This is a genomic window from Streptomyces sp. NPDC056503 (assembly GCF_042794995.1).
Lineage (GTDB): Bacteria > Actinomycetota > Actinomycetes > Streptomycetales > Streptomycetaceae > Streptomyces.
The window spans coordinates 6,554-61,690 of record NZ_JBHTST010000019.1; the positions used below are offsets into that span (position 1 = coordinate 6,554).

The following is a 55,137-nucleotide window of genomic DNA, read 5'->3' on the forward strand; positions in this document are numbered from 1 at the left end:
GAGGACGAGGGCGAGGAAGACGGGCCGGAACCAGCCGGGCAGCAGGCTCTCGGCGCCGGCGACGGCGTCGGTCATGTCCGTCCGCGTGGCGGCGGTCACGGCGGCGCTGACGGCGAGGGCGCCGGCGCGGTTCCAGGGGATGCCGAGGACCTGGAGGTTGAGGCCGGAGGAGTAGAGGGTGATGACCGAGTTGGTGACGGAGCCGCCGAGGACGAGGGCGAGGAAGACGGGCCGGAACCAGCCGGGCAGCAGGCTCTCGGCGCCGGCGACGGCGTCGGTCATGTCCGTCCGCGTGGCGGCGGCGACACCGGCGACGCCCAGGGCGACCGAGGAGAGGAAGCCGCCGAGGGCGCCGCTGACGGTGACCGCGCGCAGGCTGGTGGTGCGGGGCAGGTAGCGGGTGTAGTCGGCGGGCATCGGGAGGTACGAGAACGGGCCGGCCAGCATCACCACGAAGGCCAGGCTCCAGCCGGCGGCTCCGGGCCCGGTGGCGGGGGCGGCGGTGTCGGCGCCGGGCACCAGGAGGACGACGAGGACGCCGAAGCCGACGGCGAGGACGTACGCCATCCAGCGCTCGGCGAACTGGACGGTGGCGTGGCCCCAGAAGGAGATCGCGAAGGTCAGGGCGAGGGTGACGGCGAGTGCCAGGGCCCGGGGCGCGGCCCCGCCGGACCAGCCGAGGGCGGCGAGGAAGGCTTCCAGGGCGAGGGTGCCGACGACGGTGTTGACGACCGTGTAGCCGATGCTGACGACCCAGTTGAGCGCGCCGGCGGGGCGGTTGCCGCGGGGGCCGAAGGCGGCGCGGGAGAGGACGAGGGTGGCGGTGCCGGTGCGGACGCCGCCGAGGCCGGCGGCGCCGATCGCCAGGAAGGAGAGGCCGCCGATCACGACGACGGCGGTCGCCTGCCAGAAGGAGAGGCCGAAGGCGACGGCGAGGGCGCCGTTGATGACGTAGGTGAAGGTGAGGTTCGAGCCGAACCAGACCCAGAAGACGTCCTTGGCGCTGCCGTGGCGTTCGGCGTCGGGGATGGGGTCGATGCCGTGCGCCTCGACCTGGAAGACCTCGTCCCGGGTGGTGGTCGGCGGTGCCGCCGTCTCGTTGTCGAGCACCTCACGCTCCTCTGCTGCTCGTACGTCCGGATCCTGAACGACGTATCTTGAATGACGTTCTAAGTTCTTGAATGGCATTCAAGATGGGCGACAGGTTCCGGCCACGTCAAGACCCCGCCGGAGATCCGGTTAAGGTCGATGCCGTACGAGGACGGGCAGCCGGGCGAGGGAACGGGGTGCGGCGACGGTGGCAGGGGCGACACGGCGGCGCGACGGACACGTCACCCAGGAGCGGATGCTGGAGGAGGCCATGGCGGCGATCGCCGAGGACGGCCTCGCCTCCCTCACCATGTCCGCGCTGGCCGAACGGCTCGGCACCAGCGGCGGCCACATCCTGTACTACTTCGGATCCAAGGACCGGCTGCTGCTCGCCGCCCTCCGCTGGAGCGAGGCCGCGCTCGCCGAGGAGCGCCGGGCGCTGCTCGGCCGCCGGACCAGCGCCGAGCGGAAGCTCGACGACTTCCTCCGGCTCTACCTGCCGCGCGGCCCGCGCGATCCGCGCTGGACGCTCTGGATCGAGCTCTGGGCCAGGACCGCGGGCAACCCCGAACTCCGCGAGGCCCAGCGGGAACTGGACGCCGACTGGCAGCGCGACCTGGAGTCCCTGCTCGCCGCCGGCGCGGCCCGCGGGCGCTTCGCCCCGCTCGACGCGCCGGCCCGCGCCTCCGAACTCCTCGCCCTCCTCGACGGCCTGAGCACGCGGGTCGCCCTCGGCCAGGACTCCGCCCCCGGCGCCCGCCCGGCGCTGGACTCCGCCCGGGCCGCGGCGGCCCTGCTCGTCCCCCGCGCCTGAACCCCGAGTCGGTCCGGCAGCACCGCCCGCGCGTCCGAGGCCGGACCACCGGGGCGCTCGTGCGGACCACCGGGGTACTCGCGCGGAACCCCGTACCTCTCGGCCACGGCGGGCAGCGGACGGCCGCCGGGCCGGTGGCGGCCGGACGGCTACGGGCCGGGCGCGGGAGCGTGCCCGGGGCGGCGGGCGTCCCGGCCGCGGCGGCCGTGCCGGAGGAGTCCGGCGCCGGCCGGAACCGGGGCGCCGCAGCGGGCGCAGGGGACGCCGTACCCGTGGGCGCGCTCCTCGGGGTTCACTCCGGGTCGGCGCCGTCCCGGTAGGCCTCCAGCAGGCGGAGCCAGACCTCGCTGAGCGTCGGGTACGAGGGCACGGCGTGCCACAGGCGGGAGACGGGCACCTCGGCGGTGACGGCGACGGTCGCGGCGTGGAGGAGTTCGCCGACGGCGGGGCCGACGAAGGTGGCGCCGAGGAGGACCTCGCGGTCGAGGTCGACGACGAGCCGGGCGCGGCCCCGGTAGCCCTGGGCGTAGAGGCCCGCACCGGCGACGGAGCTCATCTCGACGTCGACGGCGCGGACCCGGTGCCCGGCCCGTTCGGCCTCGGCGAGGCTCAGGCCGACGGCGGCGGCCTCGGGGTCGCAGAAGACCACCTGGGGGACGGCGGCGTGGTCGGCGGTGGCGGCGTGCGGCCCCCAGGCCGCGGCGTCCCCGAGCGGGGTGCCGGCCGCGCGGGCGGCGATCGCGGCACCGGCGATCCGCGCCTGGTACTTGCCCTGGTGGGTCAGGAGCGCGCGGTGGTTGACGTCGCCGACCGCGTAGAGCCAGTCGGTGCCGTCGACGCGCAGGCTGTCGTCGACGTCGAGCCAGGAGCCGGGTTCCAGGCCGACGGTCTCCAGGCCGACGGACTCGGTGCGCGGGGCCCGGCCGGTGGCGAAGAGGACCTCGTCGCCCTCGACGGTGTCGCCGCCCTCCAGGACCACGGTGACGGGACCGCTGCCCCCGTCCCGTACGACCGCCTCGACGGAGACGCCGGTGAGGACGTCGGCCCCGCGCGCCCGCAGCGCCTCGGCGACGCGCTCGCCGACGAAGGGCTCCATCCGGGGAAGCAGCCGGTCGCCGCGGACGAGCATGGTGACGTGGGAGCCGAGCGCGTGCCACGCGGTCGCCATCTCGACGCCGACGACGCCTCCGCCGACGACGAGCAGCCGGCCCGGCACCCGGTCGGCGCTGGTCGCCTCCCGGCTGGTCCAGGGGCGGGCGCCGGAGAGCCCCGGCAGCGGAGGCAGCACGGCGCGGCTGCCGGTGCAGAGGGCCACCGCGTGCCGGGCGGTCAGGACGTGGTGTTCGCCCTCGGGGCCGTCGACGGCGACCCGGCGGGGCCCCGCCACGCGCCCGTGCCCCCGGTAGACGCGTACGCCGATCGAGTCCAGCCAGTCGACCTGGCCGTCGTCCTTCCAGTGCCCGACGGTCTCGTCGCGGTGCGCGAAGACGTCCAGGGCGTCCAGCGGGCCGTAGACCGCCTCGCGCAGACCGGGGACCTTGCGCGCGTCGGAGCGGGCGAGGACCGGGCGGAGCAGCGCCTTGCTGGGCATGCACGCCCAGTAGGAGCACTCGCCCCCGAGGAGTTCGGCCTCCACGATCGCGGCGGTCAGTCCGGCCGCGCGCACCCGGTCGACGACGTTCTCGCCCACCGGACCCGCGCCGAGGACCACCACGTCGTACTCGTGCTCGTTCGCGTGCTCGTTCTCCACCGTTCGCGTCATGGGGACCAGTCTGGTGGGTGGGGGCCGGAATAGCGCGGCTCGATAGGCCGTTGTGCGGGGCGAGTCCCCAGGGGACCGTGAGGACACCACAGGAGACCGAAAGGCGGAAGCATGAGCACCATCGAGCTCACCAAGGACAACTTCGACGAGGTCGTCAGCGGGAACGACTTCGTCCTGATCGACTTCTGGGCTTCCTGGTGCGGGCCGTGCCGTCAGTTCGGCCCGGTCTACGAGGCCGCTTCCGGGCGCCACCAGGACCTGGTCTTCGCCAAGGTGGACACCGAGGCGCAGCCCGAGCTGGCGGCCGCCTTCGAGATCCAGTCGATCCCGACGCTGATGATCGTCCGGGACAACGTGGCAATCTTCGCGCAGCCGGGCGCGCTGCCCGAGGCCGCGCTGGAGGACGTCATCGGCCAGGCGCGGAAGCTGGACATGGACGAGGTCCGCAAGTCGGTCGCGGCGCAGCAGCAGGCCCCGTCCCAGTGACCCGGACGCCCCGCGTACGGTGAGAGCCCCCGCTCCGGCGGGGGCTCTCCCGTTTCCGTACGCCGTGCCCCACGGGAGGGCGCGGTCAGCGCTCCAGGACCAGGGCGAGGCCCTGGCCGACGCCGATGCAGAGGGCCGCGAGGCCGGTGCCGGAGCCGGCGGCGGCGAGCTGGTGGGCGACCGAGCCGGCGAGGCGGGCGCCGGAGGCGCCGAGCGGGTGGCCGAGGGCGATGGCGCCGCCGCGCGGGTTGACGATCGCGGGGTCGAGTTCCGGCCACTCGGCGAGGCAGCCGAGGGCCTGGGCGGCGAAGGCCTCGTTGAGTTCGAAGGTGGTCAGGTCGGCGAAGGAGCGGTCGGCCTTGCCCAGGGCGCGGCGGACGGCGGCGACCGGGCCGAGGCCGAAGAGCTGCGGCTCGATGCCGGTGACGGCGGAGGCCCGGATCCGGGCGAGCGGCTCGCGGCCGGTCTCGCGCAACCCGTCCTCGTCGACGAGGAGGAGGGCGGCGGCGCCGTCGTTGAGCGGGGAGGCGTTGCCGGCGGTGACGGTGCCGCCGTCGGCCCTGAAGACCGGCTTGAGACGGCCGAGCGCCTCCAGGGAGGTGTTCTCACGGACGCACTCGTCGCGGTCGAGCTCCGCGCCCGGGTACGGGACGACCTCGGCGTCGTACAGGCCCTTGGCCCACGCCTCCGCGGCCTTGCGGTGGCTGTCCAGGGCGAAGGCGTCCTGCGCCTCGCGGCCGAGGGCGTGCCGGTCGGCGACGAGCTCGGCGCCCTCGCCGAGGGAGACGGTCCACTCGGCGGGCATCGCGGGGTTGGTCATGCGCCAGCCGAGGGTGGTCGAGTGGAGCTGCTGGTGGCCGGCGGGGAAGGCGCGCTCGGGCTTCTGCAGCACCCAGGGGGCGCGGGACATGGACTCGACGCCGCCGGCGATCGCCACGGAGGCGTCGCCGAGGGCGATCGCGCGGGCGGCCTGGATCACGGCTTCGAGGCCGGAGCCGCAGAGGCGGTTGACGGTGACGCCGGGGACGGTGACGGGGAGGCCGGCGAGGAGCACGGCCATCCGGGCCACGTCGCGGTTGTCCTCGCCGGCGCCGTTGGCGTCGCCGAAGTAGACGTCGTCGACGAGGGCCGGGTCGAGGTCGGGCGTGCGGTCGACGAGGGCCCTGACGACATGGGCGGCGAGGTCGTCCGGCCGTACGGAGGCGAGGCCGCCGCCGAACTTGCCGATGGGGGTGCGGACGGCGTCGACGATGTACACGTCGCGGATGCTCATCGGATCTCTCCCGGGTGACCGGCGGAACGACTCTGTTCGCCTGGTGAAACAAGTTTCGCGCTTCTGCGCGCGCAGAGTCTGGGCCCCGGTGCCGCGCCTGTCAACGGCGCACGGGCCAAGGTGGCGTTCGCTCGGCCGAGGGCCCCCGTCCGCCCTTGGCCCCTCCGGCCCCGCGGACAGCCGTGCCCGCTCCTCGACGGCGAGGAGGCCGTCGAGGAGGTCGATGAGGAGGGGCCGGGCCCGCCCGAAGGGCCTTGCCCCGCCCCTCAGCCCGTCTTCGCGTCCCGTACCAGCGCCACCAGGCCGTAGTCGAGCTCGCGGCCGTCGACCAGGAGCGCCTCCACCGTGCGCGTCTCGGGGTCGATGTCGGCGAGCATGCCGTGGCCCTCGTAGATCGGGTAGCCGGTCTCTCCGTAGCGGCCGGTGCGCTCCACCACGGCGGAGCGCACCGCGCTGTCGGCGACGCTCGCGCCGCCCCGGTCCTCTACGTGGCCGGGCACCAGGAGGATCTCGTAACGGTTGGGGTGAGTGCTCATGCACCGACGCTAAGCGGTCAGCTGGACTCGCGCCGGACGACCCGCGAGTCCAGGAGCGGGCGGGTGCCGGACTCGTCCGCGGTGCCGTTCACCGCGCCGTCGACGAGCTCGGCCAGCTCGCCCCCCTGGAGCAGGTCGATGTGCACGGTGCTGAGCCGGGGGCGCAGCAGCCGGCCGAGGAGGAGGTCGTCCGCGCCGACGACGGCGGTCTCCTCGGGGACGGCGACGCCGGCGTCCTGGAGGGCGCGCATGAGGAGCATCGCGTACTCGTCGTTGTAGGCGAAGACCCCGTCGAGGGCGAGTTCCGGCCAGCGTCCGGCCAGTTCCGCGGCGGACTCCTCGGTGTACGCGAGGGGGAGGGGCACGAGGGTGGCACCGGCGGCCTCGGCGGCGTCGCGGGCGCCTTCCAGGCGCGGTCCGGAGAACATGCCGAGGCCCGGCTCCTCGGGGACGACGACGCCGATCCGGCGCCGACCGGTCGCGATCAGGTGCTCGGCGGCGACCCGGCCGACCCTCGGCTGGTCGAGGACGAGGGAGTGGGCGCCCTCGGTCCGCCGCGTCCCCACCGTGATCACGGCCTTGACGCCGGAGCGCTTGAGGATCTCCACGGCACCGGGGGTCACCTCCACCTCGCCCACCGAGACGACGGCGGCGGGGCGCAGCTCGGCCCAGGCGCGGGCGGCGTCCTCGGGGGCGAGGCCGACACTGCCGTACTGGACGACGGTGTAGTCGAGGCGGCGCAGGGCCCACTGGAGGTCGTTGAAGAAGCGGCTGTAGAGCGGGCCGACGGGCACGTGGGCGCTGGGCAGCAGCACCATCCGGCTGTGGCCCGCGCGCAGGGTGCGGGCGGCGGCGTGGGGGACGTAGCCCAGCTCGCGGGCCGCCTCGCGGACCCGTTCGCGGGTCGGTTCGCTGATGCGGACCGCGGAGGTGTTGTTCAGGACGTAGCTGACGGTGGCCCGGGAGACGCCCGCGAGACGCGCCACGTCGGCGCTGGTCGGCACGGCACGGGCGGGGGTGCGGCCCGGGGTGCCGTCGGCAGGCTGTTCGATCGACTGACTCATCGCTTCGGCATCTTTCCAGAACAATCCGGCGCAGGGTCTGGCGGATGGCCGGAATCGGGTGCTACACAATGCTGACACGCGTCACTGACACGTGTCACTTCGCCTAAATCATCCATTTTCCGCCCCCTCATCGGGCGTTCTCCTCTGGAGGGCAACGTGGCCCTTTCCTCCCCCGGGACCGGCGCCGGTACGGGCTCCGCCCCCGCCGCCGGCCCCGACTCCCCCGCCGCCCCCCGCCCCACCCGCGGACTGCTGCCGCTGCTGCTCCTCGGCAACAGCGCGATGTACGCGCTCTACATCGGCGTGGCGGGCATGCTGCTCGCGCTCCAGATCGAGGCCGTCGACCCGGCCGAGAAGGTGGCCAACTTCGGACTGGTCGCCGGCATATCCGCGATCTTCGCGACGGTCTTCAACCCCGTCGCCGGCGCGCTCTCCGACCGCTCCGGGCGGCGCAACCCGTGGATCCTGGGCGGCGGTCTCCTCGCCGTGCCCGTGATGCTGCTGCTCGGCAGCGTGCACACGATCCTGCTGGTCACCATCGCCTGGTGTCTCGGGCAGGCGGTGATGAACGTCTACCAGGCGGCTATCACCTCCGTGGTGCCCGACCGGGTCCCGCTCGCCTCCCGCGGCAAGGCGTCGGCGGCCGTCGGCCTCGGCCTGCCGATCGGCTCCGCCATCGGCGCCCTGGTCGGCGCGGCCTTCTCCGACGACTACCGGACCGGCTACCTGGTCTTCGGCGCGGTCATCGCCGTCACCTCGGTGGTCTTCACCTCGCTCGCCCGCGAGGAGCGGATGCCGGCGAAGGCGCCACTGCCGGTCAAGGCGCAGATCGCCGCCTTCGGCAGCGCGCTCAAGGACCACGACTTCCGATGGGCGTTCATCGGCCGGGCGCTGCTCGTCCTCGGCTACTTCGCGGTGTCCGGCTTCCAGCTCTACATCCTCAAGGACCACACCGTCCTGCCGGCCGGGCTGTCGGCCGAGGAGGCCGTCGCCATCCTCATGCCGGTCAACTCCCTCGCCATGGTGGTCTCCACGGTCCTCGGCGGCTGGCTCTCCGACCGCTACGACCGCCGCAAGCTCTTCGTCGGCGCCTCCGCGGCGCTGGCCGCCGGCGCGCTGCTCATCCCGGCGCTCTCCAGCAGCTGGACGGCGATGCTCGCCTTCTCGGTCGTCAACGGCCTCGGTTTCGGCTGCTACATGGCGGTGGACACGGCCCTGGTGACGATGGTGCTGCCCGCGGCGGAGGACGCCGCCCGCGACATGGGCGTGCTGAACATCGCCAACGCCGGCCCGCAGATCGTGGCGCCCTTCGTCGCCTCGGCGGTGGTCTCGATCGGCGGCGGCTACACCCCGCTGTTCCTCGTCGCGGCCGTCCTGTCGGTCCTGGGCGCCCTCGCGGTCCGGCCGATCCGCTCGGTCCGCTGATCAGGACGGGTCGCAACCCCCTCCGGAGCGGCGGGTTCTGACGTACCGTTCGGTCATGAACGAGTCGATGGACAGCTCGATGGTGGGACTGCTCGGCCGGGTGACCGGGACCGTCGGGCCCGGGCTCGTCGGCGAGGTGATCCTGCGGATCCGCGGCGGTGCCGAGCACTTCCTCGCGTACGCGGCGACCCCGAAGGAGCGGATCGAGGTCGGCACCCTGGTGACCGTCGTGGAACACCTCCCTCCGCGCACCGTCTATGTCACAGCCGTGTACGGCGTCTGACACGACGTCCGGCACGACCGTTGAGCCGCGGCCGTCCCGGGCGCACACTCCCTTCACCGGATCCGCACGGCTCCGGTGAAGGGGGACCTTTCCCATGGGCATCGGCATTCTGGCGGGCGCCGTCGTCGGCGCGCTCGTCGTCCTGATCGTCCTGTTCAAAATGATGTGGCGCGTCGCGGAACCCAACGAGGCGCTCATCATCTCCGGTTCCAACCACAAGAACGAGGGCCTCGGCGACGGCATGGGGTTCCGCATCGTGACCGGGCGCGGCACCCTCGTGGTGCCCGGTGTGCAGGCGGTGCGGAAGCTGTCGCTGGACCTCAACGAGACCCAGCTGTCGGTCGAATGCGTCACCCACCAGGGCATTCCGCTCAAGGTCCGGGGTGTGGTGATCTTCAAGGTGGGCGACGACTTCGTCTCGATCGCCAACGCGGCCCGCCGCTTCCTCGACCAGCAGAAGCTGATGAGCGAGCGGGTCCACATCGTCTTCGCCGGTCATCTCCGCGCCATCGTCGGCGGGTTGACCGTGGAGGACATGATCCGTGACCGGGAGAAGCTGACCGGGCAGGCGCGTTCCGCCTGTGGCACGGAGATGGAGAAGCTCGGTCTGATCGTCGACTCGCTCCAGATCCACGAGATCGAGGACCCGACCGGTTACATCAAGAACCTCGCCGCCCCGCACGCGGCCGCCGTCCAGCGCGACGCCCGGATCGCGCAGGCGGAGGCCAACCGGCGGGCGACCGAGGCCGAGCAGCAGGCGGCGGCCCGGATGTCGGAGGCGACCCGCGACAGCGAGATCCTCCAGGCCGGCTACCAGGCCGAACGGGACCAGGCCAGCGCCCGGGCCCGGCAGGCCGGCCCGCTGGCCGAGGCCGCCTCCCGGCAGGAGGTCGTCGTCCAGGAGACCCGGGTCGCGGAGCTGGAGGGGCACCGCAAGGAGCAGCAGCTCCAGGCGGAGGTCCGCAAGCCGGCCGACGCGATGGCGTACGAGACGCGGACCCTGGCCGAGGCCGAGCGCGACGCCCGGATCTCGGCCGCGCAGGCCAAGGCGCGGGAGACCGAGCTGGCGAGCGCGGCGACGGCGACGGCGACCCGGGTCACCGGTGAGGCCGAGGCCGCGGCGGCGCACGCGAAGGGCCTGGCGGTGGCCGAGGCCACCCGCGCCAAGGGCCTGGCCGAGGCGGAGGCGATCAAGGCGCGGGCGGCGGCCCTCGCGGAGAACCAGGAGGCCGTGGTCGCGCAGCAGCTGGCCGAGCGGTGGCCGGAGATCGTCGAGGCCGGTGCCTCCGCGTTCGGGAACGTGGACCAGATGATCCTCCTGAACGGCGCCGACGGCATGGCGGACATGTTCGCCAAGGCGCTCACCATGGGCGGGACCGGGCTCGGCCTGGCCCGTCAGCTGCTCGCCACGATGGGCCCGAACGGCTCCGACCGGCCGGCCGCGGCCGCCGTGCCGGCCGCGCGGGCGGCAGGGGACGAGGAGGTGACGACAATCGAGATCACCGTCGGCGACGACGCGTGACCCCACGGACCCCGTACGTACGCGAGCCGGGCCCGGCACCGTCATGGTGCCCGGCCCGGCCCGTGCCCGTCTCCCCGGATCCCTCGCTCGGCCGGGGGCCGGACCTCAGTTGTGGCCGAACTTCCGCTCTCTGCGGTGGGACGCAGTCTCGATGACGGGCCTCGGCGACTCGCTCGCGGCGGTCGTCCCGCCCTTCTCCTTGGCGGACGTCACCTCCCGGTGCTCGTGACCACCCGTGCGGGCGCCCTTGTTCACCCGGGTCTGCTTCTTGCCCACGATCGTGCCTCCCGTACGACGACTCTCGGACGCGGCTCGGACGCGAGTCCGTGTGTCTTCAGGCTCGCACGGCGGCACGAAGAGCGCATACCGGGGAAATAGGGAGATCGGATCCCCTGTCGGTCGGGTGTCGGTCGGGTCGGATCCAGCATGCGTCAGCCCGGATTCGATATCCGTGAGCGTGGATCCACCGTCATCCGTGAGCGTGGATCCACCGTGCGTCAGCTTGGATCCAATATCCGTCGGAAGGCGGCGAGGGTCGGGGTCCCGGCGGCACGGTCCAGGACGGCGAAGACGACCTCCTCGAAGTGACCGGCGAACCGGCCTTCACCGCTCAGCAGCCTCTCGAAGGCGCTCGCCACCTCGGCCGGGTCGTTGCGGAAGACGCCGCAGCCCCAGGCGCCCAGGACGATCCGGTGGTACCCCTCGGCGACCGCCGTCTCCAGGACCCGCTCGGCGCGGGAGGCCAGGGCGGCCGGCAGCAGAGGGGCCCGGCGCGGGTCCCGGCGGCGGACGACGCCGGCGTTGGGGGCGGGCGAGGTCAGGAAGCCGACCGTGAAGGGGGTGGCGAGCAGGGCGCCGCGGTCGTCGCGGAAGACCGGGACCCGGGGCGAGTGGATCACCCGGTCGGTGTAGAAGGTGTCCCGGTCGCCCCGGTGGTGCTCGTAGTACGCGGGGGCGCGGAGCAGGGTGGCGTGGAGGGCGGAGGAACGGCACAGCGCCTCCTCCTGGGCCTGGGCGCCGTTGAGGTAGCCGCCTCCGGGGTTGCGGGCGGAGGCGAAGTTCAGGACGGCGACCGGCCGGGCCGGGTCGGCGGCGGTCATCCGGCGGGCGGCGGCGAGGCTGCTCTCGCCGGTGACCTCGATCCGGCCGGCGCGGCCGGTGGCGGGGGTGACGGGGATCGGCTCGGGACCGTACAGCCGGGTTCCGGCCAGGGCGGCGGCGAGGTCCTCGTGGAAGGAGACGGTCCGCCCGTCGGGGGCGGTGTAGGAGGCCGCGGCGACGATCTCCTCGGTCTGCCGCGCGATCTCGCGCAGTCGTGCACTCATGCCACGAGAATGATCGTTTCGGCGGGATGGGGACAAACGATTTTCCGTCTCCTCTCCCGACTCCCCCGTCACAGCGGGTCGGGGGGTGTTTTACGGACGTCCGGGGGCACAGGGGGCGCGCGTGGCGACGCCGAGGCGCTCTTGCACGCCGCCCGGCGGTGGCTTTAGGTGGAAGGCAGCGGCTTCCCGAACGGTTCCGCGACCAGCACCTGGAGGTGCACGGATGACGCCCAGCGGCACCCCGCGCGGCGGCCCGCCCCTCACCGAGGAGGCGGCGGAGGACCTGCTGCGCTGTATCTGTTTCAAGACCGGCCCGCCCAAGACCGTGGGCGTGGAGCTCGAATGGCTCGTCCACGATCTGCGCGACCCGCGCGAGCCGGTGCGTCCGCACCGCCTGGCGGCCGCGCTCGACACCGTACGGTCCCTGTCACTGGTGTCGTTGCTCACCTTCGAACCCGGCGGGCAGCTGGAGCTCAGCTCGCTCCCGGCCGGTTCCCTCATGGAGTGCATGGACTCGCTCGCCTCCGACCTGTCGGCGGTGCGCGCGGCGCTGGGTCCGCTCGGCCTGGCGCTGAGCGGGTACGGGGTCGATCCCTGGCACTCGCCGCGCGAGCGGGTGCTGCGCGAGCCCCGGTACGACGCGATGGAGGTCGCGCTCGGCCGGACGGGCCCCGCGGGCCGGGCCATGATGTGCGAGTCGGCCTCGGTCCAGGTCTGCCTGGACGCCGGTTACGAGAAGCCGGGCCCGCTCGGCTACCTGCGCCGCTGGGAGCTGGCGCACGTCTTCGGCGCGGTCCTCGTGGCGGTCTTCGCCAACTCCCCGCAGCACGGCGGGCGTCCGACCGGCTGGCGCTCCACCCGGCAGGCGCTGTGGGCGGAGCTCGACCCGGTGCGGACGCTGGCGCCCACGGCGGACGGCGACCCGCGCCGGGAGTGGGCCGCGCACGTCCTGGACACTCCGGTGCTCTGCGTCCGCGCGGAGGACGACGGCCCGTGGCTGGTGCCGGAGGAGCTGACCTTCCGGGAGTGGCTGCGCACGGGGCTGCCCCGGCCGGCCGACGCCGACGACCTGCGCTACCACCTGACGACGCTCTTCCCGCCGGTCCGGCCGCGCGGCCACCTGGAGCTGCGGATGATCGACGCGCAGCCGGGCGCGGACGGCTGGATGGTGCCGGTGGCGGTGACGACGGCGGTCTTCGAGGACGCGGAGGCGGCCGAGGCGGTGCACCGGGCGGTACGGCCGCTGGCGGAGCTGGCCGGGCCGGATCCAGCGCCCCGCAACCCGCTGTGGCTGCGGGCCGCCAGGGACGGGCTCGCCGATCCGCTGCTGCACGGGGTGGCGGTCGAGGTCTTCGCCGCGGTCCGGCCCGCGCTGCGCCGGATCGGCGCGAGCGAGCCGGTGCGGAAGGCCGTCGACGCCTTCCGGGAGCGGTACGTGGACCCCGGGGGCTGCCCTGCCGACGAGCTCCAGGTGGTGACCTCGTGACCGGAACGGCCGACACGGACACGACCGCGGGCCCCGCGCCGGTCCCGGAGGCGCTGCGGGCCAGGGCGCTGGAGGCGCTCACCGCCGCCCGGGCCCGCACCGCGCTGCTCACGGAGTGCGTGGACGACGGCGAACTCATGACCCAGCACTCGCCGTTGATGTCGCCCCTGGTCTGGGACCTGGCGCACATCGGGAACCAGGAGGAGCAGTGGCTGTGGCGGGAGGTGGCGGGGCGGGAGGCGCTGCGACCCGAGATCGACCCGCTGTACGACGCCTTCGCGCACCCCCGCTCCGAACGCCCGTCGCTGCCGCTCCTCGGACCGGCCGAGGCCAGGGCGTACGCCGCCGACGTACGGACCCGGGTGCTGGACGTCCTGGCCGGGGCGCGACTGGAGGGGCGTCCGCTGCTGGACGCGGGCTTCGCCTTCGGGATGATCGCCCAACACGAACAGCAGCACGACGAGACCATGCTGATCACCCATCAGCTACGGAAGGGACCGGTCGCGCTCGACGCTCCCCCGCCGCCGGTCCACCCCTCGGGCCCCCTTCCGGACGAAGTGCTGGTGCCCGGCGGGCCGTTCACGATGGGGACCTCGGACGAGCCGTGGGCGCTGGACAACGAGCGCCCGGCGCACACCCGTACCGTGGCCGCCTTCCACCTCGACACGACACCGGTCACCAACGGTTCCTACCTGGCGTTCATGGCGGACGGCGGCTACACCGACCGGCGGTGGTGGCACCCGGAGGGCTGGGCGCAGATCCGTGAACACCGCGTCGTGGCACCGCTGTTCTGGAGCCAGGAGGGCGGGCGGTGGCTGCGCCGACGGTTCGGGGTGACCGAGCCGGTGCCGGAGGACGAGCCCGTGGTCCACGTCAGCTGGTACGAGGCGGACGCGTACGCCCGGTGGGCGGGGCGGCGTCTGCCGACGGAGGCGGAGTGGGAGAAGGCGGCCCGGTACGACCCGGTGACCGGGCGCTCGCGCCGCTACCCGTGGGGCGACGCCGACCCGGGTCCGGACCACGCCAACCTGGGCCAGCGGCACCTGCGGCCAGCGCGGGCGGGGAGCTACCCGGCGGGTGCCTCGCCGCTCGGGGTGCGGCAGCTGATCGGTGACGTGTGGGAGTGGACGGCGAGCGACTTCCTGCCGTACCCGGGCTTCCGGCCGTTCCCGTACAAGGAGTACTCGGAGGTGTTCTTCGGGTCCGAGTACAAGGTGCTGCGCGGCGGTTCGTTCGCGGTGGACGCGGTGGCCTGCCGGGGCACCTTCCGCAACTGGGACTACCCGGTGCGGCGGCAGATCTTCGCGGGCTTCCGCACGGCCCGCTCCGCGGAGCTCGACTGATGTGCCGTCACGTCGCCTATCTGGGCGTGCCGTTGGCGCTCGGGGAGGTGCTCGTGCGGCCTCCACACGCGCTGTTGCGCCAGGCGTGGGCGCCGCGGACGCAGAGCAGCGGGGTGGTGAACGCGGACGGCTTCGGCGTCGGCTGGTACGCGGACGGGGACCCGGTCCCGGCCCGGTACCGGCGCACCGGGCCGATCTGGGGCGACCTCTCCTTCGCGGACCTCGCCCGGGTCGTGCGCAGCGGGGCGCTGCTGGGCGCGGTGCGGGGGGCGACGCTGCCGGGCGCGGACGGGGAGGCGGCGGCCTCGCCGTTCGCCTCGGGACCGTGGCTCTTCAGCCACAACGGCGCGGTGCCCGGCTGGCCGGGGACGCTGACGCCGCTGGCGTCGACGCTGCCGGCGGCCGAGCTGCTCGACCTGGAGGCGCGCACCGACTCGGCGTTGCTGTGGGCGCTGGTGCTGCACCGGCTGCGGGCGGGCCGGGGTCCGGGGGACGCGCTCGCGGAAACGGTGCTGGCGGCGGCCGAGGCCGCGCCCGGGGCGCGGCTCAACCTGCTGCTCACCGACGGCGACCGGATCGCGGCGACGGCGTGGGGGAACAGTCTGTGGTGTCTGTCCGGCCCCGACCGGGTGGTCGTGGCCTCCGAACCCTATGACGACGATCCCCGGTGGCAGGAGGTGCCCGAGCGCACGCTCGTCACCGCCTGCCGGTCGGACGTCGTCCTCACCCCGCTCAAGGAGTCGTCCGCGTGAGCACGTTCCAGCTGACCCGCACCCTCGCCCCGGACGCGGCCGCCGCCGATCTGCGCGCCGACGTGCTGCGGGGCCTGACTCGTACGCCCAAGGAGCTGCCGCCGAAGTGGTTCTACGACGCGCGCGGCAGTGAGCTGTTCGACGAGATCACCCGGCTGCCCGAGTACTACCCGACGCGCGCGGAGCGGGAGATCCTGATCACGCGGGCGCCGGAGATCGCGGCGGCGACCGGCGCGCGGACGCTGGTGGAGCTGGGTTCGGGTTCGTCGGAGAAGACCCGGTTCCTGATCGACGCGCTGCTGCCGGGGCTGGCCGCGTACGTACCGGTGGACGTGAGCGAGTCGGCGCTGACCGGGGCGGCCGAGGCGCTCCTCGCCGACCGTCCCGGGCTGCGGGTGCACGCCCTGATCGCCGACTTCACCCGGAGCGTCACGCTGCCGGACACGCCGGGGCCGCGGCTCGTCGCCTTCCTGGGCGGGACGATCGGCAACCTGCTGCCGGAGGAGCGGCGGTCGTTCCTGCGCTCGGTGCGGTCGATGTCGGCGGCGGGTGACGGCTTCCTGCTCGGCACGGACCTGGTGAAGGACGAGTCGACCCTGGTGGCCGCGTACGACGACGCGGCCGGGGTGACGGCGGAGTTCAACAAGAACGTGCTGGCCGTGATCGACCGGGAGCTGGGCGCCGACGCGGATCCGGACGACTTCGAGCATGTGGCCCGGTGGGACCGGGAGCGGGAGTGGATCGAGATGCGGCTGCGGGCCCGGCACGCGCTGACCGTGAAGATCCCCGACCTCGATCTGGTGGTGCCGTTCGAGGAGGGCGAGGAGCTGCGGACGGAGGTGTCGGCGAAGTTCCGTCAGGAGGGGGTGCGGGCGGAGCTGGCCGAGGCGGGGTTCGAGCTGACGCGCTGGTGGACGGACGAGGAGGGCCGGTTCGCGCTGTCGCTGGCGACGGCCCGGTAGGGGGCCGGGCAGGCGCTCGGGGGGCCGGCGGGGCCGGCCTGTCGGGGGACGGCGGGGCGCCGGCCGGTGGGCCGCCGGTCCGTGAGCGGTCGGTCCGTGAGCGGCCCGTCCGTCGGGGGTCGCGTGGCCGTTGGTTCCACGGCCCGCTGGGCGGCTGCGGCGAGGAGTCGACGATCCGGGTACTGGATCACGGATATCGGATCCAGTACCCGGACCTCCACGGTCAGTCCCGGCGTCCGCGCGACCCGCCACAGCGACGCGCCCAGCGGGTCCTCCCCCACGTACGCCGCCGCCCCCGCGGGCCGGTAGCCGATGCGTATCGGCTGGATATCGGATCCAGTATTCACGGCGGCCTGGAAGAGCGCCGGACGGAACCGTCCACCGGCCCGCCCGCACCATGTGGACCCCTCCGGGAAGACGGTCACCCGACCGCCCGCGGCCAGCGCCCCGGCGAGCTCGCGCACGGTGCCGGGCAGCCGGCGCAGACCGTCGCGGTCGATGAAGAGCGTGCCTCCCAGGGCGGCGAGCGGGCCGAGCACCGGCCAGCCGCGTACCTCCCGCTTCGCCAGCATCCGGCCGGGCAGGACGGCGGCGACGACCGGGACGTCCAGCCAGGAGACGTGGTTGGCGACCACGAGCGCGGCCCGTCCGCCGGACGGCGGGGCGCCGGTGACGGTCAGCCGGACGCCGAAGGCGCGGACGACGGCCCGCGTCCAGAGCCGTACCAGGACGTGCCGCGCGGCGGCGGGCAGCGGGCCCACCGCGGGGAGGAGCACCACGCCGAGGAGGACGGTCGCGAGACCCGCCGCGAGGCGGGCGCAGGCGCGCGACGCGGGCGCGGGCCGGAAGAGGGCCCGGGCGGGCGGTTCCGGGTCCGGGTGGGCCGCGCAGCGACGGCCCGGGGTGCAGGGTGCCGTGGGGAGCCACGGCGAGGGCGCCGGGGCCGCGCCGTTCACGAGGCCGGGACGAGCGAGAGGAAGTGGCGCAGGTAGCGCGGGTTGGTCCGGCGCAGCGAGAGCAGCACGTAGAGGTCGGCGACGCCGAAGTCGGGGTCGTGGGCGGGGGCGCCGCAGACCCAGGCGCCGAGCCGGATGTAGCCGCGCAGCAGCGGGGGCAGTTCCGTGCGGCCCTCGGGGCGGCGGACGCCGTCGGGGTTCCACAGCTTGCGCGGGGTGACCCAGTACTCCTCGGGGGCGAGGTGCTTCGCCTTGACCGTGTCCCAGGTGGCGGCGGCCGACGCGCCGCCGTCGGCGAGCGGGATCGAGCAGCAGCCGGCCAGCCACTCGTGGCCGGTGCGGGTCATGTAGCGGGCGAGGCCGGCCCAGATGAGGGCGATGACGGCGCCGTTGCGGTGGGCGGGGTGGACGCAGGAGCGGCCGACCTCGACGAGGTCGTGGCGGATGGGCGCGAGCCGGGCGAGGTCGAACTCGCTCTCGGAGTAGAGGCGCCCGGCGACGGCGGCCCGCTCGGGCGGCAGGATCCGGTAGGTGCCGACGACCTCGCCGGTGGACTCCTCACGGACCAGCAGGTGGTCGCAGTAGGCGTCGAAGGCGTCGGTGTCGAGGCCCGGCTCGGGCCCGTCGAGGCGGGCGCCCATCTCGCCGGCGAAGACCAGGTGGCGCAGGCGCTGGGCGGCGCGGACGTCGTCCTGGTCGCGGGCGAGTCCCACGAGGTAGCGGGGCGCGGGCTGGGAGCCGCCGCCCGGGCCGGGCTGCGCGGGGAGCGCCACGGCGGGCTGGATGCCCGCCGGCACGGGGACGGCGGGGGCGGTGGGGGCGGCGAGCGCGTGCGAGGGGGCGGGCATGGCGGTCTCCTCCGGCGTACGGAAGGTGAAGGGTCGGCGCCGGTCCGCGAGCGGTGCGGCCCGGCCCCTCGTTTCTTCCGCCGCCGGCTGGATTCGACATGACCGTCCGGGGGATCGCGGGTGTGGGAAGGCTGAATGCTCCGCGGCGCCCCGTCCCGGGTGCGCCGCGGCCGGTTACTCGGACAGGGTCTCGGTGATGGCGTCCGAGGCGGTACGGGCCGCCTTCCTGGCGTTCTCGCCCTCCAGGACGGCGGTCATGAAGGGCTTGATGGGGTTGTCGCCCTCGACGCTGGCCCACTGCGGGGAGTTGGGGGTGGCGCGGCCGTTGGCGGCGCCGACGGCCATGGCCGCGGTGGCCTCCTGGCCGGAGACGACGGAGGCGAGGCCCTTCTTGTTGGGCACGTAGCCCATGGCGCGGGCGAGTTCCGTCTGCCACTTCTCGCCGGCCAGCGCCTTGACGACCTCGAGGGCGGCGGCCCGGTCGGGGGCGTTCTCCGGGATGATCAGGTCGGAGCCGCCGGTGAAGACCGCGCAGGGGGTGCCGGCCTTCTTGCCGGGGATGGGGAAGTAGCCGAGCTTGTCCTTGAGGCCCGGGTTGGCCTTGAGGATGGCGGAGACCGCGCTGGGGACGGCGACGATCTGGGCGACGTCGCCCCGGGCGAAGACCTCGGCCTGCGGCGGGTTCTGCTCGTCGGCGTTCTTCGGTCCCGAGCCGAGGGACTGGAGGTCCTTGTAGAACTCCATGCCGCGCATGGCCTCGGGGCTGTCGAGGGCGCCCTTCCACACGCCGCCCTCGTCGACGGCGAGCTCGCCGCCCTCGTCCCAGATGAAGCCGGCGAGGGTGTACCAGTCCTGGCCGGCCAGGTAGATGCCCTGGGAGCCCTGGCGGTTGAGCTTCTCGGTGGCGTCGAGCCACTCCGCGCGCGTGGCGGGGGGTCCGTCGACGCCGGCCTGGGCGAAGAGGTCCTTGTTGTAGATGACGATGCGGTTGGCGGCGTACCAGGGGATGCCGTACTGGGAGCCGCCGACGCTGCCGGGTTCGGCGAGACCGGGCAGCCAGTCCTCGCTGCCGAGGTCGCGGACGGACTCCAGGGTGAGGTCGAAGAGCCGGTCGGTGTCGGCGTACTGGGCGACCTGGGTGTTGCCGACCTCGATGAGGTCCGGTCCGCCGCCGCCCTTGATGGCCTCGGTGACCTTCTTGCCGATGCCGGTCCACTCCTGGATGGTGACGTTGAGCTCGATGTCGTCGTGCTCGTCCTCGTACGCCTCGGTGAAGCGGTTCAGGAAGTCCTCGCTGACGCTGTCCCGCATGAGCCATATGTCGACCGTTCTGGCCTCGCCCCCGGAGCCCGGCAACAGCCCGCAGCCCGCGAGGGCGAGTGCGGTGGCGGCAGCCAGCGGGCATGCGAGAAAGCGGTTCTTCACGGAGGTCACCTTCGGTTCAGCACACGGCGGTGCGGCATGGGGGGCTGACCCGACGTGGGGGGACCGAACGGGTTGTTCGCGCGGGTATGTGGCCTGGATTCTGGTCTGGACCAACCGAGTGGTCAAGTCCTTGACCATCTCGTTCCCGGATCGGGCGGGCATTCGGAACGGTTACCCCCGGGTACGGGCGAAGGGGGCGGCACCGCTCCGCGCCGTGTCGCGCCGTGCCCCGCGCTGGGGCACGGTGGAGGGACGTACGAGAGGAGTCCGGCCCCCATGTCGAACCACACCTACCGCGTCACCGAGATCGTCGGCACGTCCACCGAGGGCGTCGACCAGGCCATCCGCAACGGCATCGATCGCGCCTCGCAGACGCTCCGCGGCCTCGACTGGTTCGAGGTCACACAGGTCCGCGGCCACCTGGTCGACGGGCGCATCGAGCACTACCAGGTCGGCCTGAAGGTCGGCTTCCGACTGGACGACGAGGCCTGACGGCGGTCAGGTCCTGCCCTCGCGCTCCTGGGCCTCCCTCAGCGCCTCGGAGGGGGTGGCCCAGTGGGCGCGGACGACCGGGAAGCCGGCCGCCGCCGCGGCGTCGCAGACGAGCCCGTCGTCGTCGACCAGCATCCGGACCTCACGGCCGGCGCCGAGCCGCCGCAGGATCTCCACCTTGGTGACCCGTGCCGGCCGGAAGTCGCGGTGCCGCCGCATGTGCAGCGGCCCCTCGGGAAGCCCCTGCGCGGCCAGCCACTCCAGGGTGTCCCGCCGGCAGCGCTCCGGACGCCCGGTGAGGTACACCACCTGGCACTCCTCGGCCGCCGACCGGCAGAGGTCGACGCCCTCGGCCAGCGGCGGATCGTCGGGTGCCGCCGCGAAGAAGGCGTCCCAGTCCCGGGGCCGCCGCTCCAGGAAGTGCTGCCGGTGGGCGGTGTCGGCCAGCGTGCCGTCGAGGTCGAAGACGGCCAGCGGCCGGGTGTCTCCTGTCACGCGCCCAGCCTAGGAGCCGGGACCGACAACCGCCGTGAGCCCCCGGCACCCGCCGTGAGCCCCCTACGACGGCCTCAAGCCCCCCCCCGACGACCATCGGCGACCGCCACCGACCGCAGGCGACCACCGGCCGCTCCCGCCCGCTCGCGGGGGCCGGCCGCCTCGGCCGGCGGGAACACCGGCGGCACGCGCGTGTTGGAACCGTCATGAGCACTCTGCCCCCGGGTTTCCGCCTCTCGGTCCTCGACCGCTCCCGCACGCGCGAGGGCGAGTCGCCGTCCCGGGCCCTGCGCGACACCGTCCGGCTCGCCCGCGAGGCGGAGGCCCTCGGCTACCACCGGTTCTGGGTCTCCGAGCACCACGGCGTGCCCGGGGTCGCCGGTTCGGCGCCGACGGTGCTCGCCGCCGCCGTCGCCGCCGCCACCTCGGCCATCCGGGTGGGCACCGGAGGAGTGATGCTGCCCAACCACCGGCCCATGGTGGTGGCCGAACAGTTCGGCGTCCTGGCCTCGCTGTTCCCGGACCGGATCGACATGGGCCTCGGCCGCTCGCTGGGCTTCACCGACGGGGTGCGGCGCGCCCTCGGCCACGAGAAGGACGAGGCCGAGTCCTTCCCGGAGCGGATCGAGGAGCTGCTCGGCTGGTTCACCGGCACCCAGACGGCCCATCCCGGCGTCCACGCCCGCCCGGCCGAGGGCCTGCGGGTGCCGCCCTTCGTGCTGGCGACGGGCGAGGGCGCCCGCATCGCGGCGGAGGCGGGGCTGCCGCTGGTCGTCGGGGACCTGCGGCACCGCGCGCGGCTGCTCGCCGCCGTCGACGCGTACCGCTCCGCCTTCCGCCCCTCCGCCTGGGCGTCGGAGCCGTACGTCGTCGTCTCCGGCACGGCCGCCGTCGCCCCGACCGAGGAGGAGGCGCGCCGACTGCTCGTCCCGGAGGCCTGGGGGATGGCCCACTCCCGCACGCGGGGCGACTTCCCGCCGCTGGCGCCGCCCGAGCGGATCGAGGGGCTCCCGATGACGGACCGCCAGCGCGGCCTGTACGAGGAGGGGCTCACCGGCCATCTGTACGGCACCGGGGAGCAGGTGGCCGCCGGGCTCGCGGACGCCGTGCGGGAGACCGGGGCGGACGAGGTCCTGGTCACGACGAGCACCTACGACCGCGAGGCGCTGCTCGCCTCGTACCGGGGGCTGGCCCGGGCGGCGGGGCTCGCGCCCCGGACCGGCCGGGGAGCCGATACCGTCCCGGAAACTGATATTGGATAAAATCTCCGAATGCTGGATCCAGTCCCCGCCCATGACCCGTACGTCCGTGTCCGCGGCGCCCGCGAGCACAACCTTCGGGCCGTGGACGTCGACATCCCCCGCGACACCCTCACCGTCTTCACGGGGGTCTCCGGCTCCGGGAAGTCCTCGCTCGCCTTCGGGACGGTCTACGCGGAGGCGCAGCGCCGCTACTTCGAGTCCGTCGCGCCCTACGCCCGCCGGCTCATCCACCAGGTGGGCGCCCCGAAGGTCGGGGAGATCACCGGACTGCCCCCGGCGGTCTCCCTCGAACAGCGCCGCGCGGCGCCGAGCGCCCGCTCCTCCGTCGGCACGGTCACCACCCTGTCGAACTCGCTGCGGATGCTCTACTCCCGCGCCGGCGACTACCCGGCCGGGGCGCCCCGGCTGGACTCCGACGCCTTCTCCCCCAACACGGCGGCCGGCGCCTGCCCGTCCTGCCACGGCCTGGGCCGGATCCACGAGACCAGCGAGGAACTCCTCGTCCCCGACCCCGGCCTGTCGATCCGGGAGGGAGCCGTCGCGTCCTGGCCCGGCGCCTGGCAGGGCAAGAACCTGCGGGACGTCCTCGCCGCGCTCGGCCACGACGTCGACCGGCCGTGGCGCGAGCTGGACCCGAAGGACCGGGAGTGGATCCTCTTCACCGACGAGCAGCCGGTCGTCACCGTGCACCCCGTCCGGGAGGCGGGCCGGATCCAGCGCCCGTACCAGGGCACGTACACCGGCGCCCGCCGGCTCGTCCTGCGCACCTACTCCGAGTCGAAGAGCCCCGCGCTGCGCGCCAAGGCGGAACGCTTCCTCACCAGCGCGCCGTGCCCGGTGTGCGGCGGGAGCCGGCTGCGCCCGGAGGCCCTGGCCGTCACCTTCGCCGGCCGGACCATCGCCGGGCTGGCGGCGCTGCCGCTGACGGCCCTGGCCGAGGTGCTGGCCCCGTCCACCGCGCCCGGCGGCCCGGAGACCGCCCGCGTCCTCGCCGAGGACCTGCTCGGCCGGATCGCCACCGTCACCGAACTCGGCCTCGGCTACCTCTCCCTGGACCGCACCACCCCCACCCTCTCCAACGGCGAACTCCAGCGGCTGCGGCTCGCCACCCAGCTCCGCGCCGGCCTCTTCGGCGTCGTGTACGTGCTCGACGAGCCCTCCGCCGGCCTGCACCCGGCCGACACCGAGGCCCTGCTGGTGGTCCTCGACCGGCTGAAGGCGGCCGGCAACAGCGTCTTCGTCGTCGAGCACCACCTCGACGTGGTCCGGCACGCCGACTGGCTCGTCGACGTCGGCCCGCACGCCGGCGAGCACGGCGGCCGCGTCCTGCACAGCGGTCCGCCCGAACTCCTCGCGCACGTGGAGGAGTCGGCCACCCGCCGCTTCCTCTTCGACCGGTCCCCGGTACCCGAGCGGCCCGCCCTCGTCCCCGAACGGTGGCTGCGCACGGGACCCGTCACCCGGCACAACCTGCGCGGGGTCGACGCCGCCTTCCCCCGGGGCGCCCTCACCGCCGTCACCGGCGTCTCGGGCTCCGGGAAGTCCACCCTCGTCGGGGCGCTCACCGAGGAGGCCGAGGGCGTCGGAAGGCTGGTGACGGTCGATCAGAAGCCGATCGGCCGCACTCCGCGCTCCAACCTGGCCACCTACACCGGCCTCTTCGACGTGGTGCGCAAGCTGTTCGCGGAGACCGAGGAGGCCAGGTCCCGCGGCTACAAGGTCGGACGCTTCTCCTTCAACGTGCCGGGCGGGCGGTGCGAGACCTGCCAGGGCGAGGGGTTCGTCTCGGTGGAGCTGCTCTTCCTGCCGAGCACGTACGCACCCTGCCCCGACTGCCACGGCGCCCGCTACGCCCCCGAGACCCTCCAGGTGCGGCTGCGCGGTCTGACGATCGCCGAAGTCCTGGACCTGACCGTGGAGTCGGCGGCGGCCTTCTTCGCGGAGGTCCCGGCGGCCGCCCGCAGCCTGACCACCCTCCTCGACGTCGGCCTCGGCTATCTGCGGCTCGGCCAGCCCGCCACCGAGCTCTCGGGCGGCGAGGCCCAGCGCGTCAAGCTCGCCTCCGAACTCCAGCGCCCCCGCCGTGCCCACACCCTGTACGTCCTCGACGAGCCGACCACCGGTCTGCACCCGGCCGATGTCGAGGTCCTGGTGAGCCAGTTGCGCGGCCTGGTGGACGGCGGCCACACCGTGGTGGTCGTCGAGCACGACATGGACGTGGCGGCCGGCGCGGACTGGGTGATCGACCTCGGTCCGGGCGGCGGCGAGGCCGGCGGCCGCATCGTCGCCGAGGGACCTCCGTCCCGGGTGGCGCGGTCGGCGACGAGCCGCACCGCGCCGTACCTGGCTCGGGCCATGGGGCCGGCAGGCCGGGACTAGAGAGCCCGGCTGCGCCGCAGCGGACCGCGCCCCGCCGTGCGAGGGGCGGTGGCGGCGGGGCCGGGCGACTCCTTCGTCCGCGCCGCGCGGGCGACGACGACGAGCAGTACCCCGCAGGCGGCGACCAGCATCCAGCCCGGGCGGGACGCGTGCGCGAGTTCCGCCGGAGCGGCGGTCGCGACCAGCCCGCCGGCGATGCCGAGGGCGGAGCCGAGTTGGCGCGCGGTGGAGGTGATCGCGCCGGCCACGCCGGCCCGGTCGGGCGGCAGGCCGTCGACGGCGGTGTGGGTGATCGGGGCGTTGGCGAAGCCGATCCCGATGCCGATGAGCGCGTAGGAGACCAGGAGCAGCGGCACGCTCGTGTCGGGGTCGAGCCGCACCAGGCAGAGCCCGCCGGCCGTGAGGAAGCCGCCGGCGAGCAGCAGCGGGAGCCGGGCTCCGGTGCGGCCGACCAGGCGTCCGGCCCACGGGGCGCAGACGGTCGCGCCGACGGCCAGGGGCAGGGTCGCGGCGCCGGCCGCCAGCGGCGTCCAGCCCCGGGTGTGCTGGAGGTAGAGGGTGTTGAGCAGCAGTGCCGCGCTCAGCGCGACGAAGACCGCCACCGCGCCCACGACGGCGCCGGTGAAGGCCGGGCGCGTGAAGAGCCGCAGATCCATCAGCGGCTCGGCGCGGCGGGACTCGACGCGGACGAACCCGGCGGTCGCCGCCGCGGCCACCGCGTATCCCGCGAGGGCGGCGGGCGAGGTCCAGCCGACGCGCGGCCCCTCGATGAGGACGCCGACCACGACGGCGAGGGCCAGGGTCAGCAGCAGCTGGCCGGGCAGGTCGAGCCGGCGCGCCCGCCCCGCCCGGGACTCGGGCACGAACACCGCGCTGAGCAGCAGGGCGGCGGCGATGACGGGCGCGTTGATCCAGAACAGCGCCCGCCAGTCGAGCCCGGCGAGCAGCGCCCCTCCCGTGAGGGGTCCGGCGGCCGTGCTCAGTCCGAAGACCGACGCCCAGACGCCGATCGCCCGCGCCCGTTCCCTCGGATCCGGCATGGCGTTCACCACGATCGCGAGCGCCACGGGGCTGAGCATCGACGCCCCGACGCCCTGGAGGGCGCGGGCCGCGACGAGGACGCCCGCCGACGGGGCGAGGGCGCAGGCCAGCGAGGCCACGCCGAAGACGGCGAGGCCGCACTGGAAGACCCGGCGCCGTCCGAAGCGGTCGGCCAGCGCGCCGGACGTGATCAGGAGGGAGGCGAGGACGAGGGTGTACGCGTCCACGATCCATTCGAGACCGCGGGTGGGGACGTCCAGGCCCCGGCCGATGGCCGGCAGCCCCACGTTGACGATGGTGGTGTCCAGGCCCACCAGGAACATGCTCAGACAGCAGACGGCCAGGACCGTCCAGCGTCTGCGCGCGGTGAGCGGGGGTGGCACGGGGTGGGGGGTCACGGTCACGGTCTGCCTCCGAGGGGCCGGGGAACGGGCCCCGTCAGGGTCGACCCTGACGGGGCCCTCTGCCCATCGGATGTGCGGAAACGGCAAAACCGGATCCAGAACACGGGATCCAACGGCCGGTATCCGGCCGGACGTTCCCGGCTAGCCGGTCCGGCCGGTGGTGGAGCCGAAACCGAGCCAGGTGTGGCGGTTGTTCCACCAGCACCACCCGACCTTCGGCGCGCCCTTGCGCTCCTTGCCGTCGCGTCCGGTGCCGTTGCTGATCCAGATGGCCGGAGTGCGGGCGTCGAAGGATCCGTTGGGCTTGCGGAGGCGCGAACCGATCGTCATGAAGCACTTGTTGCGCTCCAGGACCTCGGGGCGCTGGAGCAGCCAGTGGATGCCCTCGCTGAGGAGCAGCGGCGTGCGACCGGCGTCGGTGAGCGCCGGAAGGGCCTCCTCGGGGCTCCAGTTGGACATGTGGTCGCCGCGGTCCAGGCCTTCGACCGTGTAGAACGGCTGGTCGGGGAGGTCGACGCCCTGCGGGGTGAAGGCGTCGGCGTCGGCCATGTCGACCACCACGAAGCCGGACTTGTCCGCGAGCCGCAGCAGCGGCGCGAGGACGGAGGCGGGCGCTCGGTCGGGGTGGACGGCGAGCAGGGCTCCCGGCCGGGCGTCGGCGGCGGCCTTCTCCGCGAAGGCGCGCAGCTCGCCGGCGTCGACGCCGGTGAGGGCGGGCACTCCCCGCTCGATCAGGCGCTCGGCCTGGTCGGTGAGCGGGGGCAGCGGGAACGGGGCGCGGAAGGCGTCGGCGGTCGGCGTGGGGACGGGCGCGTCGGGCAAAGTACTCCTCGGTCGGATCTGCGGGGGCCCGGGGAGAACGGCCCGGGCCGGCGCTTTGTTCCCGGCGGCCGGAGGACTTCCCGCCTCACCTCACGTCGTCCCGCCCCACCCGCGGATCCCCACCTGCGGATCCCCACCCCGCCCCGCCCCGCCTCACCTCACCTTGCGCCGGGCCCGCAGCCACTCCTTGTTCATGGCCGCGATCGAGGGCAGCGGGATGCCCTTGGGGCAGGCGGTGGCGCACTCGCCGGTGAGGGTGCAGCCGCCGAAGCCCTCGGCGTCCATCTGGGCGACCATGTCGAGGACCCGGGTCTCGCGTTCCGGGGCGCCCTGCGGCAGCACGTTCAGATGGTTGATCTTGGCGGAGGTGAAGAGCATCGCCGAGCCGTTCGGGCAGGCCGCCACGCAGGCGCCGCAGCCGATGCACTCGGCGTGCTCGAAGGCGAGGTCCGCGTCCGCCTTCGGGACGGCGGTCGCGTGGGCCTCGGGCGCGGAGCCGGTGGGAGCGGTGACGTAGCCGCCGGCCTGGATGATCCGGTCGAAGGCCGTGCGGTCGACGACGAGGTCCTTGACGACCGGGAAGGCGGAGGCGCGCCAGGGCTCGACGTCGATGGTGTCGCCGTCGTGGAAGGAGCGCATGTGGAGCTGGCAGGTGGTGGTGCGCTCGGGCCCGTGGGCGTCGCCGTCGATGACGAGGCTGCACGCGCCGCAGATGCCCTCGCGGCAGTCGTGGTCGAAGGCGACGGGGTCCTCGCCGCGCAGGATGAGGTCCTCGTTGAGGGTGTCGAGCATCTCCAGGAAGGACATGTCGGGGGAGACGCCGTCCACCTCGTAGGTGATCATGGCGCCCTCGGCGCCGGAGTTCCTCTGGCGCCAGACGCGCAGGTTGAGCTTCATGCGTAGCTCCGCTGGGTGGGGTGGACGTACTCGAAGACGAGGTCCTCCTTGTGGAGGACGGGGGCGGCGCCGGTGAACTCCCAGGCGGCGGCGTACGAGAACTCCTCGTCGCGGCGGGCGGCCTCGCCGTCCGGGGTCTGGGACTCCTCGCGGAAGTGGCCGCCGCAGGACTCCGCGCGGTTCAGGGCGTCGAGACACATCAGTTCGGCGAGTTCGAGGTAGTCGACGATCCGGTTGGCCTTCTCCAGCGACTGGTTGAACTCCTCGCCGGTGCCGGGGACCTTGACGCGGCGCCAGAACTCCTCGCGGATCTCGGGGATCCGGCGCAGCGCCGTGCGCAGCCCTTCCTCGGTGCGGGCCATGCCGCAGAACTCCCACATGACCTCGCCGAGTTCGCGGTGGAAGGAGTCGGGGGTGCGGTCGCCGTCGACGGAGAGGAGGAGGTTCAGCCGGTCCTCGGTCTCGGCCAGCGCCTCGCGGACGGCGGGGTGTTCGTCGGTGACGGGCTCGGAGCCGGGGTGCCGGGCGAGGTAGTCGTTGATGGTGGCGGGCAGGACGAAGTAGCCGTCGGCGAGGCCCTGCATGAGGGCGGAGGCGCCGAGCCGGTTGGCGCCGTGGTCGGAGAAGTTGGCCTCGCCGATCGCGAACAGGCCGGGCACGGTGGTCTGGAGGTCGTAGTCGACCCAGAGTCCGCCCATCGTGTAGTGGACGGCCGGATAGATCCGCATGGGGACCTCGTACGGGTTCTCCGCCGTGATCCGCTCGTACATGTCGAAGAGGTTGCCGTACCTGGCCTCGACGGCAGCGCGCCCCATCCGGGCGATGGCGTCGGCGAAGTCCAGGTAGACGCCCTGGCCGCCGGGGCCCACGCCCCTGCCCTCGTCGCAGACGTTCTTCGCGGCGCGGGAGGCGATGTCACGGGGGACGAGGTTGCCGAAGGAGGGGTAGATCCGCTCCAGGTAGTAGTCGCGCTCGTCCTCGGGGATCTCGGCGGCGGGGCGGGTGTCGCCCTTCGCCTTCGGCACCCAGATGCGGCCGTCGTTGCGGAGCGACTCGCTCATCAGGGTCAGCTTCGACTGGTGGTCGCCGGTGCGCGGGATGCAGGTGGGGTGGATCTGGGTGAAGCAGGGGTTGGCGAAGTACGCGCCGCGCCGGTGGGCCCGCCAGACGGCGGTGGCGTTGGAGTTCATCGCGTTGGTGGAGAGGTAGAAGACGTTTCCGTAGCCGCCGCTGGCGAGGACGACGGCGTCGGCGTGGTGGGTGGTGATCTCCCCGGTGATCAGGTCGCGGGCGACGATGCCGCGGGCCCGGCCGTCGACCACGATCAGGTCCAGCATCTCCGTCCGGGCGTGCATCTCGACGTTGCCGGCGGCGATCTGCCGGGAGAGCGCCTGGTAGGCGCCGAGGAGGAGCTGCTGACCGGTCTGGCCGCGGGCGTAGAAGGTGCGGGAGACCTGCACGCCGCCGAAGGAGCGGGTGTCGAGGAGGCCGCCGTACTCGCGGGCGAAGGGGACGCCTTGGGCGACGCACTGGTCGATGATCTCGACGGAGACCTGGGCGAGGCGGTGGACGTTGGACTCGCGGGCGCGGAAGTCGCCGCCCTTGACGGTGTCGTAGAAGAGGCGGTGGACGGAGTCGCCGTCGTTGCGGTAGTTCTTCGCGGCGTTGATGCCGCCCTGGGCGGCGATCGAGTGGGCGCGGCGCGGCGAGTCCTGGAAGCAGAACTGGACGACGTGGTAGCCCTGTTCGGCGAGGGTGGCGCCGGCGGAGCCGCCGGCGAGGCCGGTGCCGACGACGATGATCCGGTGCTTGCGCCGGTTGGCGGGGTTGACCAGCTTCGCCTCGAAGCGGCGGGTGTCCCACCGCTCGGCGATGGGTCCGGCCGGCGCCTTGCTGTCGGCGATCGGTTCGCCGGTGCGGAAGTCGAGGTAGCTCATGGTCAGTTCACCACTCCGGTCATGACGCCGACGGGGACGGCGATGAAGCCCGCGGTCAGGACGAGCGCGAGGAGGTTCGCCAGGGCGCGCAGGACGCGCTCGCGCCGGGCGTTGCCGACGCCGAGGGTCTGGGCGGCGCTCCAGAAGCCGTGCCGGACGTGGAGGCCGACGGCGAGCATGGCGACGATGTAGATCGTGTTGCCGTACCAGGTGGAGAAGGTGTCGATGACGTTCTGGTAGGGCTTGCCGTCCTCGAAGCCGCCGGGGTGCGCGGTCCCGGTGGTGAGGTCGAGGACGTGCCAGACGATGAAGAGGCCGAGGACGATCCCGCCCCAGCGCATGGTGCGGGTGGCGTAGGAGGAGCCCTTGCGCTTGCGGGCGTACGGGGTGGGGCGCGCCCTGATGTCGCGCCGGCTGAGCTGGTACGCGGAGACGGCGTGCGCGCCGACGGCGGCGAGGAGCACGATCCGGGCGATCCACAGCCCCCACTCGTGGTGCAGGACGGGGGCGCCCATCACGCGCAGCCAGTGCGCGTAGCCGTTGAACTCCTCGGGGCCGAAGAAGACCTTGAGGTTGCCGGCCACGTGCGCGACGAGATAGGCGAGCATGATCAGGCCGCTCACGGCCATCACGGTCTTCTTGCCGATGGTCGACGACCAGAAGCCGCGGGACGGGGTGCGGGACGGTGGGCGGGCGGGGGCCGAGCCCTTCGGGGCCGCCGTCTCCTTGCTGGGTGCCAGAGCCATGGAGTCGACGCTAGGGCCGAAAGGCCCGAGAGGTCCAAGACATGGTCCGGCTGATATCCATAGGCTGAAGCTATGACTTTGGCCTAGGGTGGGATCCATGCAGTTCCAGCAGCTCCTCTACTTCGTGGCCGTCGCCGAGACCCGCCACTTCACCCGGGCCGCCGAACGCGTCCACGTCTCGCAGCCGTCCCTCTCCCAGCAGATCAAGGCGCTGGAGCAGGAACTGGGCGCGGAACTGTTCAGCCGGGCCCGGGGCAACATCGCGCTCACCGACGCCGGCGAGGCCCTCCTCCCGCTGGCCCGGCGGATCCTCGCCGACACCGAGACCGCCCGCCGCGAGGTCCAGGAGCTGGCCCAGCTCAAGCGCGGCCGGGTGCGTCTGGGCGCCACCCCCAGCCTCTGCACCGGCCTCCTCCCCGACGTCCTGCGCGCCTTCCACGACCTGCACCCGGGCATCGAGCTGCTGATCGAGGAGGGCGGCTCGCACGACCTGGTGCGGGAGCTGGCCCGCGGCTCGCTCGACCTGGCGCTCGTCGTGCTGCCGCTGCCCTCCCCGTCACCGGCGCTGACCACGGTGGAGCTGCTGCGCGAGGACCTGGTGGTGGTCTCCTCGGCCTCCGCGCCGCCGCCGCGCCGGCCGGTGCGGATCACCGATCTGCGCGACCAGCCGCTCGTGATGTTCCGGCACGGCTACGACCTGCGGGAACTGACCGTGGGAGCCTGCCGGGCGGCCGGCTTCGAGCCGACGTTCACCGTCGAGGGCGGCGAGCTGGACGCGGTCCTCGGTTTCGTGCGGGCCGGGCTCGGACTCGCCGTCGTCCCGGCCATGGTCGCCGCCCGCGCCGGCCGCGACCTGCGCGTCACCGCGCTCGCCCGGCCCGGGCTGCGCCGCACGATCGCCCTGGCCCACCGCAGCGACGTCGCCCCGCCGCGCGCCGCGCGCGAGCTCCAGAAGCTGCTGATGGCCACGCGGCGCGGGAAGCCGGGTCCGGACGCCCCGTAGGGGAGGCCTCAGGGCTCGATGAGCCCCGCGCGGATCGCGTACCGGGTCAGTTCGAGGCGGTCGCGCAGGCCGAGCTTCTGGAGGATGTTGGCGCGGTGCCGCTCCACCGTCTTCGGGCTGATGAAGAGCAGGTCGCCGATCTCCTTCGAGGTGTGTCCCTCGGCGACCAGCTTCAGGATCTCCTCCTCCCGCTCGGTGACCGGCCGCTCGGGCAGCCCGGCGCCGGAGCGCGCCCGGTCCAGATAGCTGCGGATCAGCGCGGTCTCGGCGCCCGGGTAGATGAACGGTTCGTCGCGCAGCGCCGCCCGGCAGGCCTCGACCAGGTCCCGGTCGGCGACGGACTTCGGCACGTACCCGTTGGCGCCGGCCCGGAGCGCCTCGAAGAAGTACTCCTCGTTGTCGTACATGGTCAGCATCAGGATCCGCAGCCCGGGCCGCAGCCGGGCGAGTTCGCGCGCCGCCTGGAGCCCGGTCATCCGGGGCATCGCGATGTCCAGGACGGCCAGGTCGAGCCCGTCGTCCCCCCGCGCGGCGAGCACCGCCTCGGCCCCGTCCCCCGCTTCCGCGACCACCTCCAGGTCCGGCTCCCCGTCGAGGATGAGCCGCACCCCGCGCCGGACCAGGGCGTGGTCGTCGACGAGGAGGATCCGGGCGGGCGGGCGTACGGGGGAGGTCATCGCTCGTGTCCAGAGGTCGGGGGCGGGGCCGGAGCCGGAGCCGGGGTGGGGGTCGGGGTGGGGGTCGGGGCCGGAGCCGGGGTGGGGGTCGGGGTGGGGGTGGGGCTCTGGGGCGGGGGCTGTGCCGGGGCCTGGACCGGAACCGGCAGGCGTACGGGTTCGGGCACGGACTCGGGCTCGGCTACGGCTACGGCTACGGGTACGGGCACGGGCTCGGCTACGGACACGGACTCAGGCACGGACACGGACTCAGGCACGGGCTCGGCTACGGGCACGGGCCCACGCGCGCGTGCCGGGACCGTCGCCGGTTCCGCCGCCCTCCGCGCCGGCAGGTCGAGGCGTACCTCCGTGCCCCTCCCCTCCCCCGGCCCCACCCGCAGTTCGGCGCCGACGAGCAGCGCGCGCTCACGCATGCCGCCGATGCCGGCGCCCTCCTCGGCGCCGGCCGCGCCCCGGCCGTCGTCGCGGACGAGGAGGCGGGTGCCGCCGCCCGGGGCCGGGCCGAGGCGGAGCTCGACGTGCCCTGCGCCCGAGTGGCGGGCCGCGTTGGTGAGGCCCTCCTGGGCGACCCGGTAGACGACGAGTTCCGTCGCGGGATCCAGCGGTTCCGCGCCGGGCGCGAGGTGCGTGGTCACCCGGAGCCGGGGGGTGGAGAGTTCACCGGCGAGGGAGCGGAGCGCGCTGTGCAGGCCCAGCTCCTCCAGGACTCCGGGCCGCAACCGGCGGGCGATCCGGCGGATCTCCTCCAGGCCCGCGCGGGTGGTCTCCTGCGCCTGCCGCAGGTCCTCGCGGAGTTCCGCCGGGGCGTGGTCGGCGGTGTGCTTGAGCTGGAGGAGGACGGCGGTGAGGGTCTGGCCCACCTCGTCGTGGAGTTCGCGGGCGATCCGCTGCCGCTCCGCCTCCTGCGCGGTGAGGACGCGGCCGCTGCTGGTGGCCCGCTCGGTCTCCAGCCGGTCGAGCATGGCGTTGAAGGCGGCGGTCAGGTCGGCGATCTCGCCGCGGCCGGTGACCTCGGCCCTGGTGCCCGGCTTGAGGAGGTCGGCCGTCGCCATGGCGCGGCCGAGCCGCCCGAGCGGGCCGAGGCCGACGCGCAGCAGCGCCGCGTTGAGGACGAGCATGAGCACGAGGCCGCAGACCACGACGACCGCCTCGCCGAGGAGCACCGGGGTGGAGACGGTGACGGGCCCCAGGAGGAGTCCGGCGGCCAGGACGAGGACGGCCGCGTTGAGGAGGAAGATCCGTCCGTACAGTGACACCGTCCCGCTCTCTCCCTGACTCCGCCGGACCCCGCCGGACCGTGCTGACCTGCGAAGAGCCTACGTCCCCGGCCCATCGTCAGGGTCTGCCGGGCCCCTGTCCATCCGTGCCGGCACCCATGTGCGAAGGCCCCCGGACGTGACAGCATGTTCCGGCCGCGGCCCCGGAACTCCCGCCCGTGCGGAGGGGCGCCGGCCTCCTCGCCGCGTGCCCCCACGCAAGAGACGATCACGAGGAGTCCGGGCCGTGCCCACTTCACGGATGAGCTCGACGCCGCTGCCCGGCATCGGCGTCCAGTACGACCTCATCACCCGCGAACACCGGCACCTGTCGGTGATCGCCCACCGCGACGGCACCCGTACGGTCAACGTCTACCGGAGCGACGACCCCGACGCCTGTCTGCAGTCGCTGCACCTGACCGCCGGGGAGTCGACCGCGTTCGTGGACGCGCTGATGCCCGCCCACCACAGCCCGAACCTGCTCCACACCACCGAGCTGGGCCTGGTGGCCGAACGCATCGAGCTGTCGTCGACCTCCCACTGGAACGGCCGCACCCTCGGCGAGACCCGGATGCGCACGGAGACCGGCGTCTCGATCGTCGCCGTCCTGCGCCGCGCCGACGCCGTCCCGTCCCCCGGCCCCGGCTTCCGCCTCGCGGGCGGGGACACCCTCATCGTCATCGGCACCCACGAGGGTGTCGACGCCGCCGCCACTATTCTGGGAAGGGAGTGATCGGTGCATTCGTCCGCCGTCTTCCTCATCGAGTTCGGAGCGATCATCCTCGGTCTCGGCCTGTTGGGCCGGATGGCCGGGCGGCTGAAGTTCTCGCCCATACCCCTGTACCTCCTGGCCGGTCTCGCCTTCGGCGAGGGCGGGCTGCTGCCGTTGGGGGCGAGCGAGGAGTTCGTCGCCATCGGCGCGGAGATCGGGGTCATCCTGCTGCTCCTGATGCTCGGTCTGGAGTACACGGCGACCGATCTGGTCACCAACCTGAAGACCCAGTACCCGGCCGGGCTCGTCGACGGGGCGCTGAACGCGCTGCCGGGCGCGGCGATGGCGCTGCTGCTCGGCTGGGGGCCGGTCGCGGCGGTGGTGCTGGCCGGGGTCACGTGGATCTCGTCGTCCGGGGTCATCGCGAAGGTCCTCGGGGACCTGGGCCGGCTCGGCAACCGCGAGACTCCGGTGGTGCTGAGCATCCTGGTCCTGGAGGACCTGGCGATGGCGGTGTACCTGCCGATCGTGACCGCGCTGCTCGCCGGGGCCGGGCTCGCGGCCGGCAGCGCGACGCTCGCGATCGCGCTGGGCGTCGCCGGGCTCGTGCTGTTCGTGGCCGTGCGGTACGGGCGGGTGATCTCGCGGTTCGTGTCGAGCGACGACCCGGAGAAGCTGCTCCTGGTGGTGCTCGGGCTGACCCTGCTCGTCGCCGGGATCGCGCAGCAGCTCCAGGTCTCCGCGGCCGTCGGCGCCTTCCTCGTCGGCATCGCGCTCTCCGGTGAGGTCGCGGAGGGCGCGCACAACCTGCTGAGCCCGCTGCGGGACCTGTTCGCCGCCGTCTTCTTCGTCTTCTTCGGCCTGCACACGGACCCCGCCAGCATCCCGCCGGTGCTGCTGCCCGCGCTGGCCCTCGCCGTCGTCACCGCCGGGACGAAGATCGCCACCGGCTACTGGGCGGCGCGCCGCAACGGCATCTCCGCGAAGGGCTCCTGGCGGGCCGGCGGGACGCTGGTGGCGCGCGGCGAGTTCTCCATCGTGATCGCGGGGCTCGCCGTCTCCGCCGGGATCGAGCCCTCGCTGGGCCCGCTGGCGACCGCGTACGTCCTCATCCTGGTCGTCGTCGGCCCGCTGACGGCCCGCTACACGGAACCGGTGGCCACCTGGGTGACGGGCCGGCGCGACCGCGTCCCGGTCGACCCGGGGCCCGCGGAGGAGCGGCTGCCGCTGCCCGAGCCCGTCCGTCACGAGCACTGAGCGGAGACCGGAGAGCGCCATGGGGGAGGAACGGCGGATCACCGCGCCGGAGGCGGCCATGCTCGTCCTCGGGGACGACGCGCTCGCGCACCGGCTCGCCGCGGAGCTGGCCGAGGTGTACCGGCGGGAGGTCGTCCTCGTCGCCCCCGGACCCGGCACCGACGAGCCGGGGATCCGGTACGCGGAGGGGGCGGCGCCCGACGAACGGACGCTGATCCGGGCGGGGTTACGGGGCGCCGAGGCGCTGGCGCTGCTGTACGAGGACGACGAGGTCAACATGCGGGCGGCGTTCCTGGCGCGCCGGCTCGCGCCCGGCGTCCGGCTGGTGCTGCGGATGTACAACCGCAACCTCGGCCACCGGATGGCCGAGCTGCTCGACCGCGCGGGCGAGCAGCTGACGGCCGCCGGGCCGGGCCCGGGTCCCGTCCCGCGCGACGCCTCGACCATCGTGCTCTCCGACGCGGACACCGCGGCGCCCGCGCTCGCGGCCACGGCCGTCGCCGGGACGCGGAAGGTGGTGCAGGCCGACGGGCTGCTGCTGCGGGCGGCCGAGCGGATGCCCGAGGGGCCGGGCGCGCTGGCCGAGCCCGGCCTGGCGACGCTGGCCCTGCTCTCGTCCACCAGCGCCGACCCGGCCGGCGCGGACGGCTCCGACCGCAGCGGGGGTCTCGCGCCCCGGCTGCTGCCGGACGACGCCGAGGTGCGGGCGGCGGCCGGGCGCGGCGCGGTCGTCCTGGAGGCGATCGGCCGGGAACCGGCGCTCCCCCGCCGCCGCGAGAGCCGTGGCGCCTCGCCGCGGGGGCTGCTCTCGCCGCGGCTGCGCCGAGCGCTCGCCGGCGTCGTCGCGGGCGTCACCGCGCTCACGGTCGCCGCCATCCTCACCACCGACGAGCACCCGCTGCGCGCCGCCTACCTGACGCTCCTCGACCTCTTCGCGATCGGCGATCCGGCGGTCGGCGAGCCGACGGCCCGTCAGGTCCTGCAGCTGCTGGCCGGGTTGCTCGGCCTCGCCCTGCTGCCGCTGCTGATCGCGGGCGCCCTGGAGGCGCTGGGCGCGTACCGCAGCGCGGCCGCGCTCCGCCGCCCGCCGCGCGGCCTCGACGACCACGTGGTGCTGCTGGGCCTCGGCCGGATCGGGACGCGGGTGCTGGTGCGCCTGCGCGACCTCGGGGTGCCGGTGGTGTGCGTGGAGGAGGATCCGGAGGCGCGCGGCATCCCGTACGCCCGGCGGCTGCGCGTCCCCGTCGTCCTCGGCGACGTCACCCAGGAGGGCGTCCTGGAGGCGGCGAAGGCACATCGCGCCCACGCCCTGCTCGCCCTGACCAGCTCGGACACGACCAACCTGGAGGCGGTGCTCGCGGCCCGTACCCTGGCACCCGAGCTGCCGGTCGCCCTCCGCCTCTACGACGACGACTTCGCCACCACCGTCTACCGCACCCTGCGCGCGGCCCATCCGGACGCCCTCACCCGCAGCCGCAGCGTCTCGACGCTGTCGGCGCCCGCCTTCGCGGCGGCGATGATGGGACGTCAGATCCTGGGTGCCATACCGGTGGAGCGCCGCGTCCTGCTCTTCGCCGCGGTCGAGGTCGCCGGCCAGCCGCGCCTGGAGGGGCGCACGGTGACGGAGGCCTTCCGGCCCGGCGCCTGGCGCGTCCTGGCGCTCGACACGAGCACCGGCGAGGACGACGACCCGCCGGCGCTCCTGTGGGAGCTGCATCCGGGGTACGTGCTCCGCCCCGGGGACCGCGTGGTGGTCGCGGCCACCCGGTCCGGACTGCCGGAGCTCCTGGGAGGGGCACGGACACCCGCTCCGGCACCGACTCCGGCACCGGGTTCGGTGCCGCCGCGGGAGGCCGGCCGGCCCGGCTGACCGGGGCCGGGACGCCCGAAATCCGCGTGCGGAGCGGTCGGACGGGCTGCGAGCATCACGGGATGGACCACGCTCTCGAACGCCTGCTCGTCCGGCACACCCTCCGGCTGGCCGCCCCCTCCGGTCCCGCCGGGGAGGGCTCCGCCGCCGCCCTGCGGTTCGACGCCGCGCTGCGGACGGCGGGCTTCGCCCTGTCCTCCCCGCTGCTGAGGGAGCTGTCCGGACGGTCCGCCGAGACCGTCGTCGAGCTGGCCCGGTGGGCGCTGGAGGCGGTCCGCCAGCGGGTCGGCGACCACGTCCGGCACAACACGTACTTCCTCGACTTCCCGGCCAACGTCCCCGGGACGGCGGAGTTCTGGCTGTGGTGCGTGCGGCAGTCGCTCGACGGCCCCGGGGCCCGGGAGGCGGTCGAGGCGGGGCTGAGCACCGGGGTCCTGGACCTGCTGACGCTGCCCGCCTACGGCCGCTACCAGCACACGTACGAGGAACTGCTGGCCGCACACGAGGAGTTGACCCCCGCGAGCGGGGACCGGCTCACCGTCCTGCACCTCGGCGGCCCCTTCGAGGAGGAGCTGGGCACCCTGTACCGGTCCCTGGCGGGGGCCGTGACGCCGCTGGGCGAGGAGCACCTGGCCGATCTGGCGGTGCTCGCCGCGCACTGCGCGGACGGGCCGCAGCCGGCGGAGATCCCGATCCGGGAGAACCGGGCGGTGGTCAACGCGGCCCGGCTGCGGGCCGGCGCCGTGCCGCTGCTCGACACCGTCACGGACGTACTGCGGCTGGCCTGCGCGCTGTCGGACGGGGACGTGACACTGCGGGAGCGGACCCGCTTCCGCTCCCCGTCCCGGCCGCTGCGGCGCGTGCTGCTCGCGGGCCTCGACGCCGTGGTGGCGGCGGCTCCGGAGAAGCTGGCGGACGTCGGACGGCACCGCGAGGCGTGGAAGCGGCTCGGGGAGCGGCTCCATCCGCACGAGTACCCGGCGTGGCCGCACGCGGCCGAGGTGTTCGCGGTGGCCCGGGGGGAGCTGCGGGCGCCGTCCCTGGACTCCCGGGTGGAGGCGCTGCTCGCCGACGGTGACGTGCCGGGGGCGGCGGCGCTGCTGGCGGCGGCCGCGCCCGGGCGGCTCTTCCGGGCGCTGGACCGGCTGCTGCGCTCCGCGGCGGACGAGGCCGGGCGGGAGGCCGTGCTGGCGGCGGCGGAGCGCGTCGCGCCGCGCGTGGCGGGCCGCGTGGTGCTGTCGGTGCGCGAGCACCTGCAGAACCGGCACGACGCGTCGGGCGCGGCCCGGCGCCTGTTCGTGAACCGGGACGGCAGCGCGTGGGTGACGGCGGACACCCGCCGCGACCTGCCGAGGGACGTCCAGCGGCGGCTGCTCGCGCTGCTCGACGGGGAGACCCGTCGGCGGCTTCCCGCGACCGGGCGCCTGCTGGTGGACCCCGGGATCCTGGACGTGGCGCTCCCGCTCGGCGGGCGGGCCTCGTCAGGGGGGTTCGGGGTGCTGCCGCGCGGCTCGGTCTCGCCGGTCGACGGTGAGCTGCTGCGGTTCTTCATGTACTGGAAGGAGGCCCGGCGCACCACGGACCTGGACCTGTCCGCGCTGCTCCTCGACGAGGGGTACGCGACGATCTCCTGGCTGTCGTACACGGAGCTGTCCACGGTGGAGGGCCGGCACTCCGGGGACGTGACCGAGGCCCCGGACGGCGCCTCGGAGTTCATCGAGCTGCGGCTCGGCGCGGTGCGCGGCGCGTTCGTGGTCCCGCACGTGCACGTGTACGCGGGCGAGAACTTCGAGGAGACGGCCGAGTCCTTCTTCGGGTACATGCTCCGCGAGGGGGAACAGGGCGGCCGTCCCTTCGAGCCGCGCACGGTCCGGATGAAGTCCGAGCTGCGCGGGCCGGGGCGGGTGGCGCTGCCGGTGGCCTTCCGGCGGGACGCCGGGGGGCGGTGGCACGCGCACTGGCTCCACCTGTGCCTGCGGGGCACGCCGTCGGCCAACCGGGTCGAGGACCACCGGGTCTCGATGGCGCTCCTGCTGCGCGGCGCGGTGGAGCGCGATCCGGTGACGGTACGTCACCTCGTGGACCTCATGCGGGAGTCGGGGGCCGAGGTGGCGGAGTGGTCCGGTGGCGCGGTGCCGGCGGAGCCGGTGACGTACCTGGGCCTGGCCCTGCCCGAGGGGCTGGCCCCGGGCTCCCGGGTGGTGACGCCGGAAAACCTGCGCGACCTGGTCCCCGCCTGAGTGCTACGGTCGGTTCGGGGCGAGGCCATGAAGGGGCTTCCTTCTCATACTCCTGATGACATAGCCCCTTCGCCTTCCTCGCCCCCTCGGCTTCACCGGTGCGGGCCCGGTCCTCAGGAGGACCGGGCCCGCACGCGTGTGCGCTCACACCGCGTCGGCCAGCACCAGGGAGTGGATGCGGTCGGGGGCGCCGGGGCGGGCGTAGTACCAGCCCTGGGCGGTGTCGCAGCCCAGTTCGCGGAGGCGCTCGGCCTGGGCCGCGGTCTCCACGCCCTCGACGGTGACGGCGAGTTCGAGGCTGTGGGCGAGGGAGACGATGCCTTCGACGATCTTCAGGTCGACCGGGTCCACCGGGTGCTGCTGCATGCCCCGGGTGAAGGAGCGGTCGAGCTTGAGGACGCTGACCGGCAGGCGGCGCAGGTTGGCCAGGTTGGAGTAGCCGGTGCCGAAGTCGTCGAGGGCGATGTCGACGCCCATCTCGGCGAGCTGGCGCAGCGGTTTGAGGAGGTCCTCGTCGGCGCCGATCAGGGCGGACTCGGTGACCTCCAGGCAGAGCGCGCCCGGTTCGAGGCCGGCGCGTTCCAGGACGTCGACGGTCTCGGCGACCAGCCGGGGGTGGTGGAGCTGGGTCGGCGAGAGGTTGACGTTGACGCGCAGCGGGGGGCCGGCGACCGGGTCGTCGAGCTGCCAGGAGCGCGCCTGGCGGACGGCCTCCTGGAGGACCCAGCGGCCCAGCGGCACGATCAGCCCGGTGTCCTCGGCGAGCGGGATGAAGCGGTCGGGGCCGAGGACGCCGTGCTGGGGGTGGCTCCAGCGGACGAGGGCCTCGGCGCCGTGGACGCTGCCGTCGTCGAGGTGGACGAGCGGCTGGTACTCGATGAAGAACTCGCCGCGTTCCAGCGCGGTCGGCAGGGCGGTGGTGAGGCCGTGCCGGGTGATGGCGCGGGCGTCGGCCTCGGGGTCGGCGCGCTCGAAGCGGTTGCCGCCCGCGGACTTGGCCCGGTACATGGTGATGTCGGCGCTGCGCAGGACCTCGGCGGCGGTGCGTTCGCCCGCCGGTCCCTCGACGACGCCGAGGCTGCCGCGCACGGCCAGTTCGCGTCCGTCGACGCCGACGGGGGTGGAGAGGGCGGCGAGGATGCGGTCGGCGAGGGCGACCGCGTCCCGTTCGCCGTCGGTGCCGGTGGTGAGGGCGACGAACTCGTCCCCGCCGAGCCGGGCGACCATCTCGCCGGGGCCGGTGGCGCAGGCCTGGAGCCGGTCGGCGACCTCGACGAGGAGCCGGTCGCCGACGGAGTGGCCGAGGCTGTCGTTGATGGCCTTGAAGCCGTCGAGGTCGAGGTAGCAGAGGCCGAAGCGGGCGTCGTCGCCGGCCGTGGCGGGGGCGAGGGCCTTCTCCAGGCGCTCGAAGAAGAGCGTCCGGTTGGGCAGCCCGGTGAGGGCGTCGTGGGTGGCCTCGTACCGCAGGCGCAGGTGGAGCAGGCGCCGTTCGGTGATGTCCTCCATGAGCGCCAGCTGGTACTGGGGGCGGCCCTCGGCGTCGCGGAGGAGGGAGACGGTGAGGTTGGTCCACAGGACGGTGCCGTCGCCGCGGTAGTACGGCTTCTCCACCCGGTACTGCTCGCGCTCGCCGCGCACCAGTTCCTCGTAGAGCCGCCAGACGTGCGGGCCGTCCTCGGGGTGGACCCACTCGCTGACGTTGCGGCTGCGGACGTGGGACTCGACGCCGCCGAACATGCGGGTCATCGTGTCGTTGATCTCGACGATCCGGCCGTCGAGGTCGGCGATGCCGATGCCGATGGCGGCGCCGTCGAAGACGGCCCGGAAGCGGCTCTCGGTGGCGTGCAGGGCGATCTCGGCGGCGCTGCGGGCGGAGAGCGCGGAGCGGGCGATGGCCTCCTGCTCGACGCGGGTGCGCTCGCGCAGGGCCTGGGCGTAGCCGGTGGCCATGGCGTGCTGGAGGCGGGCGCAGCGGGCCCGCAGTTCCTCGGCGGCGAACTCGGGGTCCGTACCGCAGTAGAGGACGAGGTACGAGTCGACCACGCCGAGGCTGCGGCCGAGGGCGTCCGGGTCGGTGCAGTGGGCGTCGACCAGGCCGGCGCCGGCCCGCTGGGCGGGGGCGGTGTCGAAGGGCCGGGCGAGCAGCGCGTCGCACAGCAGGCGGGCGAGCGGGAGGAGATGGCCCTCGAACTCGGCGCGGGTGAGGGAGGTGGCGGTCACCGGGAAGATGGCCCGGCTCCAGATGGTGACGAACCGCCTGAGTCTGTTCTCCGGGCCGTCGGCTTCCTCGGCGCTACCGGACGGCTGCGACGGCACCTTCACGCCTTGCGCCCCACACCTGCGAACCCGGAGAAGGCGTACGGATCCTCCTCCTCGACCGGGTTGTCCGGCCGCCAGAGGGGCATCGAGACCAGGCCGGGCTCGACGGACTCGGTGCCGTCGAAGAAGCGGGCGATCTCGTCCCGGGAGCGCATCACCAGGGGGCTGCGGGTGCTGCGGTAGACGTCGACGGTGCCGCTGGCCCGCTCCTGGTCCACGGGGATGCCCTCGTACGAGGCGTGGGTGACGACCAGGAGGCTGCCGGGGGCGAGCGCGTCGAGGAGTTCGGCGACGGCCTCGTGGGGGCGGTCGGCGTCCTCCAGGAAGTGCAGGACGGCGACGAGGAGCAGGGCGACCGGCCGGTCGAGGTCGAGCACTCCGGTGACCTCGGGGCTGTGGAGGATGTCGGCCGGCTTGCGGAGGTCGGCGGGGACGACGACGGCTCCCTCCACGCCCTCCAGGACGGCCCGGCTGTGGGCGACCGCGACGGGGTCGTGGTCGACGTAGACGATCCTCGCGGCGGGGTCGGCGGCCTGGGCGACCTCGTGCACGTTGCCGAAGGTGGGTATGCCGGAGCCGATGTCGAGGAACTGGGTGACGTCGTTGTCAACGGCGAAGCGGACGGCGCGGCGCATGAACGCCCGGTTCGCCTGCATGATCTTCGGAAGGCCCGGCAGGAACTCCATGGCCTTGCGGGCCGCTTCCCGGTCCACCTCGAAATTGTGCGAGCCGCCCAGATAGAAGTCGTACATACGGGACACGCTCGGTACCGAGATGTCGATACCCGGCGGAGCCCAGGCGGGACGCTCCATCAATGTCTCCAACAAGTCGCCATGGGGGATGCGGCCCGGTGTTCGCGGCCGTGTTCGAGGTGAGGCTACTGATCGCCCGCCGAGAGAGCGAGTAGAAACGGAAATTCGCGGTCCGTTCTTGGTCACACGCCTTTGGCACGTGCGTTCGGAACGAAGAGTTCACGCCTTCAGGTCGTGCAAATTCACGTGCATATGGCCGTGCGCCGGTGCCTCGGCCCTGTCGCCGGGCGCCCGTCGCGCACCCCCGCACCGGCCCGCACCTCGGCGGTCGACGCCCCGGGGCCCGTCCGCCGCCGGCGGCGGGAGCGCCGGACCGGATCCACCGCAGGGCGACAACCGGACAGTTCTTCCGAACAGGCCCCGTGACGGCCTCCGTCGGCCATTTCATGCCCCGGCGCACGCCCCCCGCACACCTTCTCCGAAGGCCCGATCCTCGCTCCGGATCGGACCGACGGCGGCGAAACGTCAAACCGGTGCACCGCGAGATCCCCACCATCCGGGGAATCAGGCCGCATTCGGCCCCCGGTTCGGCGTCCGTGTGTTCAAGCTCGTCGGCGTGTCTCTGTACGGATCACCTCTCACGCGGTCGCTGGCGGCCGCCGGCCTGGTATGGCTGCTCGCCGCGCCCGTGCCGGCGGCCGCCGACTCCTGCGCCTACGCCGTCGTCGGGCCGAACGGCTCGCACACCTCGGTGGCGGTCGTCGGCCCGGACGCGTGCTCGCCACCGCCGAAGCCCACCTCGCCACCACCGACGCCCAAGCCGAAGCCGCCCAAGCCGCCGAAGCCCCACAAGCCGCCGGTGCCACCCAAGCCGCCCGTGCGGCCCGTACCGAAGCCGCCGTCGGTCGAACCCGTGCCCGTGCTCCCGCCCGTGCTCCCGCCGCCGCCCTCCCCCGTACGGCCGCCCGCCGCCACCCCGGCACCACGGCCGACCCCGGCACCGCCGCCGCCCTCCCCCGCGCCCGTCACCCCGGCGCCCGAGGAACCCCCGGCCCCGGCTCCGGCCCCGCCGCCCGCCCGCACGGCGGCGCCGCGCCCGGCCGCCGCGCCGCCCGCCGCGCTCCCGCACTACAAGCGGACCAGCAGGCCCCAGCCGAAGAGCACCGCGTCACCCGTCACCACGATGCTCCTCATCACCGCGCCCGCCGTCCTCGCCACCGCGATCCTGCGCCCGCGCTCCTCCCGCTGATCCGGCCCCGGCCGCAGCACACCCCGACCCGAACTCCCGTGAGGAAGTACGAACTCCCATGTCCGAATGGCTCGTCCTGACCCTGGCGATGGCGGCGGCCTGCGCCGTCGTCCTGGCCATCGTCGTCATCAACCACCGCCGGATCCCGGTGGACGACGACCCCAGCGAGACCCCCGACGTCATCGAGTACATGACGATGATGATCGGCGTCATCTACGCGATCGTCCTCGGCCTCGCCATCGCCGGCGTGTGGGAGGCACGCGGTGCCGCCCAGGAGGTGGTGCGCCAGGAGGCGCAGGCCATGCACGAGATCTCCGAACGCGTCGAGGTCTACCCCGTGATGGTCCGCACGCAGATCCGCGGCGACGTGGACGCGTACGTGGACCACGTGGTGAACACGGAGTTCACCCACCGGGCCGAGCAGGGCGGGACGACCCCGGAGGGCGACGCCCTGCTCCGGAAGGTGCGCCGCAGCGTCACCGACTACGAACCGGCCACCGACTTCGAGGGGCAGGCCTACCAGCCGCTGGTCGACCAGGTGATGGTCGCCGACGACGCCCGCGGCGCCCGGGGCCAGAGCGCCGGCGAGACCATGCCGGGGGTCGTCTGGTTCGGCCTGATCATCGGCGCCCTGGTCTCGGTGGGGCTGATCTTCACCCTCCAGATCCGGCGCACCGGGCGCGAGCTGCTGCTCGCGGGCCTCTACAGCGCGCTCATCGCCTTCCTGCTCTTCCTCATCTGGGACTTCGACGCGCCGTTCGGCCGCGGGCTGGCCGCCACCGCCGCGCCGTTCACCGATCTGTTCCCGCAGGTCACCGGCTGAGCGCGAGGGCGGGGCTGGGCCGCCCGGGGGACAACCGTGCCCCATTCGCACGTCTGGGATCGCGGTTGTGGTAGTGCGCTCCTAGCGTTTCGGGCAACGAGGTACACGCAGGCTCAACGCGGCCACTCCGCCGCGGCCGGACCTCGGGACCCGGAGGAATCACCATGCGCGCGATACGTGCCGCGTCCACCGCCCTGCTGGGGGCGGCCGCCCTCGCCCTGGCCGCCCCCGTCACCGTCGCCCACGCGGCCGACGGTGCGCCCGCGCCGAACCCGCGGGTGCGGGGTGCGCAGGCCCCGGGCGACTTCGTCGTCTCCCCCTCGCTCGTCCGCCCCGGCGGCCGGGTGACGCTCAGCGCCCCCGGCTGCTCCAGCACGGCGACGGCGACGGCGGGCATCTTCGACACCGTCCAGATCGCACCGGGTTCGTCGGTCACCGCCACCGTGGACGCGGACGCCAAGCGCGGCGCCGTATACACGGTGGCGTTCAACTGCTCGGGCGGCGTGCAGGACACCGTGGACCTGACGATCAGCGGACTGGCGACGCTCTCGCCCACCGCCCGCTCGACGGTGCTGCTCACCCCGCGCGGGGTGCAGGGCGGCCTCGGCGGCTCGCAGAGCGGCATCGGAGCGGGGACGCTGGCGGCCGGCAGCGCCCTGGTGATCGCCGCGGCGGCCGGTTCGGTGTACGTGATCCGCCGCCGCGCGAGCGGCCGCCGGCACTGATCCGGGGCTTCGCCCGCCGGACGGCTTTCCGTGCCGGACGGCTTTCCGGTCGGCCCGCCGGACAGCCCGCCGCCCCCGGGTCCCTTCCGGAACACGGGGGCGGCGGGCACGGCCGGTCGACCGGGAGGTTCGGCCGGTCAGGCGCCCGCGCCGGTCATGCGGCGACGGCGGAGGACGAAGAGGCCGCCGCCGAGAGCGGCGGCGGCGACCAGGCTGCCGCCGACGGCCATCTCGGTGGAGCTGGGCGCCAGCGAGCCACCGAGGCCGCCCTGGGCGCCGCGGCCCGCGAGCACGCGGAACGGGTGCGTGACGACCCGGGAGTTGTCGCTGCACTTGACGGCCAGGTTGTAGTTGCCGGGCGTGGCGTTGTTGTAGACGCGGGCGATCGCGCTGGACAGGCCGTTGGAGTTGACCGAGAGGTTGGTCTCCGGGAAGGCGTTGGACGTGACGGTGCCTCCGTGGCCGCAGCCCTTGGCGGTGATCGTGATCGTCGAACCCGCGTGGACGTCGTGGGGGCTGACGGAGACGTCGCTGGGACCGCTGGTGGCGGCGGCGAGGGGTGCGGCCAGACCGACCGCCGCGATCGCGGTGGCGGTCACCGCCAGAGTGCGTGCAGCACGCATGGTTGAACCTCCAGTGGAAGACGCCCCAAAGCGGTGCTCCGGGAGATTCGACGAGTACGCCTTCCATGACGAACCATCACAACTTGGGCACCGCCTCGCACCTCGGCGCTGGGCCGGTCCGGTGAGCGCCCATGGGGCCGATCGAGTTGCGCGAAGCGGCACAACCGCAGGTCAGGGACGCGCGAAACGATTGTCGGACGAGTACTCGGATGGGCCAGCGCGCCGTCACCCGGGCCGCCCAGCGGCACCGAGGCTGCTTTCCGCACGGTTTCTGACGGAGGGTCGGCTCCGGCGCGCGCCCTCCTCCGGCACGTGGCCACCCGTACGGCGGCGATGCGCTACCCGTTCGGGCCGCCCGGAGCGCAGGGGTGCGCGGTCGCCCTTACCGTTCACACGTCGCCACGAAGGGAGAACCATGCCCCCGAAGGACTTCCGCGTCCCTGAGCGCAGGAGACGACAACCCTGGGGCGTCCTGGCCCTCGCCATGCTGTCCGGGATCGCGATGATGCGCAACGGCGTGGACATCGCCGGCGGTCCCCCGCAGCCGGCCGCCGCGGCCCGTCCGGTGACGCGTCCGGTCGTCGCGCCGCCCGCCGAGGCGTCGGCGGGCGTCCAGGCGCTGCCCTTCGCGCCCGCCTCGCGGGTCCGCATCCCGGCGATCGACGTCGCGGCCCCGGTGATGGACGTGGGACTCGACGCGGACGGCTGGGTGGCCGCCCCTCCCCCGCAGGACGCCAATCTGGCCGGGTGGTACCAGAACGGCATCGCGCCGGGCCAGCGCGGCACCGCCGTGATCGTCGGCCACGTGGACAACAACAGCGGCCCGGCGGTCTTCTACGGCCTCGGCGCCCTGGAGAAGGGCCAGCACGTCGAGGTCGAGCGGTACGACGGACGGGTGGCGGTCTTCGAGATCTACGGCGTCGAGGTCTACTCCAAGCAGGACTTCCCCGGCCCCCAGGTCTACGGGGACACCGGCCACCCGGAGCTCCGGGTGATCACCTGCGGCGGCGGCTACACCCGCGCGAACGGCTACGACGGGAACGTCGTCGTCTACGCCCGGATGGTCGGCTCGCGCTGACCCGCGCGCGAAAGGGCCCCGGGGACGCCCCGGGGCCCTTTCGCCTGACGCCCGGTCAGCGCCGGGGCACGGTGATGGTGTAGCCGGCGTCGAGGAGCCCGGGCAGATAGCGGCGCAGCGCGGTGACGCTCTGCGAGCGGTTCCCGCCGGCGTCGTGGGAGAGGACGATGACGCCGTCGCCCGCGCCGTCGAGGACCCGGCGGACGATGGTGCCGCTGCCGGGCTCCTTCCAGTCGAGGGTGTCCACGGACCAGGCGAGCGGCTCCATGCCCAGCTCGGCGCCGATCTCGAAGGAGTGCCGGTTCCAGGCGCCGTAGGGGGCCCGGTACCAGAGCGGCGCGGCGCCCAGGGTCCGCTCCACCACCTCGCTGGTGGAGCCCAGCTCGTCGCGGATGCGGGAGGGCCGGAGCTTCGGCACCAGCGGATGCGACCAGGAGTGGTTGCCGACCACGTGGCCGTCGTCGGCCATCTCCCGCAGCAGGTCCCGGTTCTCCACCGCCATCTCGCCGCAGACGAAGAACATCGCCCGGCAGTCGTACCGGCGCAGGGTCTCCAGGATGGCGGGGGTGTAGCGGGGGTCGGGGCCGTCGTCGAAGGTGAGGACCATGGAGCGGCCGACGCCGGTCAGCGAGAGGAAGGGGCGCCGGCGGACCGGGGGAAGGGCGCGGGGCCGGGCGGCGGGGGCGTACGCGGTCATGGGCTGGAGCCGGTACGCGGAGGGGCGCAGCCGGGGCGCGGAGGCGGGCGGTCCGGCGGCGCCGGGGCGCGGAGGGGGCGGGGCCGTCCCGGCGCCCGCGCGGGCGCCGGGGGCGCCTTCGGGGGCTCCGAGCCGGTCGACGGCGAGGGCGCCGGCCGTGACGGTGACGCCGAGGGCGGCGGCCAGGCGCAGTACCGACCTCCGACCGGTGGGCAGCTGATCGTTTTTCATGACCAATGGTTCGTACGGGGAGGGTCCCGGGCCCCTCACCGACACCGGGCCGTCCTCCGATTGCACCCGATGGGCCGATACCCTGGAAGGGTGAGCGACGACCAGCCCCACCGGTTCGAACGGGGCACCGACGGCCCCAAGGTGATCATGGCGGGGGTCGACGGCTCGGCCTCGTCCCTGCGGGCGACGGCGTACGCGGCCGGGCTGGCCCGGCGGCAGAAGGCGCTGCTCGCGCTCGTCTACGTCCAGCCGGTGATACCGGCCGGCGCCGCGATGGGCGCGCCGGTGGCCGGGGCCACCGACGAGATCGCGGAGGGCCTCGTCGAGGAGATCCGCGCCTCGGCGGAGCGGGTGCGGGACCTGTGGCGGGTCCGCTGGGAGTTCCGCACCTTCCGGGGCGACGCGTACACGGGGCTGGTGCGGGCTGCGGAGGAGCTGAAGGCGGACGCCGTCGTGGTGGGCGTCTCGGAGTCCGCGGGGCACCGCTTCGTGGGTTCGGTGGCGGTGCGGCTGGTGAAGGCGGGCCGCTGGCCGGTCACGGTCGTGCCCTGACCGGCCGGCGGGGTCACTTGCCCATGGTCAGGCCGTCCTTGGCGGCGCCCCGTCCGAGGACGACCTGGCGGATGGTCTCGCGGATGCCGGGATGGCGGGGGTCGGAGCCGTCGGCGGCGCCGAGGTTGACCACCCGACCGCGGCCGGTGTCGAACCACTGGGGCACGAACTCGGCCTTGGTGACCTCCCAGCGTGCGCCGGGCGTCTTCGGCGGGGCGAAGGTGAAGCGGCCGACGCTGCTCTGGTTGCCGCGCGGGTCGAAGGCGCCCTGGTGGTTGATCATGTCGCCGGCGATCTGGTCGCCCATGCCGTAGATCACCCAGGTGCCGTTGACCTTCTCGAAAGCCTGCGGTACGTGGGCGTGCGTTCCGACGATCACATCGATGTCGGGGCGACCGCCGGTCCGCGAGGCGGTGAGGGAGCGGGCCAGCGAGAGCTGGCGCTCGTCGGGTTCGGTCTGCCACTCGGAGCCCCAGTGGACGCTGACCACGACCACGTCGGCGCCGGCGGCGCGGGCCGCGCGGGCGTCGGCGATCACCTTGCCCTCGTCGAGCAGGTTCACCGCCCACGGCTGCCCCTCGGGAAGCGGATAGCCGTTGGTGTCGTAGGTGTAGGCGAGGTGGGCGACGGTGGCGCCGCCGGCCTTGAGCAGGGTGGGGCGGCCCGCCTCGGCGGCGGTGCGGGCCGAGCCGGCGTGCTTCACACCCGCCGCGTCGAGGGCGTCGAGGGTGCGGCCGAGGCCGGCCGCGCCGTCGTCGAGGGTGTGGTTGGAGGCGGTGGAGCAGGAGTCGTAGCCGGTGGCCTTCAGCGCGGTCGCGACCTCGGGCGGGGACTTGAAGGCGGGGTAGCCGGTGTAGGGCCCGCCCTCCTCCCCGTACACGGTCTCCATGTGGCAGATGGCGAGATCGGCGCGGGCCACGAGCGGTTTCGCCCCGGCGAGCATGGGGCGGAAGTCGTACCCTCCGTCGCCGGCGTCGGCGGCCGCGCGCCGGATGATGGAGTCGTGCGGGAGGACGTCGCCCGAGGCGACCAGGGTGAAGCCGGCCGGCTTGGGGGCCGGGGCGGCCGGGCGCGGGGCGGTGGAGCCGCCGGGCGAGCCGCTCCGGGCCGGGGCGCCGCCGGTGCCGCCCTGGCCGCACGCGGCGACGACGGCGAGCAGGGAGCCGGCGAGGACGGTGGAGCCGGCCCGGACGAGTCTGGCGCGTGCCGGTCTGGTGCCTGCGGTCATGACGACTGCCACCCCGATCATAGGAAGAACATGTGTTCTGCCGAATTCACCCTCCGGGCGACCCCCCGTCAAGGGACGCGGCCGGAGCGGAACGCGAACCCCACCGAATCGGACGTACGACCGCCCTTCGACCGCTCGCCGTGCCATTCGCCGCTCGTTCCGACCGTTCGCCGCAGACCGTTGTCCGTTCCCTGTCCCCGTCCGCCCGGATGCGTTCGTATTCGGCGCGGACGACGAACCGCTGAGCGGGCGGGGAAGGGTGGCACTCATGACGACGGCGACGATGACGACGGCGGCGACGATGACGGCGGCGACTGCGGCGACGACCGACGAACGGACGCTCCAGGAGCTCCAGCGGGAACACGGGCCCGCGCTGCTCTCCTTCCTCCTCGGGCTGACCTACGGCGACCGCCAGCGCGCCGAGGACCTGGTCCAGGAGACCCTGGTCCGCGCCTGGCTCCACCCCGAGGCGTTCAGCGACGCCTACGCCTCGATGCGGCCCTGGCTCTTCACCGTGGCCCGGCGCCTGGCCATCGACGCCCGCCGCTCCCGCCTCGCCCGCCCCGCCGAGATCGGCGACGGGGTGCTCGCGGTGACCCCCGACCCCTCGGACGCGACCGAGTCCGCCGAGGCGGCGCTCGACGTCCGGGCGGCGGTACGGGGGCTGAGCCCGGAGCACCGGGCGGTACTGGTCCGGCTCTACTTCGACGGGCTCACCGTCAACGAGGCCGCGGTCGACCTCGGGATCCCGGCCGGCACGGTCAAGTCCCGCTCGCACTACGCCCTGAGGCAGCTGGGCCGCTCGCTGCCCGGCTACCGGCCGCGCCACGGCTCCATTGCCCGGCCGCGGGCCTCGGCCGCACAATGACGCCGTGACGCACAACGACGCCGTGACGCTCCCCGACGCCCTGCCGCTGACGCCCGCCGCGGCCGAGAAGATCCTCGCCGACAACTTCGCCCCCTGGGTCCTGGACCTGGGGCTGACCGTCGACTCCGTCGACGGTCACGAGGCGGTCCTCCGGCTGCCCTGGTCCGACCGGCTGGCGCGCGAGGGCGGCGGGATCTCCGGCCAGGCCCTGATGGCCGCGGCCGACACCGCCACCGTGATCGCCGTCTCGGCGGCCCGCGGCGGCTTCGTCCCCATGACGACCGTCCAGCAGTCCACCAGCTTCCAGCGGGCGGTCCTCGGCGCCGACGTCCTGGTCCGCGCCCGCCTCACCAAACTGGGCAGGCGGATGGCCTTCGCCGACATCACGATGACCGCCGAGGGGACCGCCGAACCGGCCGCCCACGCGACCGCGGTCTACGCCCTGCTCGGCTGAGCTCCGGCGCCCCGTCCGCCCCTCACGCACCACCAGACCCCAGGGCACCGATCCGGCCGGGGAACGTATCCGAAACCACACCCGCGAGTTGAGCAAAGCGGTCCCCGCGGACGCCCCGGGCGGAGGAAGCTCTGCTCGGGGTCCCGGGAACCGCGGGTCCCCGACATCCGGGAGAAGGTGGGAGCGTTGCCGCCCGAGAGCACGAACGGCGCCGGCCGCAGGAGCGGCGGGGGCCTGGCCGTTCCGATGGCCTGGCTGTGCGCCGAGTACCTGGCCGACCAGTACCTGACCGCCGCCGGCCTCGCCGAGCCGGGCTCGCTGGAGCACCGCGCCTCGCTGCGGGCCCTGGCCCTGACGGTCCATCTGTCCGGGAAGTCCGCGCCCGACGAGTGGCTGCGGCTCACCGTCCACGAGGCGGGCTGGCCCGAGTGGGTGGAGGAACGGCTCGCCGCCGAGGAGGCCGAGGACCCCGGCGGCGCCGACCTGGCCCTCGCCCACGACGCCTGGACGGCGCTGCGGGAGACCTGGGTGCACACCACCGACCTGGACGGCGTGCCCGGGCCCGGCCCGGCGCTGCTGGTCGACGAGACGGCCCGTACCTGGCTGCCCGCCTGGCAGTTGGGCCTGCCGCTCGCCCATCTCGCCGTCTGGCTCGCCTGACCGGTCAGCGCGTCGGCGAAGGGTGCACGCCCGGACGGTACTTGGGGAACCGCGCCGTCACCTTCATGCCGGCGCCGACGCCGGTCTCGATGACGAGCCCGTGCTCCGGCCCGTACACCTGGCGCAGCCGCTCGTCGACGTTGCACAGACCGATGCCGGAGCCGCCCGGGTGCTCGCCGCGCAGCACCGCCCGCAGCCGCTCGGGGTCCATGCCGACGCCGTCGTCCTCGACGGTCACCACCGCCTCGGAGCCGGCGTCCCGCGCGGCGATGGTGACCCGGCAGCCCCGCTCCCGGTCCTGGAGGCCGTGCTTGACCGCGTTCTCCACCAGCGGCTGGAGACAGAGGAAGGGCAGCGCGACCGGCAGCACCTCGGGGGCGATCTGGAGCGTCACCTTGAGCCGGTCGCCGAAGCGGGCCCCGGCGAGCGCCAGGTACTGCTCGATCGCCCGCAGTTCGTCGGCGAGCTGGGCGAACTCGCCGTGCCGCCGGAAGGAGTAGCGGGTGAAGTCCGCGAACTCCAGGAGGAGATCGCGGGCCCGCTCGGGGTCGGTGCGGACGAACGAGGCGATCGCGGCGAGGGAGTTGAAGATGAAGTGCGGGGAGATCTGGGCCCGCAGCGCGCGGATCTCGGCCTCGACCATCCGGGTCCGGGACCGGTCCAGCTCGGCCAGCTCCAGCTGGACCGAGACCCAGCGGGCCACCTCGGTCGCGGCCCGGACGAGCACCGCCGACTCCCTGGGCCCGTAGGCGACGAGCGCGCCGAGGACGCCCTCCTCGCCGGTGAGCGGGGCGGTCACCGCCCACCGCAGCTCACAGCCCGGATCGGCGCAGCCGGTGGGCGCGGAGCGACTGCGGCCGGTCTCCAGGGTCGCGGCGGCCAGCTCGGGCACACCCGCGTGGTGGTGCTCCTCGCCGGGCCCGTCCCAGGCGAGGACGGCCGTGCCGTCGGTGAGGCAGAGGGCCTCGGTGCCGAGGAGCGAGCGCAGCGGGCGGGCGGCCCGCCGCGCGGTCTCCTCGGTCAGGCCGGCGCGCAGCGGCGGCGCGGCGAGCGAGGCGGTGTGCAGGGTGTGGAAGGTGGCCCGTTCGACGGGGGTGCCGAGGTCGAGGTCGGCGGCGCTGCCGCCGCGCCGGGCGGTGAGCCGGCCGAGGACGATCCCGGCGGCGAGGAGGACGGCTCCGGCGGCGGTCGCCGCGGCCCACGCTATGCCGCTCATCGGCGTGCCTCCTGGGCGGGTACGGGGGCGGTGAACCGCTCCGGCAGGTGCAGCCGGGCGAGGGTGGCGGCGGTGCCGGCCGGCACCCTGCGCGGGGTGGCGAGCGAGACCAGCACCATGGTGAGGAAGCCGAGCGGGACGGACCAGACGGCGGGCCAGGCCATCAGGGTGTGCGGCCAGCCCGCCGGGGCGAGTCCGGCCCGGGTCGCCATCACGGCGGCGAGCGCGGAGCCACCGCCGAGGAGGAGGCCGGCGGCCGCGCCGGGCGGGGTGAGCCGCCGCCACCAGATGCCGAGGACGAGGAGCGGGCAGAAGGAGGAGGCGGAGACGGCGAAGGCGAGCCCGACGGCGTCGGCGACCGGCACCTTGGAGGCGGCGACGCCGACGGCGAGCGGGACGGCGGTGGCGAGCGGCGTCGCGAGCCGGAAGTGCCGGACCGCGCGGGAGGGCAGCACGTCCTGGGCGAGCACCCCGGCGACGGACATGGTGAGCCCCGACGCGGTGGAGAGGAAGGCGGCGAAGGCGCCGCCGGCGAGGAAGGCCCCGAGGACGTCGCCCAGCACGCCGCCGACGATCCGGTCGGGCAGCACGAGCACGGCGGCGTCGGCGGAGCCGGTGAGCGCCAGTTCGGGGGCGTAGATCCGCCCGAGCGCCCCGTACAGCGCGGGCAGCAGGTAGAAGGCGCCGATCAGGCCGAGGACGACGAGGGTGGTGCGGCGGGCGGCCCGCCCGTGGGGGCTGGTGTAGAAGCGCACGGCGACGTGCGGCAGCCCCATGGTGCCGAGGAAGGTGGCGAGGATCAGCCCGTACGTGGCGTACAGCTGGTGCCCGTCGCGCCCGCCCGCGAGGGGCTGGGACCAGCCGAGGGGGTCGGCGCCCTCGGCCCGTCGTTCGGGGAGGCCGCTGCCGGGCGGGAGGGCGAGGACCGTGCCGCCGCTCACGTGGTGGGCGCCGGGGGCGAGCGTCATCGCCCGCTCCTCGTACCGGACGGAGTCGACCGTGCCGGTGACGGTGAGGGTGAGCGGGGCGTCCAGCCCGATGCGTACGGTGTCGGCGACCCGGACGACGGTGTGCTCGCGGAGCACGGCGGGCGCGTCGAAGCGGGCCCGGGGCGCCCCGTCCCCGTACCAGGCGGCGACCAGGAAGAACGCCGGGACCAGCAGGGCGGTCAGTTTCAGCCAGTACTGGAAGGCCTGGACGAAGGTGATGCTGCGCATGCCGCCCGCGGCGACGGTACAGGTGACGACGAGGGCGACGAGGAGGCCGCCGACCCAGTCGGGCGCGCCGGTGAGGATCTCCAGGGTGAGCCCGGCGCCCTGGAGCTGGGGCAGCAGGTAGAGCCAGCCGATGCCGACGACGAGGAGGCTGGCGAGCCGGCGGACCCGCGGGGACTCCAGCCGGGCCTCGGCGAAGTCGGAGAGGGTGTACGCGCCGGAGCGGCGCAGCGGGGCGGCGACGAGGACGAGCAGCACCAGGTACCCGGCGGTGTAGCCGACCGGGTACCAGAGCATGGCCGGTCCCTGGACGAGGACGAGTCCGGCGATGCCGAGGAAGGAGGCGGCGGAGAGGTACTCGCCGCTGATGGCGGCGGCGTTGAGCCGGGGCCCGGCGGTCCGGGAGGCCACGTAGAAGTCGGAGGTGGTGCGGGAGACGCGCAGGCCGAGGGCGCCGATGAGCACGGTGGCGAGGACGACGGCGGTGACGGCGGCGACCGCGTAGGTCTGGTTCATGCGGGGTGGTCCACCGGCCCTCAGCGTTCGACGAGGCCGGTGAAGTCGCGCTCGTTGCGCTCGGCCCTGCGGACGTACCAGTGGGCGACCGCCCAGACGACCGGGTAGACGCCGACGCCGAGGGTGGCCCACACCAGGGCCTCCGGCGCGGGCAGGGCGAGCACCAGCGGGAGGGTGCCGACGAGGAGGGCGAGCGCGCCGAGCGCGGTGAGCGCGGCCCGGAGCTGGCTGCGCATCAGGGAGCGGACGTAGGTGTGGCCGAGGGTGGTCTGCTCGTCGATCTCGGAGCGGGCGGGCGGGTGCGGTGCCCGGGGCCCGAGCCGGGGCGCGGGCCGGTCGCCGAGGGCGGAGGCGTGGGTGACGGTCTCGCGCCGGGGCCGGCGCGGCGGGTGGTGCTCCGGCATCGGCATCGCTCTCTGACGGGCGGGTGGGCCCGTGGAGTGTAAGCGGACGGGGCCGGACGCCGGTAGGGGTCGCCGGTCAGCCGCCGGCCCGGCGCATCAGCAGGTCACGGAGGTGGCGGGCGTGCCGGCGGCTGACGGCGAGGTCGGTGGAGCCGACCCGGACGGAGGTGGCGCCGCCGTCGAGGCGGAGCTCGTCGACGCGGCCGAGGGCAACGAGGTGGCTGCGGTGGATGCGGACGAAGCCGCGGTCCGCCCAGCGCTCCTCCAGGGTGGAGAGCGGGATGCGGACGAGGTGGCTGCCCTGGTCGGTGTGGAGGCGGGCGTAGTCGCCGTGGGCCTCGACGTAGGCGATGTCGTCGACGGAGACGAAGCGGGTGACGCCGCCGAGCTCGACCGGGATCTGCTCCGGCGCGGCGGCCGGGGCGGGCGCGGCCCCGGCGTGGACCAGCTCGTGGACCCGCCGCACGGCCTCCGCGAGCCGCTCGCGCCGGACCGGCTTGAGCACGTAGTCGACGGCCTTGAGGTCGAAGGCCTGGAGCGCGAAGCCCTCGTGGGCGGTGACGAAGACGACCAGCGGCGGACGGGCGAAGCCGGCGAGCAGCCGGGCCACGTCGAGCCCGGTGAGCCCCGGCATGTGGATGTCGAGGAAGACGACGTCGATCGTCCCCTCGCCGTCCGGCCCGGAGT

Annotated in this window: 51 protein-coding genes and 1 pseudogene (1 of these 52 running past the window's edge); 25 read left to right on the forward strand and 27 right to left on the reverse strand. The window is 74.4% G+C overall.

Annotation, left to right across the window (positions count from 1 at the left end; genetic code table 11):
* The coding region (locus ACFQ8C_RS08170) for a purine-cytosine permease family protein (RefSeq protein WP_383453466.1) at window positions 1–1,188 on the reverse strand (1,188 nt) is incomplete at its 3' end.
* Window positions 1,189–1,297: 109 nt separating this feature from the next.
* On the opposite strand from ACFQ8C_RS08170, the gene ACFQ8C_RS08175 reads away from it, so the two are divergent.
* Entirely contained in the window at window positions 1,298–1,903 is a 606-nt protein-coding gene (locus tag ACFQ8C_RS08175; protein ID WP_383453468.1) for a TetR/AcrR family transcriptional regulator, read from the forward strand.
* A gap of 292 nt (window positions 1,904–2,195) precedes the next feature.
* On the opposite strand, the gene ACFQ8C_RS08180 is transcribed toward ACFQ8C_RS08175, so the two are convergent.
* On the reverse strand, window positions 2,196–3,665 hold the full coding sequence (locus ACFQ8C_RS08180; RefSeq protein WP_383453470.1) for a dihydrolipoyl dehydrogenase family protein: 1,470 nt from the start codon (window positions 3,663–3,665) through the stop codon (window positions 2,196–2,198).
* A 111-nt stretch (window positions 3,666–3,776) separates the two neighbouring features.
* Here ACFQ8C_RS08180 and trxA point away from each other — a divergent pair, with 111 nt between their 5' ends.
* On the forward strand, window positions 3,777–4,151 hold the full coding sequence (trxA, locus tag ACFQ8C_RS08185) for a thioredoxin (RefSeq protein ID WP_383453471.1): 375 nt from the start codon (window positions 3,777–3,779) through the stop codon (window positions 4,149–4,151).
* An 85-nt stretch (window positions 4,152–4,236) separates the two neighbouring features.
* Here the strand turns inward: trxA and ACFQ8C_RS08190 are convergent, their stop codons facing one another.
* From ACFQ8C_RS08190 to ACFQ8C_RS08200, 3 genes are all read right to left on the reverse strand, one after another.
* Window positions 4,237–5,424 (reverse strand): thiolase family protein, encoded by a 1,188-nt coding sequence (locus tag ACFQ8C_RS08190; protein WP_383453473.1) that lies wholly within the window; start codon window positions 5,422–5,424, stop codon window positions 4,237–4,239.
* A gap of 266 nt (window positions 5,425–5,690) precedes the next feature.
* Complete coding sequence (locus ACFQ8C_RS08195) at window positions 5,691–5,960, reverse strand: hypothetical protein (RefSeq protein WP_383453475.1); 270 nt, start codon at window positions 5,958–5,960, stop codon at window positions 5,691–5,693.
* A 17-nt stretch (window positions 5,961–5,977) separates the two neighbouring features.
* Complete coding sequence (locus tag ACFQ8C_RS08200; RefSeq protein WP_383453476.1) at window positions 5,978–7,024, reverse strand: LacI family DNA-binding transcriptional regulator; 1,047 nt, start codon at window positions 7,022–7,024, stop codon at window positions 5,978–5,980.
* Between the two features lie 156 nt (window positions 7,025–7,180).
* Here ACFQ8C_RS08200 and ACFQ8C_RS08205 point away from each other — a divergent pair, with 156 nt between their 5' ends.
* The 3 genes from ACFQ8C_RS08205 to ACFQ8C_RS08215 all read left to right on the forward strand — a co-directional run bounded on the left by ACFQ8C_RS08205 (window position 7,181) and on the right by ACFQ8C_RS08215 (window position 10,254).
* On the forward strand, window positions 7,181–8,449 hold the full coding sequence (locus ACFQ8C_RS08205; RefSeq protein ID WP_383453478.1) for an MFS transporter: 1,269 nt from the start codon (window positions 7,181–7,183) through the stop codon (window positions 8,447–8,449).
* Between the two features lie 79 nt (window positions 8,450–8,528).
* Window positions 8,529–8,732 carry a hypothetical protein gene (locus ACFQ8C_RS08210; RefSeq protein ID WP_383453575.1) on the forward strand — a complete coding sequence of 68 codons (204 nt, stop codon included), beginning with the start codon at window positions 8,529–8,531 and terminating at the stop codon, window positions 8,730–8,732.
* Window positions 8,733–8,826: 94 nt separating this feature from the next.
* Window positions 8,827–10,254 carry a flotillin family protein gene (locus tag ACFQ8C_RS08215; RefSeq protein WP_383453479.1) on the forward strand — a complete coding sequence of 476 codons (1,428 nt, stop codon included), beginning with the start codon at window positions 8,827–8,829 and terminating at the stop codon, window positions 10,252–10,254.
* Between the two features lie 105 nt (window positions 10,255–10,359).
* On the opposite strand, the gene ACFQ8C_RS08220 is transcribed toward ACFQ8C_RS08215, so the two are convergent.
* Together ACFQ8C_RS08220 and ACFQ8C_RS08225 are read right to left on the reverse strand one after the other, a co-directional pair.
* Complete coding sequence (locus ACFQ8C_RS08220; RefSeq protein WP_383453481.1) at window positions 10,360–10,530, reverse strand: hypothetical protein; 171 nt, start codon at window positions 10,528–10,530, stop codon at window positions 10,360–10,362.
* Window positions 10,531–10,751: 221 nt separating this feature from the next.
* Complete coding sequence (locus tag ACFQ8C_RS08225) at window positions 10,752–11,579, reverse strand: TIGR02452 family protein (RefSeq protein ID WP_383453483.1); 828 nt, start codon at window positions 11,577–11,579, stop codon at window positions 10,752–10,754.
* A 223-nt stretch (window positions 11,580–11,802) separates the two neighbouring features.
* Between ACFQ8C_RS08225 and egtA the strand changes: the two genes are divergently transcribed.
* The 4 genes from egtA to egtD are packed head-to-tail and all read left to right on the forward strand — an operon-like array spanning window position 11,803 to window position 16,122.
* Complete coding sequence (gene egtA / locus ACFQ8C_RS08230) at window positions 11,803–13,065, forward strand: ergothioneine biosynthesis glutamate--cysteine ligase EgtA (protein ID WP_383453485.1); 1,263 nt, start codon at window positions 11,803–11,805, stop codon at window positions 13,063–13,065.
* The gene (gene egtB, locus ACFQ8C_RS08235; RefSeq protein WP_383453487.1) at window positions 13,062–14,408 is read left to right on the forward strand and encodes an ergothioneine biosynthesis protein EgtB; all 1,347 of its coding nucleotides are present in this window, start codon (window positions 13,062–13,064) and stop codon (window positions 14,406–14,408) included. The genes egtA and egtB overlap by 4 nt, the downstream gene beginning before the upstream one ends.
* Window positions 14,408–15,160 carry an ergothioneine biosynthesis protein EgtC gene (gene egtC, locus ACFQ8C_RS08240; protein ID WP_383453489.1) on the forward strand — a complete coding sequence of 251 codons (753 nt, stop codon included), beginning with the start codon at window positions 14,408–14,410 and terminating at the stop codon, window positions 15,158–15,160. The genes egtB and egtC overlap by 1 nt, the downstream gene beginning before the upstream one ends.
* Window positions 15,157–16,122: an L-histidine N(alpha)-methyltransferase gene (egtD, locus tag ACFQ8C_RS08245; RefSeq protein ID WP_383453491.1), complete on the forward strand. Its 966-nt coding sequence runs from the start codon at window positions 15,157–15,159 to the stop codon at window positions 16,120–16,122. Before egtC ends, egtD begins: the two co-directional genes overlap by 4 nt.
* Here the strand turns inward: egtD and ACFQ8C_RS08250 are convergent.
* The 3 genes from ACFQ8C_RS08250 to ACFQ8C_RS08260 all read right to left on the reverse strand — a co-directional run bounded on the left by ACFQ8C_RS08250 (window position 16,017) and on the right by ACFQ8C_RS08260 (window position 19,351).
* On the reverse strand, window positions 16,017–17,078 hold the full coding sequence (locus ACFQ8C_RS08250; RefSeq protein WP_383453493.1) for a lysophospholipid acyltransferase family protein: 1,062 nt from the start codon (window positions 17,076–17,078) through the stop codon (window positions 16,017–16,019). The genes egtD and ACFQ8C_RS08250 overlap by 106 nt on opposite strands.
* Entirely contained in the window at window positions 17,075–17,926 is an 852-nt protein-coding gene (locus ACFQ8C_RS08255) for a GNAT family N-acetyltransferase (protein ID WP_383453495.1), read from the reverse strand. Before ACFQ8C_RS08255 ends, ACFQ8C_RS08250 begins: the two co-directional genes overlap by 4 nt.
* Window positions 17,927–18,100: 174 nt before the next feature.
* Window positions 18,101–19,351, reverse strand: a complete 1,251-nt coding sequence (locus ACFQ8C_RS08260) for an extracellular solute-binding protein (RefSeq protein WP_383453497.1) — start codon at window positions 19,349–19,351, stop codon at window positions 18,101–18,103.
* A gap of 276 nt (window positions 19,352–19,627) precedes the next feature.
* Here ACFQ8C_RS08260 and ACFQ8C_RS08265 point away from each other — a divergent pair, with 276 nt between their 5' ends.
* Entirely contained in the window at window positions 19,628–19,843 is a 216-nt protein-coding gene (locus tag ACFQ8C_RS08265; RefSeq protein ID WP_383453498.1) for a dodecin, read from the forward strand.
* 6 nt (window positions 19,844–19,849) lie between these two features.
* Here ACFQ8C_RS08265 and ACFQ8C_RS08270 read toward each other — a convergent pair whose 3' ends face one another.
* Window positions 19,850–20,338: a hypothetical protein gene (locus ACFQ8C_RS08270; RefSeq protein WP_383453500.1), complete on the reverse strand. Its 489-nt coding sequence runs from the start codon at window positions 20,336–20,338 to the stop codon at window positions 19,850–19,852.
* Between the two features lie 206 nt (window positions 20,339–20,544).
* Here ACFQ8C_RS08270 and ACFQ8C_RS08275 point away from each other — a divergent pair, with 206 nt between their 5' ends.
* The gene (locus tag ACFQ8C_RS08275) at window positions 20,545–21,600 is read left to right on the forward strand and encodes an LLM class flavin-dependent oxidoreductase (RefSeq protein ID WP_383453502.1); all 1,056 of its coding nucleotides are present in this window, start codon (window positions 20,545–20,547) and stop codon (window positions 21,598–21,600) included.
* Window positions 21,601–21,609: 9 nt separating this feature from the next.
* Window positions 21,610–23,979 (forward strand): ATP-binding cassette domain-containing protein, encoded by a 2,370-nt coding sequence (locus ACFQ8C_RS08280; protein ID WP_383453504.1) that lies wholly within the window; start codon window positions 21,610–21,612, stop codon window positions 23,977–23,979.
* Here the strand turns inward: ACFQ8C_RS08280 and ACFQ8C_RS08285 are convergent.
* From ACFQ8C_RS08285 to ACFQ8C_RS08305, 5 genes are all read right to left on the reverse strand, one after another.
* Window positions 23,976–25,424: an MFS transporter gene (locus ACFQ8C_RS08285; protein WP_383453505.1), complete on the reverse strand. Its 1,449-nt coding sequence runs from the start codon at window positions 25,422–25,424 to the stop codon at window positions 23,976–23,978. The genes ACFQ8C_RS08280 and ACFQ8C_RS08285 overlap by 4 nt on opposite strands.
* A 141-nt stretch (window positions 25,425–25,565) precedes the next feature.
* Window positions 25,566–26,246 (reverse strand): DUF5701 family protein, encoded by a 681-nt coding sequence (locus ACFQ8C_RS08290; RefSeq protein WP_383453507.1) that lies wholly within the window; start codon window positions 26,244–26,246, stop codon window positions 25,566–25,568.
* A 153-nt stretch (window positions 26,247–26,399) separates the two neighbouring features.
* Complete coding sequence (locus tag ACFQ8C_RS08295) at window positions 26,400–27,143, reverse strand: succinate dehydrogenase/fumarate reductase iron-sulfur subunit (protein WP_383453509.1); 744 nt, start codon at window positions 27,141–27,143, stop codon at window positions 26,400–26,402.
* Window positions 27,140–29,080, reverse strand: coding sequence for a fumarate reductase/succinate dehydrogenase flavoprotein subunit (locus ACFQ8C_RS08300; RefSeq protein WP_383453511.1), 1,941 nt, complete (start codon window positions 29,078–29,080; stop codon window positions 27,140–27,142). The genes ACFQ8C_RS08295 and ACFQ8C_RS08300 overlap by 4 nt, the downstream gene beginning before the upstream one ends.
* Before the next feature lie 2 nt (window positions 29,081–29,082).
* Window positions 29,083–29,709, reverse strand: coding sequence for a succinate dehydrogenase (locus ACFQ8C_RS08305; protein WP_383453577.1), 627 nt, complete (start codon window positions 29,707–29,709; stop codon window positions 29,083–29,085).
* Between the two features lie 214 nt (window positions 29,710–29,923).
* Here ACFQ8C_RS08305 and ACFQ8C_RS08310 point away from each other — a divergent pair, with 214 nt between their 5' ends.
* Window positions 29,924–30,829: a LysR family transcriptional regulator gene (locus ACFQ8C_RS08310; protein ID WP_383453513.1), complete on the forward strand. Its 906-nt coding sequence runs from the start codon at window positions 29,924–29,926 to the stop codon at window positions 30,827–30,829.
* An 8-nt stretch (window positions 30,830–30,837) separates the two neighbouring features.
* Here the strand turns inward: ACFQ8C_RS08310 and ACFQ8C_RS08315 are convergent, their stop codons facing one another.
* A complete protein-coding gene (locus ACFQ8C_RS08315; RefSeq protein ID WP_383453515.1) occupies window positions 30,838–31,506 on the reverse strand; it encodes a response regulator in 669 nt (222 codons plus the stop codon).
* Window positions 31,507–31,793: 287 nt separating this feature from the next.
* Window positions 31,794–32,762: pseudogene (locus tag ACFQ8C_RS08320) on the reverse strand (HAMP domain-containing sensor histidine kinase); the annotation flags it as partial.
* A 262-nt stretch (window positions 32,763–33,024) separates the two neighbouring features.
* Between ACFQ8C_RS08320 and ACFQ8C_RS08325 the strand changes: the two are divergent.
* The 4 genes from ACFQ8C_RS08325 (at window position 33,025) to ACFQ8C_RS08340 (ending at window position 38,841) form a co-directional block, all read left to right on the forward strand.
* Window positions 33,025–33,495: a cation:proton antiporter regulatory subunit gene (locus ACFQ8C_RS08325; protein WP_383453579.1), complete on the forward strand. Its 471-nt coding sequence runs from the start codon at window positions 33,025–33,027 to the stop codon at window positions 33,493–33,495.
* A 3-nt stretch (window positions 33,496–33,498) separates the two neighbouring features.
* Window positions 33,499–34,731: a cation:proton antiporter gene (locus ACFQ8C_RS08330; protein ID WP_383453517.1), complete on the forward strand. Its 1,233-nt coding sequence runs from the start codon at window positions 33,499–33,501 to the stop codon at window positions 34,729–34,731.
* 19 nt (window positions 34,732–34,750) lie between these two features.
* Window positions 34,751–36,601 carry an NAD-binding protein gene (locus ACFQ8C_RS08335; protein ID WP_383453518.1) on the forward strand — a complete coding sequence of 617 codons (1,851 nt, stop codon included), beginning with the start codon at window positions 34,751–34,753 and terminating at the stop codon, window positions 36,599–36,601.
* A gap of 62 nt (window positions 36,602–36,663) precedes the next feature.
* Window positions 36,664–38,841 carry a hypothetical protein gene (locus ACFQ8C_RS08340; protein WP_383453520.1) on the forward strand — a complete coding sequence of 726 codons (2,178 nt, stop codon included), beginning with the start codon at window positions 36,664–36,666 and terminating at the stop codon, window positions 38,839–38,841.
* Window positions 38,842–38,985: 144 nt separating this feature from the next.
* On the opposite strand, the gene ACFQ8C_RS08345 is transcribed toward ACFQ8C_RS08340, so the two are convergent.
* Both ACFQ8C_RS08345 and ACFQ8C_RS08350 read right to left on the reverse strand, forming a co-directional pair.
* A complete protein-coding gene (locus tag ACFQ8C_RS08345) occupies window positions 38,986–41,163 on the reverse strand; it encodes a putative bifunctional diguanylate cyclase/phosphodiesterase (RefSeq protein ID WP_383453522.1) in 2,178 nt (725 codons plus the stop codon).
* Window positions 41,160–41,972, reverse strand: coding sequence for an SAM-dependent methyltransferase (locus tag ACFQ8C_RS08350; protein WP_383453524.1), 813 nt, complete (start codon window positions 41,970–41,972; stop codon window positions 41,160–41,162). The genes ACFQ8C_RS08345 and ACFQ8C_RS08350 overlap by 4 nt, the downstream gene beginning before the upstream one ends.
* Before the next feature lie 556 nt (window positions 41,973–42,528).
* On the opposite strand from ACFQ8C_RS08350, the gene ACFQ8C_RS08355 reads away from it, so the two are divergent.
* The 3 genes from ACFQ8C_RS08355 to ACFQ8C_RS08365 all read left to right on the forward strand — a co-directional run bounded on the left by ACFQ8C_RS08355 (window position 42,529) and on the right by ACFQ8C_RS08365 (window position 44,709).
* Window positions 42,529–43,161, forward strand: a complete 633-nt coding sequence (locus tag ACFQ8C_RS08355; protein ID WP_383453526.1) for a hypothetical protein — start codon at window positions 42,529–42,531, stop codon at window positions 43,159–43,161.
* 58 nt (window positions 43,162–43,219) lie between these two features.
* Window positions 43,220–43,984 carry a hypothetical protein gene (locus tag ACFQ8C_RS08360; RefSeq protein WP_383453528.1) on the forward strand — a complete coding sequence of 255 codons (765 nt, stop codon included), beginning with the start codon at window positions 43,220–43,222 and terminating at the stop codon, window positions 43,982–43,984.
* A gap of 164 nt (window positions 43,985–44,148) precedes the next feature.
* Window positions 44,149–44,709, forward strand: coding sequence for a hypothetical protein (locus ACFQ8C_RS08365; RefSeq protein WP_383453530.1), 561 nt, complete (start codon window positions 44,149–44,151; stop codon window positions 44,707–44,709).
* Window positions 44,710–44,846: 137 nt separating this feature from the next.
* Here the strand turns inward: ACFQ8C_RS08365 and ACFQ8C_RS08370 are convergent, their stop codons facing one another.
* Window positions 44,847–45,332: a hypothetical protein gene (locus ACFQ8C_RS08370; protein WP_383453531.1), complete on the reverse strand. Its 486-nt coding sequence runs from the start codon at window positions 45,330–45,332 to the stop codon at window positions 44,847–44,849.
* Window positions 45,333–45,747: 415 nt separating this feature from the next.
* Between ACFQ8C_RS08370 and ACFQ8C_RS08375 the strand changes: the two genes are divergently transcribed.
* On the forward strand, window positions 45,748–46,410 hold the full coding sequence (locus ACFQ8C_RS08375) for a class F sortase (RefSeq protein ID WP_383453533.1): 663 nt from the start codon (window positions 45,748–45,750) through the stop codon (window positions 46,408–46,410).
* Between the two features lie 55 nt (window positions 46,411–46,465).
* Here the strand turns inward: ACFQ8C_RS08375 and ACFQ8C_RS08380 are convergent, their stop codons facing one another.
* Window positions 46,466–47,338, reverse strand: a complete 873-nt coding sequence (locus ACFQ8C_RS08380; RefSeq protein ID WP_383453535.1) for a polysaccharide deacetylase family protein — start codon at window positions 47,336–47,338, stop codon at window positions 46,466–46,468.
* 69 nt (window positions 47,339–47,407) lie between these two features.
* On the opposite strand from ACFQ8C_RS08380, the gene ACFQ8C_RS08385 reads away from it, so the two are divergent.
* A complete protein-coding gene (locus ACFQ8C_RS08385) occupies window positions 47,408–47,890 on the forward strand; it encodes a universal stress protein (protein ID WP_383453537.1) in 483 nt (160 codons plus the stop codon).
* Window positions 47,891–47,903: 13 nt separating this feature from the next.
* On the opposite strand, the gene ACFQ8C_RS08390 is transcribed toward ACFQ8C_RS08385, so the two are convergent.
* Complete coding sequence (locus tag ACFQ8C_RS08390; protein WP_383453539.1) at window positions 47,904–49,118, reverse strand: CapA family protein; 1,215 nt, start codon at window positions 49,116–49,118, stop codon at window positions 47,904–47,906.
* A 301-nt stretch (window positions 49,119–49,419) separates the two neighbouring features.
* On the opposite strand from ACFQ8C_RS08390, the gene ACFQ8C_RS08395 reads away from it, so the two are divergent.
* The 3 genes from ACFQ8C_RS08395 (at window position 49,420) to ACFQ8C_RS08405 (ending at window position 51,100) form a co-directional block, all read left to right on the forward strand.
* On the forward strand, window positions 49,420–49,986 hold the full coding sequence (locus tag ACFQ8C_RS08395; protein ID WP_383453581.1) for a sigma-70 family RNA polymerase sigma factor: 567 nt from the start codon (window positions 49,420–49,422) through the stop codon (window positions 49,984–49,986).
* Between the two features lie 40 nt (window positions 49,987–50,026).
* On the forward strand, window positions 50,027–50,440 hold the full coding sequence (locus ACFQ8C_RS08400; RefSeq protein WP_383453583.1) for a PaaI family thioesterase: 414 nt from the start codon (window positions 50,027–50,029) through the stop codon (window positions 50,438–50,440).
* Between the two features lie 186 nt (window positions 50,441–50,626).
* Complete coding sequence (locus tag ACFQ8C_RS08405) at window positions 50,627–51,100, forward strand: hypothetical protein (protein WP_383453541.1); 474 nt, start codon at window positions 50,627–50,629, stop codon at window positions 51,098–51,100.
* Between the two features lie 4 nt (window positions 51,101–51,104).
* Here the strand turns inward: ACFQ8C_RS08405 and ACFQ8C_RS08410 are convergent, their stop codons facing one another.
* The 4 genes from ACFQ8C_RS08410 to ACFQ8C_RS08425 all read right to left on the reverse strand — a co-directional run.
* Window positions 51,105–52,316 carry a histidine kinase gene (locus tag ACFQ8C_RS08410; protein ID WP_383453542.1) on the reverse strand — a complete coding sequence of 404 codons (1,212 nt, stop codon included), beginning with the start codon at window positions 52,314–52,316 and terminating at the stop codon, window positions 51,105–51,107.
* Window positions 52,313–54,046 (reverse strand): cation acetate symporter, encoded by a 1,734-nt coding sequence (locus tag ACFQ8C_RS08415; RefSeq protein WP_383453543.1) that lies wholly within the window; start codon window positions 54,044–54,046, stop codon window positions 52,313–52,315. Before ACFQ8C_RS08415 ends, ACFQ8C_RS08410 begins: the two co-directional genes overlap by 4 nt.
* A gap of 20 nt (window positions 54,047–54,066) precedes the next feature.
* On the reverse strand, window positions 54,067–54,450 hold the full coding sequence (locus ACFQ8C_RS08420) for a hypothetical protein (protein WP_383453545.1): 384 nt from the start codon (window positions 54,448–54,450) through the stop codon (window positions 54,067–54,069).
* A 76-nt stretch (window positions 54,451–54,526) separates the two neighbouring features.
* Window positions 54,527–55,137, reverse strand: partial view of a LytR/AlgR family response regulator transcription factor gene (locus ACFQ8C_RS08425; protein WP_383453546.1) — the 3' portion only. The gene runs 142 nt beyond the window's last position; only the last 611 of its 753 coding nucleotides appear in the window; its start codon lies off the right edge, out of view; it ends in the stop codon at window positions 54,527–54,529.

Excerpts from the sequence above, each read along its gene's own strand:
- ACFQ8C_RS08180 (WP_383453470.1), bottom strand. The coding sequence starts at position 3,665 with ATGACGCGAACGGTGGAGAACGAGCACGCGAACGAGCACGAGTACGAC.
- trxA (WP_383453471.1), top strand. The coding sequence starts at position 3,777 with ATGAGCACCATCGAGCTCACCAAGGACAACTTCGACGAGGTCGTCAGC.
- ACFQ8C_RS08190 (WP_383453473.1), bottom strand. The coding sequence starts at position 5,424 with ATGAGCATCCGCGACGTGTACATCGTCGACGCCGTCCGCACCCCCATC.
- ACFQ8C_RS08195 (WP_383453475.1), bottom strand. The coding sequence starts at position 5,960 with ATGAGCACTCACCCCAACCGTTACGAGATCCTCCTGGTGCCCGGCCAC.
- ACFQ8C_RS08200 (WP_383453476.1), bottom strand. The coding sequence starts at position 7,024 with ATGAGTCAGTCGATCGAACAGCCTGCCGACGGCACCCCGGGCCGCACC.
- ACFQ8C_RS08210 (WP_383453575.1), top strand. The coding sequence starts at position 8,529 with ATGGTGGGACTGCTCGGCCGGGTGACCGGGACCGTCGGGCCCGGGCTC.
- ACFQ8C_RS08215 (WP_383453479.1), top strand. The coding sequence starts at position 8,827 with ATGGGCATCGGCATTCTGGCGGGCGCCGTCGTCGGCGCGCTCGTCGTC.
- ACFQ8C_RS08225 (WP_383453483.1), bottom strand. The coding sequence starts at position 11,579 with ATGAGTGCACGACTGCGCGAGATCGCGCGGCAGACCGAGGAGATCGTC.
- egtA (WP_383453485.1), top strand. The coding sequence starts at position 11,803 with ATGACGCCCAGCGGCACCCCGCGCGGCGGCCCGCCCCTCACCGAGGAG.
- egtC (WP_383453489.1), top strand. The coding sequence starts at position 14,408 with ATGTGCCGTCACGTCGCCTATCTGGGCGTGCCGTTGGCGCTCGGGGAG.
- ACFQ8C_RS08255 (WP_383453495.1), bottom strand. The coding sequence starts at position 17,926 with ATGCCCGCCCCCTCGCACGCGCTCGCCGCCCCCACCGCCCCCGCCGTC.
- ACFQ8C_RS08265 (WP_383453498.1), top strand. The coding sequence starts at position 19,628 with ATGTCGAACCACACCTACCGCGTCACCGAGATCGTCGGCACGTCCACC.
- ACFQ8C_RS08275 (WP_383453502.1), top strand. The coding sequence starts at position 20,545 with ATGAGCACTCTGCCCCCGGGTTTCCGCCTCTCGGTCCTCGACCGCTCC.
- ACFQ8C_RS08280 (WP_383453504.1), top strand. The coding sequence starts at position 21,610 with ATGCTGGATCCAGTCCCCGCCCATGACCCGTACGTCCGTGTCCGCGGC.
- ACFQ8C_RS08295 (WP_383453509.1), bottom strand. The coding sequence starts at position 27,143 with ATGAAGCTCAACCTGCGCGTCTGGCGCCAGAGGAACTCCGGCGCCGAG.
- ACFQ8C_RS08300 (WP_383453511.1), bottom strand. The coding sequence starts at position 29,080 with ATGAGCTACCTCGACTTCCGCACCGGCGAACCGATCGCCGACAGCAAG.
- ACFQ8C_RS08305 (WP_383453577.1), bottom strand. The coding sequence starts at position 29,709 with ATGGCCGTGAGCGGCCTGATCATGCTCGCCTATCTCGTCGCGCACGTG.
- ACFQ8C_RS08310 (WP_383453513.1), top strand. The coding sequence starts at position 29,924 with ATGCAGTTCCAGCAGCTCCTCTACTTCGTGGCCGTCGCCGAGACCCGC.
- ACFQ8C_RS08315 (WP_383453515.1), bottom strand. The coding sequence starts at position 31,506 with ATGACCTCCCCCGTACGCCCGCCCGCCCGGATCCTCCTCGTCGACGAC.
- ACFQ8C_RS08325 (WP_383453579.1), top strand. The coding sequence starts at position 33,025 with ATGAGCTCGACGCCGCTGCCCGGCATCGGCGTCCAGTACGACCTCATC.
- ACFQ8C_RS08335 (WP_383453518.1), top strand. The coding sequence starts at position 34,751 with ATGGGGGAGGAACGGCGGATCACCGCGCCGGAGGCGGCCATGCTCGTC.
- ACFQ8C_RS08340 (WP_383453520.1), top strand. The coding sequence starts at position 36,664 with ATGGACCACGCTCTCGAACGCCTGCTCGTCCGGCACACCCTCCGGCTG.
- ACFQ8C_RS08350 (WP_383453524.1), bottom strand. The coding sequence starts at position 41,972 with ATGGAGCGTCCCGCCTGGGCTCCGCCGGGTATCGACATCTCGGTACCG.
- ACFQ8C_RS08360 (WP_383453528.1), top strand. The coding sequence starts at position 43,220 with ATGTCCGAATGGCTCGTCCTGACCCTGGCGATGGCGGCGGCCTGCGCC.
- ACFQ8C_RS08365 (WP_383453530.1), top strand. The coding sequence starts at position 44,149 with ATGCGCGCGATACGTGCCGCGTCCACCGCCCTGCTGGGGGCGGCCGCC.
- ACFQ8C_RS08370 (WP_383453531.1), bottom strand. The coding sequence starts at position 45,332 with ATGCGTGCTGCACGCACTCTGGCGGTGACCGCCACCGCGATCGCGGCG.
- ACFQ8C_RS08375 (WP_383453533.1), top strand. The coding sequence starts at position 45,748 with ATGCCCCCGAAGGACTTCCGCGTCCCTGAGCGCAGGAGACGACAACCC.
- ACFQ8C_RS08380 (WP_383453535.1), bottom strand. The coding sequence starts at position 47,338 with ATGAAAAACGATCAGCTGCCCACCGGTCGGAGGTCGGTACTGCGCCTG.
- ACFQ8C_RS08385 (WP_383453537.1), top strand. The coding sequence starts at position 47,408 with ATGGGCCGATACCCTGGAAGGGTGAGCGACGACCAGCCCCACCGGTTC.
- ACFQ8C_RS08390 (WP_383453539.1), bottom strand. The coding sequence starts at position 49,118 with ATGACCGCAGGCACCAGACCGGCACGCGCCAGACTCGTCCGGGCCGGC.
- ACFQ8C_RS08395 (WP_383453581.1), top strand. The coding sequence starts at position 49,420 with ATGACGGCGGCGACTGCGGCGACGACCGACGAACGGACGCTCCAGGAG.
- ACFQ8C_RS08410 (WP_383453542.1), bottom strand. The coding sequence starts at position 52,316 with ATGAGCGGCATAGCGTGGGCCGCGGCGACCGCCGCCGGAGCCGTCCTC.
- ACFQ8C_RS08415 (WP_383453543.1), bottom strand. The coding sequence starts at position 54,046 with ATGAACCAGACCTACGCGGTCGCCGCCGTCACCGCCGTCGTCCTCGCC.
- ACFQ8C_RS08420 (WP_383453545.1), bottom strand. The coding sequence starts at position 54,450 with ATGCCGGAGCACCACCCGCCGCGCCGGCCCCGGCGCGAGACCGTCACC.